We start from the raw sequence: 57,671 nt of genomic DNA, 5'->3' as shown, positions 1-57,671 counted from the left end.
CGTCATGGGTCACCTTGTCCCCCACCGACAGGCTCGGGATGTCGGCGTCCTGCCGCGGCGTCGCCGACCCGAACGTCGCCCCGCCGCTGCCTCCTCCGGACGACCGCCCGGCCGACCCGGACGACGAGCGGGCCGGGGCCGAGGACGCCGGGTCGTGGCGGGTCTGGCGGGAGCGGTCCGAGGAACGAGGACCGCGGATGGTAGACCCGGCGTCGTCGGCCCCGGACCGCGAACCCGACCACGACCCGCGGTACCCGCCGGAACCCCGCCCCCAGACGGACCCGCCGGCGCGCAGCGTCTGCATCGACGACTCCCGGCGCCGCCAGTCCCACAGCTCCTCCGGGATCTCCTCGAGGAACCGGCTGGGCGGGAACTCGTTCGCCATCCCCCAGGCGGACCGCACCGCGGAGCGCGACACGTACAGCCGTTCGCGCGCCCGGGTGATGCCCACGTAGGCGAGGCGCCGCTCCTCGGCGAGCTCGGCGTCGTCGTGCAGGGACCGCATGTGCGGGAAGGTACCGTCCTCCATGCCGGTGAGGAACACGACGGGGAACTCGAGCCCCTTGGCGGTGTGCAGGGTCATGAGGGTGACGACGCCGGGGTCCTCCTGCTCCTGGTGCTCGCCGTCGCCATCGCCGTCGGTGTCGTCGCCGGAGTCCTCGGTGGGGATCTGGTCGGCGTCGGCGACGAGCGAGACACGCTCGAGGAAGTCGGACAGCGTGCCCTCGGGGTCGAGCTCGGTGAACTCGGCCGCGACGGCGTGCAGCTCGGCGAGGTTCTCGACGCGTGTCGCGTCCTGCGGGTCGTCGCTCGCGCGCAGCTCGGCGAGGTAGCCGGTGCGGTCGAGGACGGCACCGAGCACGTCGGCGGGCGTCGCGCCCGAGCCCGCGAGCTCGCGCAGCCCGGTCATGAGCTCGGCGAACGCGCGCAGCGGGTTGAGCGTGCGGTTGGTGAGGCCGGGGATCTCGTCGATGCGGCCGAGCGCGGCGCCGAACGAGATCCGCTCGCGGTCAGCGAGCGCCGCGACGGCGCCCTCCGCCCGGTCGCCGAGACCGCGCTTGGGCACGTTCAGCACGCGGCGCAGGTTGACGTCGTCGTCGAGGTTGTCGATCGCCCGCAGGTAGGCGACGGCGTCCTTGACCTCGCGCCGCTCGTAGAAGCGCGTGCCGCCGACGACCTTGTACGGCAGGCCGACGCGGATGAGCACCTCCTCGAGGGCGCGCGACTGCGCGTTGGTGCGGTAGAACACGGCGACGTCGCCGGGGCGCACGCCGCTCGTGTCGCCGAGGCGGTCGATCTCCTCGGCGACGAACCGCGCCTCCTCGTGCTCGTTGTCCGCGACGTAGCCGATGACCTTGGCGCCCGCGCCGGAGTCGGTCCACAGGCGCTTGGGCTTGCGGTCGGGGTTGCGCGAGATCACCGCGTTGGCGGCCGACAGGATGTTTTGGGTCGAGCGGTAGTTCTGCTCGAGCAGGATGGTGCGCGCGTCCGGGTAGTCGGCCTCGAACTCGAGGATGTTGCGGATGGTGGCGCCGCGGAACGCGTAGATCGACTGGTCGGCGTCGCCGACGACGGTGAGCTCGGCGGGGTCGAGCGCGGGCACCTGCGCCTCGCCGGTGCCGCTCGTCGCCGGGTCGGTCGCCGCGGAGCCCGCGCCCACGCCGGCGAGCTCGCGCACGAGCACGTACTGGGCGTGGTTGGTGTCCTGGTACTCGTCGACGAGCACGTGGCGGAACCGGCGCCGGTAGTGCTCCGCCACGGCGGGGAACGCCTGGAGCAGGTTGACCGTGGTCATGATGATGTCGTCGAAGTCGAGGGCGCTCGCGGCCTGCAGTCGTGCCTGGTAGCGCGTGTAGACGTCCGCGAGCACCTGGTCGAACTCCGGGATCTGCGCGCCGCGCGCCCCGGGGTGCTCGGCGAGCCCGTCCTCGGTGGCGCGGGCGCGGACTCGCGCGCGTACGTCTCGGGGTCGACGAGCTCGTTCTTGAGGTCGGAGATCCTGTTCGCGAGCGAGCGCGCCGTGTACTTCTTCGGGTCGAGGTCGAGCTCACGCGTGACGAGCGTGATGAGCCGCTGCGAGTCGGCGGCGTCGTAGATGGAGAAGCTGGACCGCAGACCGAGCGTCGTCGCCTCGCGGCGCAGGATGCGCACGCACGCCGAGTGGAACGTCGAGACCCACATGCTGCGCGCCGCCGGCCCGACGAGGTGCTCGACGCGCTCGCGCATCTCGCCGCGGCCCTGTTCGTGAACGTGATCGCGAGGACCTGGCCCGCGCGCGAACGCCCGGTCGCGAGCAGGTGCGCGATCCGGTGCGTGAGGACGCGTGTCTTGCCCGAGCCCGCGCCGGCCACGATGAGCAGCGGGCCGCCGGCGTGCACCACGGCCTCGCGCTGCTGAGGGTTGAGCCCCTCGAGCAGGGCCTCCGGGTCGATGTGCGCGTAGCGGCCGCGGCGCGTGCCGGCGTCCTCGACGCCTGCGCGTGCCGCGTCGTCGCGCGACGCACCCGCGGAGCGCACCGGCGCGCCCGCGGCGTCGGGCACCGCGGCGTCGTCGGTCCAGCGCGGCGCCGTGCGCGGCAGGCGCGACTCGCCGCCGTGGTCGACGCGCGGGCCGTCGAACAGCGTGTCGAGGCCGGGCAGCGGAAGGTTCTCGAAGAGCGATGTCATGGCCCTCCCAGCGTAGGCGCCCGGGCCGACACCGCGGGCCACGCGCGCGGCGGCGCGGCCGCCGGCCCCCGCGGCCGCGGGCGATGAGTTCGCGCCGTGCGCGACGTCACCACGGCAGGTGCCGCGCGACCGCGCGGCCGGAGGGAGAGCTCGCCATGACCACCACGCACCTGACGGACGTGCACACCGTCGCCGTCCCGGTCGCGGACCAGGACCGCGCCCTCGCCTTCTACACCGGCACGCTGGGGCTCGAGGTCCGCATGGACGGCGAGCTCCAGGAGGGCTTCCGGTGGATCGAGGTCGCGCCGGCGGGCGCGACGACGTCGCTCGCCCTCGTCCGTGCCGACGGGCAGCCGACCGGCGTCGACACGGGCATCCGGCTGCTCACGTCGGACGCGGCGGCCGACCACGAGGCGCTCACGGCCGCGGGGGCGGACGTCGACGAGCTGCTGCGCTGGGACGGGGTGCCGCCGATGTTCGCGCTGCGCGACGTCGACGGCAACGCGCTCTACGTCATGCAGCCCGGCGGCTGACTGCGGCCGGTGCGGGATCCGGCGCGCGCGCTCACACGACGAACGCGCCGACGAGCCACGTCGCGGCCGCGAGGAGCCCGCCGAGCAGCTGGACGAGGATCGTGATGCCGGTGGCCTGCATCGCGGCCACCGTCGCGCGCCACGCCGCGCGCCGGTCGCGGCGCCGGACCAGCTCGGCGAGGAAGACGGCGAGCACGAAGCCCACGAACAGGCCCACGACGGGGATGACGAAGAAGCCGACCACGCCGGCGACCCCGCCCCAGACGAGGGTCGACCATGGGACCTCGGCCCGGCGCATGTGCCGCCCGGCGAGGACGTACTGCGCGACCTCGGCCGCGACGACGAACACCGCCGCGAGGGCGAAGCACACCCACGCCGCGGCCCCGCCCGTGACGACCGCCCACACCAGCACCGCGCCCAGCACGAGCACGTTCCCCGGCAGGACCTGCACGACGATCCCCACGAGACCGACGAGGATCGCCAGGCCGACCAGGACCTCTCCACCCACGCTCACGCGCGCCACTCTCGCACGTCAGCGGGCGCGCGCGTCCAGCACCGGACGTGTCGGGGTCGGCACGGGCGAGACCGGCAGGCCGCGACGAGATCGGCAGCCCGGGGTCGCCGATCTCGGCCCGACCTGCCGATCTCGCGCGCGACGTCAGTTCCAGAAGACCGCGACGAGGATGTTGACGAGGGTGAGCCCGCCGATCGCGTGCTTGACGCCCGGCGCCACCGCGCCGTCGCTCGCGCGGGCGCCCTGCCGCTTGGCCACGAACGCGAGGACGGCGATGACGAGGGCCACGACGAGCTTGACGCCGATCTTGGCCATGCTCGGGCCGCCGTCGCCCCAGACGGAGGCCTCACCGATGCCGACCATGAGCACGCCCGCGACGAGCGCCGTGAGCGCACCGTGGAAGACTCCCGTGTACAGCCCGGGCGACCCGAGGGAGGCGAGGTAGCCGCCGAGCACGATGGCCCAGCCGATGAAGTGCAGCGCGACGAAGACGTTGTAGAGGAACTCCATGGCGGCACCCTATTTGCTGACGCCGACGTCAGGAAAGCCGGGACGACGTGAGATCGGCCGCACCCCGCGGCCGTTTGCGAGCGGCTCGAGCCGCGCCTAGAACGACGCTATGGCCCTCCCCACGCACCGCTCCTCCGCGACCGCGCCCGCCGAGCCCCTGGACGCCGGACCGGGACCCGTCGAGCGGGGCGGCGGAGCGCGTCGCGGCGACCACCGACGACGCGCCGGCGGCCGACGGGCGGACCGCGGTCGTCGTCATCACCCACGACCGGCGCGACGAGCTCCTGCGCACCCTGCGGCACCTCGAGCGCCTGCCGGAGCGGCCGCACGTCGTGGTCGTGGACAACGCGTCGACGGACGGGACCGCCGACGCGGTGCGCGCCCGGCACCCGGGCGTCGAGCTCGTCCGGGCAGCGTCGAACCTGGGAGCGGTGGGGCGCAACGTCGGCGTCGAGCGCGTCGTCGCGCGGGGCGGGGCGACGTACGTGGCGTTCTGCGACGACGACACGTGGTGGGACGCGGGCTCGCTGCGCGCGGCGGCCGACGCCCTCGACGCGAACCCGCGCCTCGCCGTCGTGACCGCCCGGATCGTCGTCGAGCCCGCCGGGACCGAGGACCCGGTGGTCGCGGAGCTGCGCGACTCCCCCGTGCGCCCCGCGTTCCCGCTACCCGGGCCCGCGCTCGGCAGCTTCCTCGCCGGCGCGTCCGTCCTGCGGGTCGAGGCGTTCCAGCAGGCCGGCGGCTTCTCCCCGCGCCTGTGGCTCGGCGGCGAGGAGGAGCTGCTCGCGGCGGACCTCGCCGCTGCCGGGTGGGAGCTGTGCTACCTCGAGGACCTCACCGTGCACCACGCGGCGTCGCCCGCGCGCGACCGGTCCCGCCGCGCGCGCGACGGCGTCCGCAACACGCTGTGGTTCACGTGGCTGCGACGCCGCGGCGCCGCCGTCGTGCGCCGGTCCTGGGCGGTGGTGAGCAGCCTGCCACCCACGCGCGAGGCGTGGCTCGGCGTGCTCGACGCCGTCCGCGGACTGCCGTGGGTCCTGCGCGAACGACGCGCGCTGCCACCCGTCTCGAGGCGCGCTTCCGTGCCCTCGAGACCTCCCAGCGCACCTCGACCGCCCGCCGGTACGGCCGATGACGGCCGAGCAGACGACCGACGCCGGGACGCCCGTCGTCGAGGACGACCGCGTGACCGTCGTCGTCATGAGCAAGGACCGCGCGGAGGACCTGCGCGCGTCGCTGCCGCGTCACCGCGCGCCGGTCGTCTACGTGGACAACGGGTCGGCCGACGGCAGCCCCGGCACCGCGGCCGACGTGCGCCCCGACGCCGAGGTGGTGCGCCTGCCCCGCAACGTCGGGTCGCTCGCCCGCACGGTCGGGATCGAGCGCGCGGCGACGCCGTTCGTCGCGTTCGCCGACGACGACTCGTGGTGGGCGCCCGGGTCCTTGCGGCGCGCGGCGGACGTGCTCGCGGCGGACCCGTCGGTCGCCGTGGTCGTCGCCCGCGTGCTCGTCGGGCCCGAGGAGCGCGAGGACCCGATCGTCCCCGCGCTGCGCCACTCGCCCCTCGACGCGACCGACCTGCCGGGCCCGCGCGTCCTCGGGTTCATGGCGTGCGCCGCGGTCGTGCGCCGCGACGCCGTGCTCGACGTCGGCGGGTTCGACCCGGCCGTCCGCTTCCCCGGCGAGGAGGAGCCGCTCGCGCTGCGTCTCGCCGCGACGGGCCGGGCGATCGTCTACCGCGACGACGTCGTGGTCCACCACCACCCGTCGCCGTCGCGCCACGCGCCGCCGCAGCGTGCGGCGGCCGTCGCCCGCTCGGCCGTCGCGACGGCGCTGCTCCTGCGTCCGTGGCCCGTGGTGCGCGTCCGCACCGCACAGGCCTGGCGCACCGGCAGGCTGAGCGCCCTGCCGACGGCGCGCCAGGCGTGGTCCGCCCTGCGCCGCCGCACCCCGCTCCCGGCGGCGGTGGAGCGCGACCTGGCGCTGCTCGACCGGAGCCGCGGGGACGGATGAGACGCGGGTCCGCCATGCGGACGCCGTCTTCCGGCTCCCGAGACCGGCGTGTACGGTTCTCGGCATGACCACGGCAGCCCGCACCCTCCTCGTGACCTCGCGTCACGGGATGCCGGCGTGCGCGCACACGTGTCTCAGCTGTTGTCGCTGAACCGCGCCTGACTCAGCGCGAGCCCTGCTCGCTCCCCTCCTGAGACCCGGCGCGCGCGTCGGTCCTCAGCCCTCTCGCACCCTCGCTGAGCGCTCGTCGTCGCGCGTCCCCGCACCGACGAGGACACCGAGGTACCCGATGACGCAGGCCCCGACTGCGCACGACACCGCACCGAACCCGGCCCGCACCCCCGGCGAGCGTCCGACCCGCACCCCTGGCGAGCGCCCGGCACGGCCCGCCCGCGCGGCCCGGCCGAACGGGCAGTGGAAGGTCGACGGCACCGAGCCGCTCAACGCCAACGAGACGTGGAAGCAGCAGGACGGCGGGCTGTCCGTCCGCGAGCGCATCGAGACGGTCTACGCGCGCGACGGCTTCGACTCGATCCCGGGCGACGACCTGCACGGCCGCTTCCGCTGGTGGGGGCTGTACACGCAGCGCAAGCCCGGGATCGACGGCGGCAAGACGGCGACGCTCGAGCCGCACGAGCTCGAGGACCGCTACTTCATGCTCCGCGTCCGCATCGACGGCGGCGCGCTGACGACCGAGCAGCTGCGCGTGATCGCCGGCATCTCCCGCGAGTTCGGCCGCGACTCCGCCGACATCACGGACCGGCAGAACATCCAGCTGCACTGGGTCGAGGTGGAGGACGTCCCGGAGATCTGGCGCCGCCTCGAGTCGGTCGGGCTCCAGACCACGGAGGCGTGCGGCGACGTGCCGCGCGTCGTGCTCGGCAGCCCCGTCGCGGGCATCGCGGCGGACGAGCTGATCGACGTCGGACCGGCCGTCGCGGGGATCACCGAGAAGTACATCGGCGTCCCCGAGCTCGCGAACCTGCCGCGCAAGTTCAAGACGGCGCTCACCGGCCACCCGAGCCAGGACGTCGTGCACGAGATCAACGACGTCGCGTTCGTCGCCCACCGCCACCCCGAGCTCGGCGTCGGGTTCGACCTGTGGGTCGGCGGCGGGCTGTCGGCGAACCCGCGGCTCGGCGAGCGCCTCGGCGTCTTCGTCACCGAGGAGCAGGTGCCCGACGTGTGGCACGGCGTCGTGCAGATCTTCCGCGACTACGGCTACCGCCGGCTGCGCAACAAGGCCCGCCTGAAGTTCCTGCTCGCCGACTGGGGGCCGGAGAGGTTCCGGCAGGTGCTCCAGGACGAGTACCTCGGGTACGCGCTGCCCGACGGCCCGCCCGCGCCCAAGCCGCCGGTGCCGGGCGACCACGTCGGCGTGCACAAGCAGAAGGACGGGCTGAACTACGTCGGCGCGGCCCCGTACGTCGGCCGGGTCTCGGGCACGATCCTGGCGAACGTCGCCGACCTCGCCGAGTCGGTCGGGTCGCGGCGCGTGCGCCTCACGCCGCACCAGAAGCTGCTCGTGCTGGACGTCCCCGACGAGCACGTCGAGCACGTCGTCTCGACGCTCAAGGCCCACGGCCTCGACGCGAACCCGAGCCCGTTCCGCCGCAGCACCATCGCCTGCACGGGCATCGAGTACTGCAAGCTCGCGATCGTCGACACCAAGGACACCGCCACGGCGACGATCGACGAGCTCGAGAAGCGGCTCGGCGACCTGTCGCACATGAAGCCGCTGTCCCTGCACGTCAACGGGTGCCCGAACTCGTGCGCGCGCATCCAGACGGCGGACATCGGCCTCAAGGGCCAGCTCGTCATGGACGACGACGGCGAGCAGGTCCCGGGCTTCCAGGTCCACCTGGGCGGGGGGCTGGCCTCGGACGACCGCGAGGAGGCCGGGCTCGGCCGCACCGTGCGCGGGCTCAAGGTCACGGCGACCGACCTGCCGGACTACGTGGAGCGCGTCGTGCGCCGGTACGAGGCCGCACAGTCGGGCAAGGACGGCGGGGACCGCGAGACGTTCGCCCAGTGGGCGCACCGCGCGGACGAGGAGGCGCTGCAGTGAGCGGGGACGTGGAGGCCGCGGCCCGGCCCGCGCCGTCGGGCACGGGAGCAGGCACCGACCCGTTGGCCGCGCTCCGGGCGGCCGCGCGTGCGACGGCCGAGCGGCGCGAGGCCGAGAGGGCCGCCCACCACGCGGAGCGCGAGCGGCAGGGACGGGCGAAGCGCTCGCTCGACGAGCTGCGCGAGATCGCCCGGCGCGGCGCCGCGGAGCTGCACGGCGTCGGCACGCCCGGCCACGACGGCGCCCACGACCGGCCCGAGGCCACGGCCGACGAGGTCGTCGCCTGGGCGGCGCGCGAGTTCGGCACGTCGGTCGCGGTCGCGTGCTCGATGGCCGACGCGGTGCTGCCCCACGTCGTCGCGGCGCAGATCCCCTGGGTCGACGTGCTGTTCCTCGACACCGGCTACCACTTCGCCGAGACCGTCGGGACGCGCGACGCCGTCGAGCAGCAGATGGACGTGACGATCGTCGACGTCCACCCCGAGCTCACCGTCGCGGAGCAGGACGCCGCGCACGGCACGGACCTCTTCTCGCGCGACCCCGGCCTGTGCTGCCAGATACGCAAGGTCGAGCCGCTGCACCGCACGCTCGCAGGCTACGAGGTGTGGGTCACGGGCGTGCGCCGCGACGAGGCGCCGACCCGCACGACCACCCCGCTCGTGACGTTCGACGAGCGGAACGGGCTCGTGAAGATCAACCCGCTCGCGGCCTGGTCGTTCGACGACCTGCTCGCCTACGCCGCGCAGCACCAGGTGGTCCTCAACCCCCTGCTGAACGACGGGTACCCCTCCATCGGGTGCCGGCCGTGCACCCGGCGCGTCGCGCCGGGCGAGGACCCGAGGGCCGGCCGCTGGGCGGGCCTGGACAAGACCGAGTGCGGACTCCACGGATGAGGACGGCCATGACGACCACCGACCTGACCACCGCCCCCACGGCGACCACCGGCGCGCCGGACCCGGCCACCGCCGTCCCCGCCGCCGCGCTGCCCGGCGCGCGCCGGCTCTCCCAGCTCGACGCGCTCGAGAGCGAGGGCATCCACATCGTCCGCGAGGTGGTGGCCGAGTTCGAGCGGCCGGTGCTGCTGTTCAGCGGCGGCAAGGACTCCGTGGTGATGCTGCACCTCGCGGTCAAGGCGTTCGCGCCCGGCCCGGTGCCGTTCCCCGTGCTGCACGTCGACACGGGGCACAACTTCCCGGAGGTGCTCGCCTACCGCGACGCGACGGCCGAGCGCCTGCGCCTGCGGCTCGAGGTCGCGCGCGTGCAGGACTACCTCGACGACGGCCGCCTGCGCGAGCGCGCCGACGGCACGCGCAACCCGCTCCAGACGCAGCCGCTGCTCGACGCCATCTCGGGCACCGGTTCGACGCCGTGTTCGGCGGCGGGCGCCGCGACGAGGAGAAGGCGCGCGCCAAGGAGCGCGTGTTCTCGCTGCGCGACGAGTTCGGCCAGTGGGACCCGCGCAACCAGCGGCCCGAGCTGTGGAACCTCTACAACGGGCGCCACCGGCCGGGCGAGCACGTGCGCGTCTTCCCGCTGTCGAACTGGACCGAGCTCGACGTGTGGCGCTACATCGCCCGCGAGCGCATCGAGCTGCCCGGGCTGTACTACGCGCACGAGCGCGAGGTGTTCGACCGCGACGGCATGCTGCTCGCCGTCGGGCCGTACTCGGCGCCCCGGACCGAGGCCGAGGCCGCGTCCGTGCGCACCGAGACCGTGCGGTACCGCACGGTCGGCGACATGTCCTGCACGGGCGCCGTCCGCTCGGACGCGGCCGCCGTCGAGGACGTCATCGCGGAGGTCGCGGCCACGCGCATCACCGAGCGCGGCGCGACGCGCGCCGACGACCGCCTCTCCGAGGCGCCATGGAGGACCGCAAGAAGGAGGGGTACTTCTGATGGGCACGCCCACCACGCGCTCGACGGCCGCACCGGCCGCACCGCTCCCGCTCGACGACGACCGCCGCGGCACGCTGCTGCGTCTCGCGACCGCCGGCTCCGTCGACGACGGCAAGTCGACGCTCGTCGGGCGGCTGCTCTTCGACTCGAAGTCCGTCCTCGCGGACCAGCTCGACGCCGTGGAGCGCGTCTCGCGCGACCGCGGCCTGGAGACCGCGGACCTCGCGCTGCTCACCGACGGCCTGCGCGCCGAGCGCGAGCAGGGCATCACGATCGACGTCGCGTACCGCTACTTCGCGACCGCGCGCCGGTCGTTCGTCCTCGCGGACTGCCCCGGGCACGTGCAGTACACCCGCAACACGGTGACGGGGGCGTCGACGGCGGACGTCGTCGTGCTGCTCGTCGACGCCCGCAAGGGGCTGCTGGAGCAGACGCGGCGCCACCTCGCGGTCGCGAGCCTGCTGCGCGTGCCGCACGTCGTGGTGGCCGTGAACAAGATCGACCTCGTCGACTACGCGCAGGCACGGTACCTGGAGGTCGAGCGCGGCGTCGTCGCGGCCGCGGCGTCGCTCGGCCTCGCCGACGTGCACACGATCCCCGTCTCCGCGCTCGTCGGCGACAACGTCGTGGACCGCAGCGACCGCACGCCCTGGTACGACGGCCCGAGCCTGCTCGAGCTGCTCGAGGAGCTGCCGGCCGGCGACGACCCGGACGCGGAGTCGTTCCGCTTCCCCGTGCAGGTCGTCATCCGGCCGCAGACGGGGATGACGGCGACGGCGGACGCGGACCGCTTCCGCGACTACCGCGGGTACGCCGGGCAGGTCGCGTCGGGCGTCGTCCGCGTCGGCGACGAGGTCGTCGTGCTGCCGTCCGGCCGCCGCACGACCGTCGCCGGGATCGACACCGCCGACTCGCTCGCGCGCGGGGAGGAGCTGACCGAGGCGTTCGCCCCCCAGTCCGTGACGCTGCGCCTGACCGACGACGTCGACCTCGCCCGCGGCGACCTCATCGCCGCGGCGGACGACGCGCCCGACGTCACGCAGGACGTCGAGGGCACGGTCGCGTGGCTGGGAGACCGCCCGCTCCTCCCGGGGTCGCGCGTGCTGCTCAAGCACACGACGCGCACCGTCCAGGCCGTGGTGCGCGACGTCGTCGGGCGCCTCGACCTCGACACCGCCGAGCTGGAGCCCGCCGAGCGGCTCGAGCTCAACGACATCGGGCGCGTGACGCTGCGCCTCGCGGCCCCGGTGGCCGCCGAGGAGTACGTGGTCGCGCGCCGGACCGGGGCGTTCCTGCTCGTCGACGCCCAGGACGGCGGCACGCTCGCCGCCGGCATGGTCGGCGACGCGCTCGCCGCGGCCCGCCGGCCCGCGGAGCGTCCCGGCTCCTACACGATCTGAGGCGACCATGACCGAGACCTCCGCCACCGCCGCGTCGGGCACCCCCGACGCGCGAGTTCCCGCGCACCACGAGACGTACCCGCTCGGGCTGCGGGTGGCCGGCCGGCTCGGCGTCGTGGTCGGCGGGGCCCGGTCGCGGCACGCCGTGCGCGCGGGCTGCTCGACGCCGGGGCGCAGGTGCGCGTCGTCGCCCCGTTCGTGTGCGAGGACCTGGCGGTGCTCGTCGCGTCGGGCGCCGTGGCCTGGGTCCGCCGGGACTACCTCACCGGCGACCTCGACGGCGCGTGGCTCGCCCACACCGCGACGGGCGACCGCGCGGTCGACGCGCTCGTCGCGGCCGACGCCGAGGCGGACCGCGTCTTCTGCGTCACCGCGGGCGACGCCGGGCTGGGCAGCGCGTGGGTGCCGGCGGTCGCGCGCACGCGCGTGCCGGGGCTGCCCGGGCTGCCCGGTGCCGACGGCGGTGCCGCCCCGGGCACCGACGTCACGGTCGCGGTGAACGCGGGCCGCGACCCCCGACGGGCGCAGCGCGTGCGCGACGCCGTGGCCGCGCTCCTCGAGACGGGCGAGCTGCCCCTGCGCGCGGTGCGCACGACGTCCCCGGCCGCACCGTCGGACGACGGCGCCGCACTGCTCGCAGGCGCCGGACCCGTGACCGCCCCGCTCGTGCGGCCGGTCGGGTCGGTCGCGCTCGTCGGCGGCGGACCGGGCGACCTCGGTCTCATCTCGGTGCGGGGCCGCCGTCTGCTCGCGGAGGCGGACGTCGTCGTGGTCGACCGGCTCGGGCCGCGCGGCCTGCTCGACGAGCTCGCGGACGACGTCGTCGTCGTGGACGTCGGCAAGACGCCGGGCAACCACCCGGTCCCGCAGACGGAGATCAACGCGATCCTCGTGCACCACGCGCTCGTCGGACGCCGCGTCGTCCGGCTCAAGGGCGGCGACCCCTACGTGTTCGGCCGCGGCGGCGAGGAGCTCGACGCGTGCCGCGAGCACGGCATCCCCGTCGAGGTCGTGCCCGGCGTGACGAGCGCCGTCTCCGTCCCCGCCGCCGCGGGGATCCCCGTGACGCACCGGGGCGTGTCGCGCGGCTTCACCGTGCTCACCGGCCACGAGGACGTCGGCAAGGTTCCGGCCGCGAGCGACCACACCGTCGTCCTGCTCATGGGCGTGTCCCGCCTCGCCGAGACGGCGGACGCGCTCGTCGCGCAGGGCCGCTCGCCGCAGACGCCGGTCGCGGTCGTCGAGGACGGGTACGGGCCGCGCCAGCGCACGACCGTCGGCACGCTCGCGACGATCGCCGACCGTGCGCGGGACGCCGGCGTGCGCCCTCCGGCCGTCACGGTCGTGGGCGACGTCGTCCGCCTCTCCCCCGCCTGGGAGAGCGACGCGACGCCGTAGGCCCGGGTCACCGCACCGGCACGGGCTGCGAGAACCTGTCGTCCGTCGAGGCGCCGCAGCGACAGCTTCTCGCAGCTCGCGACCGTCGCAGTGTCATCACGTCATCACGTCACCGCGTCACCGCGTCACCGCACGCGGGACGGCGTCACGACCCGGGTGCGCGCCTCGGCATCCGGCGCCGGAGCGACGTCCTCCGGCCGGACCCCGCGATCGAGGAACGCCTGCAGCACGCGACCCTCCGTGGCGGGCCACCGCCGGAGCACGTCGTGCGCGAACAGCACGACGACACGCCAGCCCAGGCGCTCCAGCTCCTCCTGACGGGCGACGTCGTCCAACCGCTGCTTCGCCGAGACGAGATGGTGCCGGCCGTCGTACTCCACGGCGATGCGCAGCCGGGGCCAGGACAGGTCCGGCCGGGCCAACCAACGGCCGTCGTCGTCGAACACGTCGGCCCCCACGACCGGGCAGGGGAACCCCGAGGCGACGAGCCGCAGCCGCAGCCGCGTCTCCATCGGCGAGTCCACGAACCGCCTCGAGAGGCCGAGCGCCCGCCGCAGCATCACCGCGCCCCGGCGACCCTCCCACCGGGAGAGCCGCCGCTCCAGCAGCGCGCGAGGGTGCGGCCCACGCCCCCGGACCCCGCGCAGCAGGGCGTCGCTGACGACGACGAGGTCCGCGAGCCCGAACGCCCCGGGCTCGGCATCGGACGCCGCGCCGAGCGCACCCAGGTCGGCCCACGTCCGGTCCGGCGTCGTCACGCGCAGCCCGTGCAGCCGGGCGAGGTCCCCGGGCTCGAGGCCCTCGTGCTGGCGGATCGCGCGAGCCGCGACGGGGCGTCGACCGGGCGCCCCGCTGACGTGCAGGTCGGCGACCGGCTCCGCGCCGTGCGGGAGGGGCAGCCCCCACAGGGCCGCCGCGCTGGTGTGGGAGAACCCCGCGTCGTCGGGCAGGACGAGCTGGACCGCCGCGCACACGGCCTCGAGGTCCTGGGCGCGGCGGGCGTCCATGCGGACGCCTCGGACCGGGGCGTGCAGGCGGGAGGCGCGGAGCTGCGCGGGTGTCGAGCCCTGCGCCAGGGCGTCCGCGACCCGGAACGGCAGGGGCGGCAGCGGCGTCGGCACGCGACACAGCCTGCCCGGGTTCGGGCCGCGGGCGGCAGGCCCTGTGGACAACCTCCGGCGCTCACCAGGACCTCTGACGACCTGGGAGAAGATGTCGCCGCTCAGCCCGTCGGCACCGCACCTTCTCGCAGCTCGGCGAGGCTCAGAGCAGACGACGCTGCGCCGCCCAGCGCGTGAGCTCGTGCCGCGACGACAGCTGGAGCTTGCGCAGCACGGCGGAGACGTGGGTCTCGACCGTCTTGATGGAGATGAACAGCTCGGACGCGACCTCGCGGTAGGTGTACCCGCGCGCGATGAGCCGCATGACCTCCTGCTCGCGCGCCGAGAGCCGGTCGAGCTCGTCGTCGCGCACGGCGACGTCGCCCGCGCCCGTGCCGAACGCGTCGAGCACGAAGCCCGCGAGGCGTGGTGAGAACACGGCGTCGCCGCCCGCCACCTGGCCCACCGCCGCGGACAGGTCGGGCCCGGAGATCGCCTTCGTCACGTACCCGCGCGCCCCGGCGCGGATGACGGCGACGACGTCCTCCGCGGCGTCGGACACCGACAGCGCGAGGAACCGCACGTCGCCGAGGACGTCGGCGCAGCGCTGGATCACCTCGGCTCCCCCGCCGCCGTTCCCGCCGGGCAGGTGCACGTCGAGCAGCACCACGGGCGGGCGCAGCGCGTGCACGCGCTCGACGGCCGACTCCACGTCGTCCGCCTCGCCCACCACCTCGACGAGCGCCGGGTCGAGGCTCGCGCGCACGCCCGCACGGAACATGTGGTGGTCGTCGACGAGCACGACCGGCACGGGGCCGACACTCCTGGCGGCGCCGTCGGCGGCGGGGCTCGGGATGGTCGTCACGTCGTCTCCTCGGTGGTCTCGCCGGCCGCGCGCTCGGGCGCGGGCGTCCCGGCCGGGTCGCCGTCGCGGGGCACGCGCAACCGTACTTCCGTGCCCCAGCCCGGTCGACTGATGATCTCGGCCTTGCCCGCCCGGCGCTGCACGCGCCCGAGGATCGACTCGCGCACCCCGAAGCGGTCGGGCGCGACGTCCTCCATGCGGAACCCGTCGCCGCGGTCCCGGACGAACACCTCGGCGGCGTCGGCGCTCACCTCGAGGTAGACGGAGTAGGGCGGGCGCCCGTGCGCGACGGCGTTGACGAGCGCCTCGCGCGTCGCCTGCAGCAGGGCCGCCGTCGCCGGGGTCGGCACGCAGTCGCCCACGACGACGACGTCGACCACCACGGGCCCGGGCTCGGCCTCCGCGCCGCCGACCGCACCGAGGGCCTGCGGGCGGCGGCCGACGCGCCCGTCCTCGACCTCGGCGACGAGGCCGCGGAGCTCGGCGGCGAGCGACGTGCCCGGCGACGGGCGGTCGTCGTAGAGCCACTCGCGCAGCTCGCGCTCCTGCGCGCGGGCCAGGCGCGCCACGGTGTCGGCGTCGGACGCTCGCGCGCGGATGAGCGCGAGCGTCTGGAGCACCGAGTCGTGCAGGTGCGCGGCGATGTCCGCGCGCTCCGCCTCGCGCGCCCGCGCGGCCCGCTCGTCGCCGAGCTCGCGCACGAGCCGCAGCCACCACGGCGCCAGCACGATCGCCGCCCCGGCGAGCACGGCGAGCGACGCGACGGTCGCGCCGATCATCGTCGCCGTCGTCGCGCCCTGGCCGACGAGCAGCACGATGCCCACCAGCACGAGCACCAGCCCGCCCGCGACGCGGACCACGCCGCCGGGCGTGCGTCCCCCGGCGCGGCTGAGCCAGCGGCCGCGCTGCGCGGCGTCGAGCTGGCTCCACGCGAGCGCGGTACCCGCGAGGGCGATGAGCACCGGGATGACCCACGACACCTCGACGTCGACCCCGGCGCGCAGGGCGACCAGCGCGGCCGCGCCGCTGAGCAGGACGACGCCGATCGCGACGTCGCGCACGGGGAGCCTGGTCACCCTGCCCTGCAGGCGCGGGGCGAGACGGGACAGGGACGCCGGCCGTTCCTCCTCGAGCGCGGCCCGCGGGTCGCCCGCGGGCACGGTCACCCACCAGAACACGTACAGCGCGACGCCGGCCCCGCCCGCGAGCGCGAGGAACGCGACGACCAGACGCACGGCCCCGACGGGCACGCCGAGGTGGGCCGCCAGCCCGGCGCACACGCCCCCGACCCACCGGCCGTGCTCGGGCCGGCGCAGCGGCAGACCGGCCCGGGCCGGCGGGGTCACCGCGGACGGTGCGGGCCCGTCGGGAGCGGGGCTCGGGGGCGGGGTCGCCTCGGACGTCACCCCCCGATCGTCACACGCCGGCGCGCCCCTGAGAGGCTCTGGGCGCCGAGACCAGGGTCGTGGCGACCCGGATTCAGGGTCCGGTCAGGGGGGAACCCGATACCCCGGGCGCGGCGCCGCGCGCCAGCATGGACGCATGAGCACACCGCACCTTCCTCCCGGGTCCCCCGCGGGACCGGCGGGGCCGGCCGGACCGGACGAACCGGCCGCCGGGGCCCCGCAGCAGGATCCGTCACGACCGTCGCCCGACGCGGGCAACCGCGCGTCGAGCACCGACGGCTTCTTCGACGCCGTCCGTCGCGCCGGCGTCGCCCGGTCCGACGACCGCTGGATCGGCGGCGTCGCCGCCGGGGTCGCCGAGCGCTTCGGCATCGACCCGCTCGTCGTGCGCGGCATCCTGTTCGTCACCTTCTTCCTCTCCGGCGCGGGCCTCGTCCTGTACGGGGCGGCATGGGCCCTGCTGCCCGAGCGCCGCGACGGGCGCATCCACCTCCAGGAGGCGTTCCGCGGGAACTTCGACGTCGCGATGCTCGGCGCGGTCGCGATGGTGGTCGTCGGCCTGAGCTGGGGCGGCGGCTGGTGGTCGTGGTGGGACTACATGGGCCTCGGGTGGCTGAACGGCCTGTTCTGGGTCGCGGCGATCGTCACCGTCGCGGTCGTCGCGGTCTCGGTGCTCAACCGGCGCGGGCCGCGGCCCGGGACGCAGGGGCCGGGTGGCGCACCGACCTGGTCCGCACCGCACGCCGGTCCGGCCCCGGCACCGGGCGGCGGCAGCGCCCCGGCACCCGACGCGCCGTGGGGTTCCCCGCCCGCGACCGCGCGGGGCCGAGAACTTGGCGGGCCCGTCCGCCCCCGGCGCACCGACGGCGGACGCCCAGCCCACGCCCGCCGGGCCCTACGCGACGACGCCTCCGCCCGCGCCCCCGCGTCCGCCGCGCGCACCGCGGCCGCCCCGACCGCCGCGCCCCCGCGGCCCCGGGTCCGCGACGGTCGGGGTGGTCCTCGGGCTCAGCCTCCTGCTCGGCGCGCTCCTGCTCGTCGTCGACCGCACCGGCGACCTGCCCTGGCCCGTGTTCCTCACGTGGGCCGGCGCGTCGGTGGTGCTCGCCGGGCTGGCGATCGTCGTGAGCGGCCTGCGCGGCCGGACGAGCGGTGGCCTGGGCTGGCTCGCGGTGCTCGCCCTCGTGGTCGCCGTGCCCGCCGCGTCGTGGCACGACGAGCCCCCCGGCTTCGTCGTCGACGACTCGACACGCACCGTCTCCGACGGCACGTACCGGGTGACCGACCCGGACGTCGCGAGCGAGGGCTTCGGCGTCCGCTGGGGCGACCCGACGATCGACCTGTCCGCCCTCGACCTGTCCGACGCCACCGCCGCCGACCCCGTCGAGGTGCCGGTCCAGCTCGGCGCGGGCGACGTGACGGTCGTCGTGCCCGACGGCGTGCCGGTCCGCGCGGAAGTCCAGGTCTGGGCGGGCAGCGCGCGCTGGGAGGTCGACGGCGAGCGCCGCGAGATCAGCGGCGTCAGCTCGCGGCCTGTGACCTTCACCAACGACGAGGCCGACGCCGGCGAGGACCCGCAGCTCGTGCTGCTGGTCGACGTGGGTGCCGGTCAGGCGATCATCGAGGAGGACCGATGAGCCAGGACGACCGTCGCGAGGCTCGCGACACCGACGACACGCTGGAGCTCCGGACGGCCGGGGGCGCGGCGCCGACCCAGCCGCTCGGCGACGCGGTGCTCGGCCCGGCCGGTGGGCCGACCGGCACGACGGCAGCGTCGGGCGGTCCCGCGACGGAGCCCACGGGTGCGGACCGGACTACCGACGAGCCGACGCACCGTACCGACCCCGGGCCCGGTCCCGGCCCGGCACCCGGTTCCGGTTCCGGCTCCGGCTCGGGCTCGGGCTCGGGCTCGGGCTCGCCGAGCGCCACCGCCGAGGCGGTTGCTCCGCCGCGCGGCCCGCGCGTCGGGACGATCGTGTGGGGCTTCCTCGTGATGGCCCTCGGGGCCGCGGTGCTGGCCACCGCGCTCGGCGCCAGCGTGGACGTGGGGCTCGCCGCGATCGTCGTGCTCGCCGTGGCGGGCGTGACGCTCGTGGTGGGGTCCGTCGCGGTCGCCGCACGACGCCGCGGCCGCGGCTGAGGCGCGCCGCCGGGCACCACCGGCGCCAGCACGGAGGGAGCCGTGACGCGACGCGTCACGGCCCCTCGGTCCGCCCGGGACGCGGTCCGCGCACTGCCTCCGGTGCAGCCCGGCGGCAGCGGGTCTCCGGCGTCCGGACGGACGGCTTCCGGCACCCGTCAGGGCCGAGGTGCCTCGCCGCGCCGCTCCGGCTCGTCCGGGCCCGCGGTCGACGGCGGAGCCGCCTCGGGCGAGGAGCCGGGCGAGGTGGGTGCGTCGCTCGGCCGGCCGGCGGACGCCGTGGAGGTGCTGTCCGGACCGGGACCGGTCGTCGTCGGACCCGCCGCGCGTGCCTGCGCCCCCGGGGTCGTGTACGCGGAGGTGCGGTCCGGCCGCGGCGACGGCCCGGGCTCCGGCGACGGTTCCGGGCGCACCGGCGGTGCGGCCGGGGACGGCCCGTGCGGCGCACCGCCCGGGGCGACGTGCCGCCCTCCCTCCGACAGCTCGCCGGACGACGTGTACGCGGCCGGGGTCTCGACGGCGACGCTCGGGCCGCCGGCGAGCCGTCGCAGCGCGGCACCGATGAGGATGAACAGGATGCCGAGACCCACGACGAGCGCGCAGACGCCGAAGGCGACGACCGACGTGTACAGCGACGCGCGCAGGAACGACGCGTTCATCACGGTGTCGCGCGTCGGGTCGTCCTGGTCGAGCTGGGCGTACGTCTGGCCGCCGCTCGCCTCCAGGGCGTGCTGGTCGATGACGTCCGCCTGGGCGTAGGCGGTGAACGGCCCGGCCACGTGGCGCCCCGCGAGGAACGACGCGTCGTCGGAGACGGTGATCTCCTCGGACGAGAGCTCGGTGGCGACGACGATCCACGTGCCGACGCCCGCGAGGACGAGGACGATGCCGGCGATGATGGACACGAGGCCGATGCCTCGGACCCCCCGCGCCGGCGAGACGGTGACGGTGCTCGACATGGTGCGCTCCCCTTCGACAGGACCTTCACGGTCCGTCCGCGGCGCCGCGCCCGTGGCGACACCGCCGCGAGACGGTCGAACCACCCACTCGTGGCCACCGTAGCGACCGCGACGGCGCCGCGCCCGGGGAACACGCGGGCGCGGCACGTCCCGGCGTGCGCCGGACGTGCGCCGATGCGGGGACGCGCCACCGCGGGTGGGAGGATGCGCGCGTGCGCATCGTCCACGTCACCGACTGCTACCTCCCGCTCCTGGGGGGCATCGAGACCCAGGTGGCGAGGCTCGCGCATCAGCAGGCCGCGGCCGGGCACGACGTCGCGGTCGTGTGCACGACGCCGTCCCGCCCCGGCGCGCACGGGATCGGCACGGAACAGGTGGACGGGGTGCGGGTGCACCGCCTGGCGGCGCGCGTGCCCGGCGGGTACCCGGTGCACCCGCGCGCACCGCACCACGTCCGGCGGCTGCTGGGTGCGGAGCGGCCCGACGTCGTGCACCTGCACATGGGCGTGCTCACGCCGTCGACCCAGGCGTCGCTGCGCGCCGTGGTGCGCGCGGGGCTGCCCGCGGTGCTCACCGTGCACAGCGTGTGGGGGTCGGCCGAGCGCTGGTTCGCGGGTCTCGACCGCGTCGTGGGCTGGTCCCGCTGGCCCGTGCTGTGGTCGGCGGTGAGCGAGCTGACGGCCGCGCCGCTGCGGCGCATCGTCGGCGACCACGGCGAGGTCGCCGTGCTGCACAACGGTCTCGACCTCGACGCGTGGCGCGTGCCGCGCACCGAGCGGGCCGACCGCATGGAGGGCCGGGCCGTCCACGTCGTCGCGGCGACACGCTTCGCCCCACGCAAGCGCGTGCTGCCGCTCCTCGAGGCGGTGCGCGACGCGGTGGCGCGCGTCCCCGCCGGCGCCCTGCACGCGACGGTGGCGGGCGACGGCCCCGAGCTCGAGGCGGCACGGCGCTTCGTCGCGGAGCACGCGCTCCGCGACGTCGTGTCGCTGCCCGGGCGCCTCACGGCAACGGATCTCCAGCGCCTCTACGCGCGCGCGGACGTCTTCGCGGCACCCGCGGTGGACGAGGCGTTCGGCATCGCCGCGCTCGAGGGCCAGGCCGCCGGGCTCGTCGTCGTGTCGCGCGCGCAGTCGGGCGTCGCGGAGCGGCTCACCGACGGCGTCGACGCGCTCCTCGCCGACGACGACGCGGGGCTCGCCGACGCGCTGGTCCGGCTCGCCACCGAGGACGGCCTCGTGGACCGGATGGTCGCGCACAACCGGGACGTGCCGCCCGCCGCGGGGTGGCCCACCGTCCTGGCCGAGGTCGAGCGCGCCTACGCGCGCGCGACGGATCTCGCGCGTCGCTCCTGACGCCGCGCGGCCGGGGAAGTCGGCCCGGAAAGTCCTCGCGGCCGCGAGCCGCGGCCGGTACCGTCCCGGACGTGTCCCCGCTGCGGGGCCGGGCACGCGTGGTGCGGCCCCCCGCAGCGACCTGCGACGGAAGGACGTGCCGACGATGGCGTGCCGGATCAGCGAGCTCGTGCTGGAGTGCCGTGACCCCGAGGCGCTCGCCCGGTTCTGGTGCGAGGTCCTCGACTACGTCGTGCTGGGCGACGAGGGCGACGGGTCCCTGGAGATCGGCCCGCGCGAGGGCTTCGGCGGACCGCAGCCGACGATCGTCCTCAGCCGCCACGACACCCCGCAGCCCGGGAAGTCACGCCTGCACGTCGACGTGAACGCCACGGACCGCGACCAGGACGCGGAGCTCGCGCGGCTGCTGGCCCTCGGCGCGCGGCGGGCCGACGTCGGGCAGACCGGCGACGAGTCCTGGCACGTCCTCGCCGACCCCGAGGGCAACGAGTTCTGCCTGCTGCGGGCCCGCCTCGACCCGCTGTGACGGCGGCGCCGGGCTACGCGGCCGGCGCCTCGCCGCGCAGGATCGACGACATCTTCTTCCCGCGCGCGACCTCGTCGACCAGCTTGTCCATCCACCGGATCCGCTGCATGAGCGGGTCCTCGATCTCCTCGACCCGTACCCCGCAGATCACGCCGGTGACCAGCGACGCGTTCGGGTTCATGGCCGGCGCCCGCGCGAAGAAGGCCTCCAGGGAGACCTCGTCCGCGACGGCGCGCGCGAGCCCCGCGTCGTCGTAGCCGGTGAGCCAGGTGACGACCTGGTCCACCTCCGCCCGGCTGCGGCCCTTGCGCTCGACCTTCGCGACGTACAGCGGGTAGATGGTCGCGAAGCTCATCCCGAAGATCTTGTGCCCTGCCACGGTCGACCCCTCCGTCCCGGTGCGGCTCACTCCCACTCGATGGTGCCCGGGGGCTTGCTCGTCACGTCGAGCACGACCCGGTTGACCTCCGGCACCTCGTTCGTGATGCGCGTCGAGATGACGGACAGCACGTCGTACGGCAGGCGGGTCCAGTCGGCCGTCATCGCGTCCTCGGACGACACCGGCCGCAGCACGATCGGGTGGCCGTAGGTGCGGCCGTCGCCCTGCACGCCGACCGAGCGGACGTCCGCGAGCAGCACGACGGGGCACTGCCAGATCTCGCGGTCGAGGCCGGCCCTGGTCAGCTCCTCGCGCGCGATCGCGTCGGCCGCGCGCAGCGTGTCGAGCCGGTCCGCGGTGACCTCGCCGACGATGCGGATGCCGAGGCCCGGGCCCGGGAAGGGCTGACGCCACACGATGGCCTCGGGCACGCCGAGCTCGAGCCCGACCGCACGGACCTCGTCCTTGAACAGCGTGCGCAGCGGCTCGACGAGCGAGAACTGCAGGTCGTCGGGCAGGCCGCCGACGTTGTGGTGGCTCTTGATGTTCGCGGCGCCCTCGCCCCCGCCGGACTCGACGACGTCCGGGTAGAGCGTGCCCTGCACGAGGAACTTGACCTCTTCCCCGTGCTCGCCCGCGTCGACGACGATGTCCCGTGCCGCGTCCTCGAACACGCGGATGAACTCGCGCCCGATGATCTTGCGCTTGGTCTCGGGGTCGCTGTGCCCGGCGAGCGCGGTGAGGAAGCGCTGCTTCTCGTCGCGCACGACGAGGTTGACGCCGGTCGCGGCGACGAAGTCGCGCTCGACCTGCTCGGCCTCCCCCGCGCGCAGCAGGCCGTGGTCGACGAACACGCACGTGAGCTGGTCGCCCACCGCCTTCTGCACCAGCGCCGCGGCCACCGACGAGTCGACGCCGCCGGACAGCCCGCAGATCACCCGCGCGTCGCCGACCTGCGCCCGGATCGCCGCGACCTGGTCCGCGATGACGTTCCCGGCGTTCCAGTCCGGGGCCAGCCCCGCGCCGTCGTACAGGAACCGCTCGAGCACGGCCTGGCCGTGCGCCGAATGCTTGACCTCGGGGTGCCACTGCACGCCGTACAGACGCCGCCCGCGGTCCTCGAACGCGGCGACGGGCGAGCCCGACGACGTCGCGAGCACCTCGAAGCCCTCGGGAGCCCGGTGCACGGCGTCGCCGTGGCTCATCCACGCCGTCTGGTTCTCGGGCGAGCCCGCGAGCAGGACGCCCGCCTCGCACACCGACACCTCCGTGCCGCCGTACTCGCGGTTGCCCGTCTGCGCGACGTCGCCGCCCAGGGCCTTGGCCATCGCCTGGAACCCGTAGCAGATGCCGAGCACCGGCACGCCCGCGTCGAACAGCGCCGGGTCGACGAACGGGGCCCCGGTCGCGTACACGGACGACGGACCGCCCGAGAGGATGATCGCCGCCGGGTCCTTCGCGAGCATCTGCTCGACCGTGGCCGTGTGCGGCACGATCTCCGAGTAGACGTTCGCCTCGCGGACACGGCGCGCGATGAGCTGCGCGTACTGGGCGCCGAAGTCGACGACGAGCACGGGGCGGGGCGTGGAGAGCGGCGTCGATCCGTCAGGCGTCGTTCCGTCGGTGGCGGTCGGCGGGGCGTGGGGCACGTCGGGCGCGGAGGTCACGACCCGATTCTAGGTGTCCCTCCCGGTGCCCCGCGCCGCGCGCTCGCGGCCGCCCGGACGAGTCAGCCGGTGGCGAAGGACAGCTCGACGCGACGGTTCAGCGCCCGGCCGGCCGGGTTGTCCTCGCCGCCGAGCGTGTTCTCCGCGACCGGCTGCCGGCTGCCGTGACCCGTCACCGCGAGCGTCAGGTCCGGGCGCTCGGCGCGCAGCACCGCCGCGACCGCCTCCGCCCGCCGCGCCGAGAGCTCGTCGTTGCGCGCGTCGGTCCCCATGGCGTCGGTGTGCCCGTCGACCGCGACCGCGGCGCCCTGCGGGACATGCTCGATCAGCGTCGCGAGCGCGTCGGCCGCCTCCTCGGACAGCTCCGCGGAGTCGAACGCGAACATGAGGTCGGCGGTCAGCACGACGGTCGTCGTCTCGTCCTCCTCGCGCGTCGTCTCGAGGTGGGTCGTGGCGTCCGCGCGAAGCAGGGCGAAGGTGGCGTCCGCGGGGCGCAGGTCGATGGTCGCGTCCGCCCGCATCGCCGCCGTGACGTCCACGGCGGCGATGCGCTCGCGGTCCTCGGCAAGGTCCTCGACGACCTCCTCCGGCAAAGCAGCCGGGTCCTGCCCGTCGGTGGAGGCGACGGCCGGCGCCGGCGCGACGAGCGCGCCCGCGAGCGCCGCGAGGAGCGAGGCGACGAACGTCGTCCGCCACCGCACGGCCCTCACGCCTCGTCTCGAGGTAGGTGACCTCGACGGCCGTGAACGCGGGCAGGCCCTCGGCGGGCAGCACGTCGAGCGTCTCGACCCGTTCCTCCGGGGCGGGGAGCACGGCGTACGCCTCCACGGTCCCGTGGTTGGGGAACGCGAAGAAGACGTTCTCCAGCGGGGAGACGAGCATCGAGTCCTGGCAGCGCAGCTGTTCCAGGCCGCGGTCCGTGGCGCTCTCGGTGTCCGGCTGCCAGGCGCCCTCCGTGCACAGCGGCCGGTAGGCGACGAGGTTGACCGGGTCGGTGACCGTCGCGACGGGCTCGACGCCCATGTCGTAGTAGCTCACGTCGGCGTCGGCCGGCGCCTCGTCGTCGTCCCAGCGCAGCGCCCAGCGCAGCATCATCGTGCCGCCCTGCACCTCGAGCGCGCGGACCGTCACCGTGAGCTCGCCGCCGCGCGCGTCCCCACCGCCGTGGGGGGTGGCGACCGTCTGCTCGGCCATCACGCCGTCCGCGACGCGCGCCGTACCGACCTCCGTGGCGGTCCCCGCGCCGTTCTCGGCCGACGGTGCCGACGCCTCCGACGACGGCGGTGTGCCGTCGTCACCCTGCACCAGGCTGCATCCGGAGAGGACGAGGGCGACGAGGGCGGCGGCGACGGGCGCACGGCGCGTGCGGGGCATGGTTCTCCTGTCCTGGGCTCGACCGTGTCGAGAGGTTGTCGAGAGGTTGTCGAGAGGTTCCGGGGGCGGCGCGGCGCGCGGGCGGCGCGCGGCCGCCGTGAGCATCGCACACGCTCCACCCGGGCCTGAAGCGGACGAGATGGGGAGGACTCCGCTGCTGGAGCGCACCTGCCCGCCCCTCAGCCCAGGCGGTCGCGCAGCGCGCGCGCCGCGCCTCCGGGTCGGCCGCGTCCGTGATCGCCCGCACGACGACGACGCGCGTCGCCCCGGCGTCGAGCACCGCATCGAGCCGGTCGGCGTCGATCCCCCCGATGGCGAACCAGGGCGTCGTCGGCGCCGTGCCGGCGACGTCGCGCAGCAGCTCGAGCCCGACGGCCGCCCGGCCGGGCTTGGTCGGCGTCGCCCACAGCGGGCCCACGCAGAAGTAGTCGACGTCGGGGTCGGCCTCGGCCGCGGCGGCCTCCTGCGCCGAGTGGGTCGAGCGCCCGAGCACGGGCGCGCCGCCGAGGAGCGAGCGCACCGCCGGGACCGGCAGGTCGCCCTGGCCCATGTGGACGACGGGTGCGCCCGCCAGCCCCGCGACGTCGGCCCGGTCGTTGACCGCCCACAGCGCGCCGTGCTCGGCCGCGACGCGCGCGACCGTCTCGTGAAGCTCGAGCTCGCGCGCGACGTCGAGGGTCTTGTCGCGCAGCTGGACCACGTCGACGCCGCCCGCCAGCGCCGCGTGGAGGAAGTCCTCGAGGTCGCCGCGCTCCTCGCGCGCGTCGGTGCACAGGTACAGGCGCGCGTCGGCGAGCCGGGTGCGCGCGGCCGCCGCGGCGTCGGACGTGGACGGGGGCGCGGACGTCGCGGGCTGGCTGCTCATCCGACGGAGTGTAGGGCCGGACGGTCGCCGCGCCGGGTACGGTGTCCGGAGCACGGGAGCCCCGCACGGGGCTGAGAGGGCGCAGGAGCCGACCGTCGAACCTGATCTGGGTCATGCCAGCGAAGGGAGCGCACATGCACCAGCACGTCCGTCCGTCCGCGGTCGCGGCACCCGTCGGGCGACCGGCCGGGTCACGCGACGTGGTCGTCGTCGGCGGCGGGATCGTGGGGCTCGCGGTGGCGTGGCGCGCGACGCTCGCCGGGCTGACCGTGACGGTCCTCGACCCGCGGCCGGGCGACGGCGCGACGCGTGCCGCGGCCGGGATGCTGGCCCCGGTCACCGAGGCGGACTTCGGCGAGGACGCGGCGCTCCGGCTGCACCTCGCGGGCGCGGCCCGCTGGCCGGGCTTCGTCGCCGAGCTCGGCGACGCGACGGGCGCGGACGTCGGGCTGCGGACCGCCGGGACGCTCACCCTCGCCTACGACGCCGACGACCTCGCGCTGCTGCGCCGCGTCCTCGCGCTCCACGCCGCGCACGGCCTCGCGTCGCACGAGCTGACGACCACCGACGCGCGCCGGCGCGAGCCCCTCCTCGGCCCGCGCCTGGCCGGTGCCGCGTGGGCGCCGGCCGACCACGCCGTCGACCCGCGCGCGACGCATGCCGCCCTCCGGTGCGCGGTCGAGCGGGCGCCGGGGTGCGCCGTCGTGCCGCGCGCCGCGACGGCCCTCGACCGTGACGGCGCGGGCCGCGTGGTCGGCGTGCACGACGACGCGGGCGACGTCCACCAGGCGGGCGCCGTCGTGCTCGCGGCGGGCTGGGAGACCGGCGCGCTGCTCGCCGACGTGCCGCAGGTCCGCGTGCCGACGCGACCGGTGAAGGGGCAGACCCTGCGCCTCGACGCCGGGCCGGACCTCGCGCTCGAGCACGTCGTGCGCGGCCTCGTGCAGGGCCGCCCGGTGTACGTCGTGCCGCGCGACCCGGTGCCCGACGGCCCGCGCGCCGGGCACCGCGAGATCGTCGTGGGGGCGACGACCGAGGAGAACCCCGACGACCGGCGCGCGACGGCGGGCGGTGTGTTCGCGCTCCTGCGCGACGCGCGGGCCCTCGTCCCGGGACTCGACGAGGCGGCCCTCGTCGACGTCACCCCGCGCGCACGCCCCGCGAGCCCCGACAACCTGCCGCTGATCGGCGCCACGGGCGTCCCGGGGCTGCACGTCGCGGCCGGCCACGGTCGCAACGGCGTGCTCCTCGCGCCGCTCACCGCCGACGCGGTCGTCGCCGGGCTCACGGGCGAGCACCTGGACGACGACGTCGCGGCCGCGCTCGCCGCCGCCCGCCCCGACCGCTTCACGGCGAGCCACCCCACCGCCGAACCCCGGGTTGCGCCCCCGTCGGCCCCCGCCGGCGCTGCCGAACCCCGGTCTGCCGACCGATCGGCGGCCGGATCGGTGGACGACCCGGGGTTCGCGACCCCGGCCCGAACCCCCGCGACACCGAGATGAGACCCATGACCCAGACCGCTCACCCGACCGCCCTCGTCAACGGCGAGCCGTACCCGCTCGACGGCCCCGCCGGCGTCGAGGACCTCGTCGCCACGCTCGCGCCGGCCCACGTCGCCGACGGCGCCGCGCAGGGCGTGGCGGTGGCGATCAACGACGCCGTCGTCCCGCGCGCGCGTGGGCGAGCACCGTCGTCGAGCCCGGCGACCGTGTGGAGATCGTCACCGCCGTCCAGGGAGGCTGAACCGATGACCACGAGCACCACGAGCACCGCACCGTCGGGCACCGCGCCCGCGCCGCACGCAGACCCGCTCGTCGTCGCCGGGACGACGGTCGGCTCGCGCCTCGTCATGGGAACGGGCGGCGCCGCGAACCTGCTCACCCTCGAGGACGCGCTCGTCGCGTCCGGGACCGCGCTGACGACCGTCGCGATGCGTCGCGTCGCCGTGCGGCCGGGCGGCGCGGGCTCGACCGACGCCGGCATCTGGGGCCTGCTCGACCGGCTCGGCATCCGCGCGCTGCCGAACACCGCCGGGTGCTTCTCGGTGCGCGAGGCGGTGCTCACCGCGCAGCTCGCGCGCGAGGCGTGCGGCACCGACTGGGTCAAGCTCGAGGTGATCGCCGACGACGTCACGCTCCTGCCCGACCCGGTCGGCCTCGTCGAGGCGGCCGAGCAGCTCGTGCGCGACGGCTTCGTCGTGCTGCCGTACACCAACGACGACCCGATCCTCGCGCGCCGGCTCGAGGACGTCGGGTGCGCGGCCGTCATGCCGCTGGGCGCGCCGATCGGCACGGGGCTCGGCATCCTCAACCCGCGCAACATCGAGGCGATCGCCGCCGCGGCGCGCGTCCCGGTGATCCTCGACGCGGGCATCGGCACGGCCTCGGACGCCGCGCTGGCCATGGAGCTGGGGTGCGACGGCGTGCTGCTCGCGACGGCCGTCACGCGCGCCGCGGACCCGGTGCGCATGGCGCACGCGATGCGGCTCGCCGTCGAGTCGGGGCGGCTCGCCGCCGGAGCCGGCCGCATCCCCCGGCGCGAGGGCGCGCTCGCGAGCTCGTCACCGGAGGGTCGCCTCGACCTCGCCCTGTGATCCGCGGCCCGTGGTCCGGCGACCGTCGACGCGGGAGCCGGCCGGGCGCGAGGGCGAGGGTTTTTCCCGAGGGAGAGGGAGATCTCCTTCCCTCTCGCGGGGAACCCTCTACCTCGCGGCGGGCGGTGCGGTCTCGAGCTCGGCGAGCAGCGCCGGGACCCCGCCGACGACCGAGCGGGCGTCCACGCCCGCGGCGCGCGCGACGTCGGCCACCCGTGCCGACCGCATCCCGGCGGCGCACACGACGAGCACCGGGCGGTCGACCGGGAGCCCCGTGAGCGCGGCGCGCGCGGCGTCGTCCGGCGCACCGGGCGCCCCGCCCAGGAACGTGCCGCTGGGGACGAGCGCCGCGCCGGGCACGGGCCGCACCTGCGCCTCCCAGTCCTCGCGCACGTCGAGCAGGTACGGGGCGGCCGACGTCGCGCCGCCCTCGGCGAGCAGGCCCGCCGCCTCGCGCGCGCCGACCTCGCCGGACCCGTCGGGCGCGCCCGACGTCGCAGGGTCGCCCGCGTGCTCCCCGGCGCCCTGCGCGGCGGCCGGGTCGAGGCCGCAGAAGGCGGCGTAGGCGTCGTCGCCGGCGAGGAGCTCGGTGACGGGATCGCGCGCGGGGTCCGGGCGCACGGCGAGCTGGCGCCACGTGAGGTCGAGCGCGTCGTAGACGGCGAGACGCCCGAACAGGGTCGTGCCCGCGCCGGTGACGAGCTTGACCGCCTCCGTCGCCATGACCGACCCGACGGTGCCGCACATCGCGCCGAGCACGCCACCGGTCGCGCAGTCGGGTGCGGCGCCCGGCGGCGGAGGGACGGGGAAGACGTCGCGGTAGGTCACGCCGCGCGGCGCCGCGCCCGGGTCGTCGGCGTCGTCGGTGGCGGACGCGTCGGCGGCGCCGCCATCGGCATCGGCGAACCAGGGCCGGCCCCAGAACACGCTGACCTGGCCCTGGAAGCGGTAGATCGAGCCCCACACCACCGGGAGCCCGAGGATCTCCGCGGCGTCGGAGACGAGGTAGCGCGTCGCGAAGTTGTCGGCGCCGTCGAGCACGACGTCGTAGCCGCGCAGCACGTCGAGCGCGTTGCCGGCGTCGAGGCGCAGCGCGTGCCGGACGACGTGCACGTGGGGATTGACGTCGGCGATCGCGTCGCGCGCGGAGTCGACCTTGCGCCGTCCGACGTCGGCGCCGCCGTGCACGACCTGGCGCTGCAGGTTCGACAGGTCGACCGCGTCGTCGTCGACCACGCCGATCGTGCCGACGCCCGCGGCCGCGAGGTAGAGCAGCGCGGGGCTGCCCAGGCCGCCCGCGCCGACGACGAGCACGCGCGCCGCCGCGAGCCGGCGCTGCCCCGCGGGGCCGACGCCTGGCAGCGACAGGTGGCGGGCGTAGCGTTCGAGCTCCGCCGTGGACAGCTCGCGCCCCGGCGCGACCAGCGGCGCGAGCCGCGGGGCCGCGCGAGCGGTCCGGTCAGGGGCGTCGCCGGACGTCACGACGCGTACCGCTCCTCCAGCACCGCGAGCTTGTCCTCCGCCTCGGCGTGCACCTTCTTCTCCAGCACGAACGACATGACCGGCACGACGCCGGCGAACACCATCGTCGCCAGGCGGCCCCAGCCCCACCGCATCTTCGTCCACAGGTCGAGCACCGTGACGAGGTACACGACGTAGATCCAGCCGTGCGCGAACGGCACCCACTCGACGTAGCGCACGAACGGCTCGACGTCCGTGAACGCTCCGATGCCGTACTTCACCAGCATCTCCACGCACAGGACGAGCAGCATGACGCCGGTGACGATCGCGAGGACGCGGTAGCGCGCGAGCGCACCGCGCGCCTTCCGGATGGCGGTCCGTGCCGCCTCGGTGCCGGTGGGGTCCGCCACGACGCGGTCGGTGGTCGGTTCGGGGGTGGTCATGGCAGTGTTCCTCATCCGATAAAGCGTCGCCCCGTGTCGGACGCCGAACCTAGGGTAGAACACCGTGCGCCCCCTCCCCCTCCCCGACCCGGGGACCCCCGACCTGCGCGGACCCGCGCGCTTCCTGCTGTGGATCGCACGACGCCAGTGGACCGTGCTCGCGGCGGCCGTCCTGCTGGGTCTCGCGAACTTCGCGTGCCAGGCGCTGCAGCCCTACATGCTGGGCCGCGCGCTCGACGAGGGGCTGTCCGCCGGCTTCGGCCCGGACCTCTTCCGGTGGGCGGGGCTGCTCCTCGCGCTCGGGCTCGGCGTCGTCGTGACCGGCGTGGTGGGGCACCGCTTCGACGTGGCCAACTGGCTCCGTTCCGCGCTCACGACCTCGCAGCTCGTGGGCGACGTCACCGCGCGCTCGGGCGACGCGATCACCGAGGAGCTGCCCACGGGGGAGGTCGTGTCGACGGTGGCGAGCGACGCGATGCGTGTCGGACAGCTCTTCTCCATGCTCGGCCAGTTCCTCGGCGCGCTCGGGGCGTACGTCGTCGTGGCCGTCGTCATGCTGTCCACGTCGCCGCAGCTCGGGCTGGTGGTCGTGCTCGGCCTGCCCGCCGTCGCCGCGGTGCTCGCCCTGCTCGTCAAGCCGCTGCAGCAGCGCCAGGCGGCCCAGCGCGAGGCGCAGGGCAGGCTCACGACGCTCGGCGCGGACACCGTCTCGGGGCTGCGCGTGCTGCGCGGGATCGGCGGCGAGCGCGTCTTCGTCGGCCGGTACGCGCGCCAGTCGCAGTCGGTCCGCGAGGCCGGCGTCAAGGTCGCCCACACGCAGGCCACGCTCGACGCGCTCCAGGTGCTCCTGCCGGGTCTGCTCGTCGTGCTCGTCGTCTACCTCGGCGCGACGGCGGCGCTGCGCGGCGACATCACGCCCGGGCAGCTCGTCGCGTTCTACGGGTACGCCGCGTTCCTCGGCTGGCCGCTCCAGGTCGCGACGCAGATGCTCAACATCGCCACGCGCGCGCACGTCGCGGCCCGCAAGATCGTCCGCGTGCTCGCGGTCGTGCCCGCCGCGGGCGCCGCCCCCGCCACGGCGCCCATGCCCCCGGAGGGCAGCCCGCTCGTGGACGAGACGAGCGGGCTCGTGCTCGAGCCCGGGCGCGTCGTCGCCCTCGTCTGCGCCGACCCGGACGCGTCGGCCGCCGTCGCCACGCGCCTCGGGCGCTTCGACGACGCGGCGGAGGCCGCCACGCCCGTCCGCCTCGGCGGGACGCTGCTCGCGGAGCTCGACAAGCTCGCCCTCCGGCACCGCGTCGTCGTCGCCGAGGCCACGCCCCAGCTGTTCTCGGGGCGCCTCCGCGACGAGCTCGACCCGCGCGGCCGCGCCGACGAGGGCCGGCTGCTCGCGGCGATCACGACCGCCGACGCGCACGACATCCTCGACTCCGTCCCGGACGGGCTCGACGGGGAGCTCCCGAGAAGGGGCGCTCGCTGTCCGGCGGCCAGCGCCAGCGCGTCGCGCTCGCCCGGGCGCTGCTCACCGACCCCGAGATCCTCGTGCTCGTCGAGCCGACCAGCGCCGTGGACGCGCACACCGAGGCGCGGATCGCGGCCCGGCTCGCGCAAGCCCGGCGCGGGCGCACGACCCTCGTGGTGACCGCGTCCCCGCTCGTCCTCGAGCAGGTCGACGAGGTGCTGCTGCTCGAGGGCGGCCGCGTGACGGCGCGCGGCACGCACCGCGACCTCGTCGCGCGCGGCCACGCCGAGGGCGTCGCCCCGGACGACGACGCGGCGCGCTACCTCCGCGTCGTCGGGCGCTCGCTCGACGACGCACCGCCCCCGGTCCTGGCCGCCACGACCGGCACCACCCCCGTCCCGGAAGGAGAGCACGCATGAGGCTCCCCGTCGCCGACGGCCCCGCCGTCCGCGCCGCCGCCGCGCGGCTGTTCTCCCGCCACCGGCGCACGCTGTGGGCCGTCGCCGTGCTGCACACGCTCGCGGCCGTCGCCGGGCTCGTCGGCCCCTGGCTCCTCGGGCGGCTCGTCGACGCCGTGACCGCGGGCACGACGTCGGCCTACGTCACGACGGTCGTCGCCGTCGGCGCGGTTGCGGTCCTCGCCCAGGCGGTCCTGCGCCGGTACGCCCAGCGGATCTCCATGGTGTTCGGCGAGACGGTCTTCGCGGACCTGCGCGAGGAGCTCGTCGACACCGTGACGTCGCTGCCCCTGTCGACCGTCGAGCGCGCGGGCACGGGCGACCTCGTCGCGCGCACCACCAACGACGTCGACCGCATCCAGCACGCCGTGCGCTTCGGCGTCCCCCAGCTGCTCGTCGCCGTCGTGACCCTCGCTCTCACGGTCGTCGCGTCGCTCGTCGTCGCGCCGCTCGTCGCGCTCGCGCTGTTCGTCGGCGTACCGCTGCTCGTCGTCGTCGCGCGCTGGTACCTGCGGCGCGCCTCGGCGGGCTACCAGCGCGAGGCCGCCGCCTACGCGACCCTCAACGGCTCCATCACCGAGAACGTCGAGGGCGCCCGGACGGTCGACGCGCTGTCCCTCGCGCAGCACCGGCAGGACCGCGTCCGCGCGGACCTGTCCGAGGCGTTCGCGGCCGAGCGCTACACGCTGGGCCTGCGCACGGTCCTGTTCCCCGGCATCGACCTCGCGATCGCGATCGCCCCCGTCGCCGCGCTCGTCTGGGGTGCGTGGCTCCTCACCCAGGGCCAGACGACGCTGGGGGCCGTCGCGACCGTCACCACGTACGCGTTCCAGCTCGCCGGCCCGGTGTGGAACCTCATCTTCTGGCTCGACGAGATCCAGGTCGCGGCGGCGTCCTACGCGCGCATCGTCGGGGTCTCGCTGGTCCCGACGGACCGCACCGCGACGGACGACGAACCCGCCGACGACCGCGTCGTCGCGCGCGACGTCGAGTACGCCTACCGTGCGGGCCACCCCGTGCTCCACGGCGTCTCGCTCGACCTCGCGCCGGGCGAGCGGCTCGCCGTCGTCGGGCCGTCCGGGGCGGGCAAGTCGACGCTCGGTCGCATGCTGGCCGGCATCCACCCGCCCACCGCGGGCACCGTGCGCGTGGGCGGCGTGCGGCTCGTGGACCTGCCGCTGACCGAGCTGCGGCGCCAGGTCGCGCTCGTCACGCAGGAGCACCACGTGTTCGTGGGCACCGTCGCCGAGAACCTGCGTCTCGCCGACGTCGGCGCGAGCGACGAGCGGCTGCGCGCGGCGCTGGGCGCCGTCGACGCGCTCGGCTGGGCGCAGGCGCTGCCCGACGGCCTCGAGACGGTCGTCGGGTCGGGCGGCCATGCCCTGACGCCGGCCCAGGCCCAGCAGGTCGCGCTCGCCCGGCTCGTCCTGCTCGACCCGCACACGCTCGTGCTCGACGAGGCCACGTCGCTCCTCGACCCGCGCGCGCGCGGCACCTCGAGCGGTCGCTCAACGGGGTGCTCGAGGGCCGGACGGTCGTGGCCATCGCGCACCGCCTGCACACCGCGCACGACGCGGACCGCGTGGCCGTGGTCGACGGCGGGCGGATCAGCGAGATCGGTCCGCACGACGAGCTCGTCGCCGCCGGCGGCGACTACGCGCGCCTGTGGCACTCCTGGCAGCAGGAGTAGCGCGGGCCGAGATCACCCGTCGGGGCAGGGAGGGACCTCACCGCGACGACGCCGTGGCGGGCAGGCCGGCGATCCCGTCGTCGTCGCCGCGCCCGCCCCGCGCCCGCCGGCGACCTCGTCGCGGACGAGCCGGAGCCACAGCAGGACGGCGAACCCGCCGAACACCCACCACTGCAGCGCGTAGAACACGTTCTGCAGGTTGAGCCCCGTCCCACCCTCGATCGTCGGGCGCGGCAGGATCCCGGGGCCGCCGTCGGCGGCGGCGACCTGCGCCGGGTCGGAGGCGATGAGCACGAGGTAGCCCGAGTAGATGGGGCCGCCCCAGTCGTTGACGAGCGCGCCGGTGGAGATCGAGTCGGTCCGGCCGGCAGGCAGCTCCGCCTCCCCCGCCGCCTCGGAGGCCTGGAGGTAGCCGGTGAGCCGGACGACGCCGTCCGGCACCTCGAGCGCCGCGCCCGCGTCGGGCGTGGGGACCCACCCGCGCACGACCGGCAGCACGGGCGCACCGGAGAGGTCCTGCCACGACGCCCCGCCCGTGCCGTCGTCGGTGACGCGCAGCGGCGTGAGCACGAGGAAACCCTCGCGACCGTCGAGCGCGCGCCCCGCCACGAGCAGCTGCTCGTCGGGCTCGTACTCCCCCTCGACCCAGGCCTGGCGGCCCACGAGCTCGCCGGGGAACGTCGTCTGCGGCGGCAGCAGCACCCCGAGGCCCTCGGGCCCCTCGGCCTCCGCCTCGGCGGCCTCCTGCTGCGCGGCGAGGTCGGCGCGCTGCTGGGCCCGGTCGAGCTGCCAGACCCCGAGCCGGGCGCACACCGCCGCGGCGACGAGGAACAGCACGAGCAGACCGATCATGCGGGGCTGGCGGGCGACCGCCCAGAACGAGCGAGGGGCGGCGGTCTCGGGCACGTGCCCACGGTAACGGCGCGAGGACGGTCCGCCCGAATCGGCCCAGGGCCCCGCCGTCCCGTGCCGGAGGTCCCGCGTCACGGTCGGTCGCCCGGGACCTTCGTCCCTTTCCCGCCCCGACGACGCACGTCACACCGCGCCGCGGCGGGGAACCTCGTGCAGCCACCTCCCGCATGCGGTTGTATGAATGCGTAGTCGTCCGCGAACCCCGTCCCGCAGGAGCGTGAGATGAGCACGACCACGGCCACCCCCACGAACCCCTGGCGCACCACGGAGGTCGCGCCGCTCGACGACGAGACGCTGCGCCGCGTCGACGCGTGGTGGCGTGCGGCGAACTACCTGTCCGTCGGACAGATCTATCTCCTGGCGAACCCGCTGCTGCGGACCCCGCTCACGCGCGACGACGTCAAGCCGCGCCTGCTCGGGCACTGGGGCACGCGCCCGGGCTGAACTTCCTGTACGCGCACCTCAACCGCGCGATCGCCCAGCGCCGCCAGTCCACGATCTACGTCGCCGGCCCGGGTCACGGCGGCCCGGGGCTCGTCGCCAACACCTACCTCGAGGGCACCTACTCGGAGATCTACTCCGACGTCACCCAGGACACCGAGGGCATGCGGCGCCTGTTCCGCCAGTTCTCCTTCCCCGGCGGCATCCCGAGCCACGTGCACCCGAGACCCCGGGGTCGATCCACGAGGGCGGCGAGCTCGGCTACGCCCTCTCCCACGCGTACGGCGCAGCGTTCGACAACCCCGACCTGCTCGTCGCGGCCGTCGTCGGCGACGGCGAGGCCGAGACCGGTCCGCTCGCGACGAGCTGGCACTCGAACAAGTTCGTCACGCCCGCAACGACGGCGTGGTCCTGCCCATCCTGCACCTCAACGGGTACAAGATCGCCAACCCCACGGTGCTCGCGCGCATCAGCGACGACGAGCTGCGCGACCTCATGATCGGGTACGGCCACACGCCGTACTTCTTCACCGGCGGGTTCGACGACGAGGACCCGATGGAGGCGCACCAGCGCTTCGCGGAGCTCCTCGACGAGGTGCTCAACCACATCGCGCAGATCAAGCGCGAGGCGCACGAGGGCAGCGACGAGCGCCCGGCGTGGCCGATGATCGTCTTCCGCACCCCCAAGGGCTGGACGTGCCGCCCGAGATCGACGGAAGAAGACCGAGGACTCGTGGCGCGCGCACCAGGTTCCCCTCTCCAGCGCGCGCGACACGCCCGAGCACCTCCAGACGCTGAAGGACTGGCTCGAGTCCTACCGGCCCGACGAGCTGTTCGACGAGGACGGCCGGCTCGTCGACGACGTCGCCGCGCTCGCCCCTCCGGGGACGCTGCGCATGAGCGACAACCCGCACGCGAACGGCGGGCTGCTGCTCAAGGACCTGCGCCTGCCCGACTTCCGCGACTACGCGGTGGAGGTCCGTTCGCCCGGGGAGGGTGTGGCCGAGGCGACGCGCGTGCTCGGGACGTGGCTCGACGACGTCGTGCGGCGCAACCCGGACAACTTCCGGATCTTCGGCCCGGACGAGGTGGCGTCCAACCGGCTCCAGGCCGTCTACGACAGCACCGACAAGCAGTGGAACGCGGAGTTCTACGGGCCGGACGTCGACGAGCACCTCGCCCGCGCGGGGCGCGTCATGGAGATGCTCTCGGAGCACCAGTGCCAGGGCTGGCTGGAGGGCTACCTGCTCACCGGGCGGCACGGGCTGTTCACCAGCTACGAGGCGTTCATCCACATCGTCGACTCGATGGTCAACCAGCACGCGAAGTGGCTCAAGGTCACCAACCACATCCCGTGGCGCCGACCGATCGCGAGCCTCAACTACCTGCTGTCGAGCCACGTGTGGCGCCAGGACCACAACGGCTTCTCCCACCAGGACCCGGGCTTCATCGACCACGTCGTCAACAAGAAGGCGGAGATCGTCCGGGTCTACCTGCCGCCGGACGCCAACACCCTCCTGTCGACGTACGACCACTGCCTGCGGTCGCGGCAGTACGTCAACGTCGTCGTGGCGGGCAAGCAGCCGGGCCCGCAGTTCCTGTCGATGGACGCCGCGATCGCGCACTGCACGCGCGGGCTCGGCATCTGGGAGTGGGCCGGCACCGAGGTCGAGGGCGAGGACCCCGACGTCGTGCTCGCGTGCGCGGGCGACGTCCCGACGCTCGAGACGCTCGCCGCGGCGGACCTCCTGCGCCGGCACCTGCCCGACCTCAAGGTGCGCGTCGTGAACGTCGTGGACCTCATGCGCCTGCAGGACGAGAAGGAGCACCCGCACGGCCTGTCGGACAAGGACTTCGACACCCTGTTCACGACCGACAAGCCGGTCATCTTCGACTACCACGGCTACCCGTGGCTCATCCACCGCCTCACGTACCGCCGCACGAACCACCCGAACATCCACGTGCGCGGGTACAAGGAGGAGGGCACGACGACGACGCCCTTCGACATGGCGATGCTCAACGACATCGACCGGTACCACCTCGTCATCGACGTCATCGACCGCGTCCCGTCGTTGCGGTCGCGTGCCGCGGGCCTGCGCCAGCGCATGGTCGACGCGCGGCTGCGCGCGCGGCAGTGGACCCGCGAGCACGGCGAGGACATCCCGGAGGTGCGCGACTGGGTGTGGCCGGACGTGGGCGAGACCGGGACCGAGCAGGGCGGCCCGCAGTACAACGGCGGCCCTGCGGCCGCGCAGGACACCGGAGGGGACAACGAGTGAGCGGACCGGCTCGCAGCATCTACATCGCCTCGCCCGAGGGCGAGACGGGGAAGTCCACCGTCGCGCTCGGCGTGCTCGACCTCCTGGCCCGCAAGGTCCAGCGGATCGGGGTCTTCCGCCCGGTCACGCGGGCCGCCGGGCCGGACGTCCAGGACTACGTGCTCGAGCTGCTGCTCGCGCACGACGGGGTGGACCTCACCACGGAGCAGGCGATCGGCGTCACGTACGAGGACGTGCACGCCGACCCGGAGGCGGCGCTCTCGCGCATCCTCACCCGCTACCACGAGGTCGCGAGCGCGTGCGACGTCGTCCTCGTCGTGGGCACCGACTACACGGACGTCGCGGGCCCGACGGAGCTGGCGTTCAACGCCCGGGTCGCGGCGAACCTCGGGGCGCCCGTGCTCCTCGTCGTCTCGGGCAAGGACCGCACGCCCGACGCCGTGGGCAACCTCGTCGAGGTGAGCGTCGCCGAGCTGCGGTCGCAGCACGCGCAGCCCATCGGCGTCGTGGCGAACCGGGTGCGCCCCGACGACCTGGACACGGTCCGCGCCCTGCTCGGGACCCTCGGACCGGACGGGGCTCCGCGCGGGCGGGGCGAGGTGCCGTCGGGAGGCTCGGCGGGCGCAGCCCCGGACGCACGGCGGCTGCCCGGCTGGGCCGTGCCCGAGGACCCGTTCCTCGACGCACCGACGGTCCGCGCGCTCATGGAGGCGGTGGACGGCACGCTCGCATTCGGCGAGGAGGCGCTGCTCGCGCGCGAGGCGACGGACCTGCTCGTCGGGGCCATGTCGTTCGAGCACCTGCTCGACCGGCTGACGGACGGCGCGGTCGTGATCACGCCCGGGGACCGCGTCGACATCGTCATCGGCCTGCTCGCCGCGCACTCCGCTTCCGGCTTCCCGTCGCTCGCGGGCGTGATCCTCAACGGCGGGTTCTTCCCGCCGGAGTCGACGGCCCGGCTCGTCGCGGACCTCGACCCCAGCCTGCCGATCATCCGCACGGAGCTCGGCACGTTCCGCACCGCGAGCGCCGCGTCGCGGGCGCGCGGGCGCGTCACCAAGGACGCCCAGCGCAAGGTGGACACCGCGCTCGCGCTGTTCGAGCAGAGCGTCGACGGCGCCGAGCTTCTCGCGGGCCTCGACGTGCCCAGGCCCGAGGTCGTCACGCCGCTGATGTTCGAGTACGAGCTGCTCTCGCGCGCACGCGCCGACCGCAAGCGCGTGGTGCTCCCCGAGGGAGACGACGACCGCATCCTGCGCGCGGCGTCGACCCTGCTCGGGCGCCAGGTGGCCGACCTGACGATCCTCGGCGACGAGCAGCGCGTGCGCGCCCGCGCCGCCGAGCTCGGGCTCGACATCGACGCCGCGACCGTGCTGAGCCCGCACGACCCGGAGCACGTCGAGCGTTTCGCCGCCGAGTACCAGGCGCTGCGGGCGCACAAGGGCGTGACGCTCGACGAGGCGCGCGAGCGCGTCCAGGACGTGTCGTACTTCGGCACGATGATGGTCCACCTCGGTCTCGCCGACGGCATGGTGTCGGGCGCGAAGCACACGACGGCGCACACCATCAAGCCGTCGTTCGAGATCATCAAGACCCAGCCCGGCGTCTCCGTCGTGTCCTCGGTGTTCCTCATGTGCCTCGAGGACCGCGTGCTCGTCTACGGCGACTGCGCCGTCATCCCCGACCCGACCGCCGAGCAGCTCGCGGACATCGCGATCTCCTCGTCCGCGACGGCGGCACAGTTCGGCATCGACCAGCGGGTCGCGATGCTGTCGTACTCGACGGGCGAGTCCGGCTCGGGCGCCGACGTCGACAAGGTGCGCCGCGGCACCGCCCTCGTGCGCGAGCGGCGTCCCGACCTCTTCGTCGAGGGTCCGATCCAGTACGACGCCGCCGTCGACGCGTCCGTCGCCGCGTCGAAGATGCCCGGCTCGGACGTCGCGGGTCGCGCGACGGTGTTCATCTTCCCGGACCTCAACACGGGCAACAACACGTACAAGGCGGTCCAGCGCTCGGCCGGCGCGGTCGCCGTCGGGCCCGTGCTGGCAGGGCCTCAACAAGCCGGTGAACGACCTGTCGCGCGGCGCGCTCGTGCAGGACATCGTCAACACTGTCGCGATCACCGCCATCCAGGCGCAGGCGCCCGCCACCGCCGCGGGCGACACGGCCGCGCCCGCCGGCCCCGCGTCCACGACCCCCGTCTCCCAGGGAGCCACCTCATGACGATCCTGCCCGAGGGCGAGCGCCCCAACCCCTACAGCGCGTACGGGGCGCACGGCTCGGTCCTCGTCATGAACTCCGGCTCGTCGTCGCTGAAGTATCAGCTCGTCAACCCGGTCGGCGGGGAGGCGATCGCCGCCGGCACCGTCGAGCGGATCGGCGAGGAGTCGGGGATCGTCACGCACCGCTTCGCAGGGAACACGACGACGCGCGAGCAGCCCGTCGCCGACCACGGCGAGGCCCTGCGCATCGCGCTCGGCCTGTTCGACGAGATCGGCCCGGACCTGTCGGACGCGGACGTGTACGCGGTGGGCCACCGCGTCGTGCACGGCGGCGCGGTGTTCTCCCGGCCGGTGCTCGTCGACGACGACGTCGAGCGGCAGATCGACGAGCTGTCCCCGCTCGCGCCGCTGCACAACCCGCCGAACGTCACCGGCATCCGCGTCGCGCGCGAGCTCCTGCCCGACGTGCCGCACGTCGCCGTCTTCGACACCGCGTTCTTCTCGTCCCTGCCCGACGCCGCGTCGACCTACGCGCTCGACCGCGCGGTCGCGCAGGAGCACGGCGTGCGCCGCTACGGGTTCCACGGCACGAGCCACCAGTACGTCTCCGGCAAGGTCGCCCGCGTCCTCGGACGCCGCATCGAGAGCCTCAACACGATCGTGCTGCACCTCGGCAACGGGGCGTCGGCGTCCGCCGTGCGCGGTGGCGTCGCGGTCGACACGTCCATGGGCATGACCCCGCTCGAAGGCCTCGTCATGGGCACCCGCACGGGCGACATCGACGCGGCCGTCGTGTTCCACCTCGCCCGCAACGCCGGCATGAGCATCGACGAGATCGACGACCTGTTCAACAAGCGCTCCGGCGTCAAGGGCCTGTCGGGCGTCAACGACTTCCGCGAGCTGCGCCGCCTCATCGACGCCGGCGACGCCGACGCGCAGCGGGCGTTCGACGTGTACATCCACCGGCTGCGCAAGTACGTCGGCGCGTACCACGCCGTCCTCGGCCGCGTCGACGTCCTCGCGTTCACCGCCGGTGTCGGCGAGCACGACGCCGCCGTGCGCGCGGCCGTCGTCGACGGTCTGGAGCCTCTCGGCCTCGCCGTCGACCCGGACCGGAACGCCGCCGACTCCGGCGAGCCGCGCGTCGTCTCGCCCGACTGGACGAGCACGCTCGTCATGGTCGTCCCGACGATGGAGGAGCTCGCCATCGCGCGGCAGTGCGTCGAGGTCGTCGAGGGCGGGCGCCCGAGCGCCTGACGACGACGTCCCGGGGGCCGGACCGGGACGCGCCGGGGGTGCTCGCCTGAGCCTCGCCCAGGTGACTGGTCCGCGAGAACGCCGGGCGATGGCCGGAGGGGCGGCCGTGCCGGGTCGTGGCGGGTCTGGCGGGAGCGCCGCGAGGAACGAGCGGCGCGGATGGTAGACCCGGCACGGCCGCCCCGGAGTGCCACCACCCGGCACCCGGACCAGCACACGGGTGGCATGCTCGTGACGTGACCGTCTACGTCGACCCGCCCGCGTGGCCCGCGCACGGGACGCTGTTCAGCCACCTCGTGTCGGACGCGTCGCTCGCCGAGCTGCACGGGCTCGCCGACCGGATCGGGCTGAGCCGGCGGGCGTTCGACCTCGACCACTACGACGTCGCGGCCGAGCGGTACGACGACGCCGTGGCGGCCGGGGCCGTGCCGGTCTCCGGGCGCGAGCTCGCGCGCCGGCTCGGGTCGTCGGGCCTGCGGGTGCCCGGCCGGGCTCGCAGAGCGGCGAAGGCGGAGTCGCTGCTGGCGCGGTGGGACGCGCTGCTGCCGGGGGCGCGTGACGTCGGGGTCGACCTCGTCGAGCGGTGGCACGAACCGCACCGCGTCTACCACGGGCCCGAGCACCTCGTGCACGCGCTGGACTCGCTCGCACTGCTGGAGGGCCGCCCAGCGGGGGCTCCCGACATCGCGAACGACGCCGGGGCGTCCGCGCGTCACGGCCACGCGACCGCGGCGTCGGTCACGCAGCTCGCGATCTGGTTCCACGACGCGGTGCACGACGGCGAGGCGCGCGTCGACGAGGAACGTTCGGCCGCTCTGGTGGGCGAGGCGCTCGGTCCGCACCTCGACGCGACGGTGGTCGAGGAGGTCGCGCGTCTCGTGCTGATGACCGCGGACCACTCCCCCGCGCCGGACGACGTCGCCGGCGGACTCGTCTCCGACGCCGACCTCGCGATCCTCGCCGCAGCGCCCGACCGGTACGCGCGCTACGTGCGCCAGGTGCGGGCGGAGTACGCGCACGTGCCCGACGACGCCTTCCGGGCCGGCCGCGCCGCGGTGCTGCGCTCACTGCTCGGCGCAGGACCGCTCTACCGGACGGCGTACGCGGCGGAGCACTGGGAGGACCGCGCGCGCTCCCACCTCTCCGCCGAGCTGGACACGCTCGCGGGGCGGGCATGAGAACCGCTGCCCGCACGGCCCTGGTCCTCGCCGGCGCGGCCGTGCCGGCGCTCGCGCCCTACGCCGCCGTGCAGGTCCTCGGACGTCGCCGTGTGCTGGCGCCGGGCGAGGTCCCGGCGAGCGACGTCGTCGTCGTGCCGGGCGCCGGGCTGCGCCCGGACGGCACACCGTCGGCGTACCTGCGGCGCCGCCTCGACGCCGCCGCGGAGCTGTACGCGCGCGGGGTCGCGCCCGTGGTGCTCGTGAGCGGGGACGCGCACGACGGCTACGACGAGCCGGCGTCGATGCGCGCGCGGCTGGTGGACCAGGGCGTGCCCGACGAGGCGATCCTGCTCGACCGCGAGGGCTTCGACACGCACGCGACGTGCACGCGCGCCGTCTCCGATTTCGGGTTCGCGCACGCGGTGGTCGTCACGCAGGGCTACCACCTGCCGCGCGCGCTGTTCTCGTGCCGCGTCGCCGGGCTCGACGCCGTCGGGGTCGGCGTGAGCGCCGCCAGCGTCGAGCCGTGGAAGCCCGTCGTCTACCAGGCGCGCGAGGTGCCCGCCGCGGTCAAGGCGCTGCTGGACGCGGTCGTGCGCCGACCAGCACTCCCCGCCGTCACGGCAGGCGCAGCCTCCGCATGACGTCGAGCGCCCGGGTGAGCACGCGGCTCGGCAGCTCGCCGCCGAGCTCGTAGAGCCGGTCGAGCGTCAGCCCCTGGTTCGCGCCGCGCTGGACGGAGACCGTCTGCGCCTCGGTGAGCGCGAGGATGCCCTCCCGGCCGTGCCGCCGCCCGAGGCCCGAGGCCTTCATGCCGCCCATGGGCGCCGCGACCGACCCCCAGGTCGCGCTGTACCCGTCGTTGACGTTCACGGTCCCCGCCCGCACCCGGGCGGCGATCCGCCGGCCCTGCGCGACGTCGCGCGTCCACACGCTCGCGTTCAGCCCGTACGGGGTGTCGTTCATCACGCGCACCGCCTCGTCGTCGTCGGCGACGCGCCGCACGGAGACGACGGGGCCGAACGTCTCCTCCGTGCTGCACAGCGCGTCGTCGGGCACGTCGCCGAGGACGGTGGGCGCGTAGAACCACGGGCCGATGTCGGCGCGGTGCACCCCGCCGGCGAGCACACGGCGCCCCGCGAGAGCGCGTCGTCGACGTGCGCCACGACCCGGTCGAGCTGGGCCTGGGAGGTGAGCGACCCCATGTCGGCCGAGTAGTCGAGACCGGCGCCCAGGCGCATCGCGCGCACGAGGGGGACGAACGCGTCGAGGAAGTCGTCCGCCACGGCCTCGTGGAGCACCAGCCGCTCGGTCGAGACGCACAGCTCGCCGGAGCTGCCGAAGCACGCGCGCAGGCGCCCCGCGCGGCGGTGGGCACGTGCGCGTCGGCGGCGACGTAGAGCGGGTTCTTCCCACCGAGCTCGAGCGTCGCGCCGACGAGTCGTTCGCCCGCACGGGCGGCGACCTTCCGCCCGGTCGCGGTCGAGCCGGTGAACGCGACGTGGTCGACGTGGTCGGTGAGCGCCGCACCCACGTCGCCGCCGCCCGCGACGACGAGCAGGAGGTCGGCGGGCAGGCCCGCGCGCTCGAGCAGCTCGGCACCCCACGACGCCGTGAGCGTGGTCTGCGGGTCCGGCTTGAGCACCACCGCGTTCCCGGCGAGGAGCGCAGGCACCACCTCGGCGAATGCGAGCGTGAGGGGGTAGTTCCACGGCGCCACGACCCCGACGACGCCGACCGGACGCCGGTGCACCGTCGTGCCAGTGAGCACGGGCAGCATGCCGGGCACGCGGCGGTCCGCGAGGTACCGCGGCCCGCGCACCGCGTAGTGCCGCGTGACGATCGCGAGGTCCGCGATCTCCTCGAACGCGCTGCGGCGCGACTTTCCCGACTCCATCTGGATCAGGTCCAGGCCGTCGGACTGCTGCGCGAGCACGAGTGCGCCGAACCGCGTCAGCACGCGCGCCCGCTCGGCCACCGGGACCTGCTCCCACGCACGCTGGGCGGTGCGCGCGCGCTCCACCGCGGCGACCACGTCCGCGGTCGAGGAGAGGGGCACCGAGGCGAGCGGCGCCCCGGTGAACGGCAGGACCGACCGGTGCACGCCGGAGGTGCTGCTCGTGACGATCCGCGCGACGAGCGGTGCGACGACGTCGGGCTCCAGCACGTACGTCGCGGCCGGGTCCTCCGGGTCGAGCAGGCCGTCGGGAGCGGCGCCGCCGCCGGGCACGGGACCGGGCGCAGGGTTCGAGGAGCTGCCCGGGGATCTGGTCATGGGCCCCAGGCTACGGGGTGCGGCCGACAGGCGTCCCGGGCGGTACCGGCCAGGAGGCCCGCCGGGCCGCCAGGTCGCCGGACCGCCCGGCCGCCCTGCTCAGCGGGGCTGGTACGGCGAGACGACGACCTCGATGCGCTGGAACTCCTTGAGGTCGGAGTACCCGGTCGTGGCCATGGCCCGGCGGAGCGCGCCGACGAGGTTGAGCGTCCCGTCCGCGCGCCGGCCGGGGCCGAAGAGGATCTCCTCGAGCGTGCCGGCCGTCCCGACGCTCACGCGCTCGCCGCGCGGCAGCTGCGGGTGGTGGGCCTCCGAGCCCCAGTGCCAGCCTCGACCGGGGGCCTCCTCGGCACGGGCCAGCGCGGCCCCGAGCATGACCGCGTCCGCACCGCACGCGACCGCCTTGACGAGGTCGCCCGACCGGCCGACGCCGCCGTCCGCGATGACGTGGACGTAGCGACCGCCGGACTCGTCGAGGTAGTCGCGGCGCGCGGCGGCGACGTCGGCCACCGCGCTCGCCATCGGCGCGTGGATGCCGAGGCTCACGCGGGTGGTGTGCGCGGCCCCGCCGCCGAAGCCGACGAGCACACCGGCCGCACCGGTGCGCATGAGGTGCAGCGCCGCGGTGTAGGTCGACGCCCCGCCGACGATTACGGGGACGTCGAGCTCGTAGATGAAGCGCTTGAGGTTGAGCGGCTCGGCGACGCCGGACACGTGCTCGGCCGACACCGTCGTGCCACGGATGACGAACAGGTCCACCCCGGCGTCGACGACGGTCTGGTAGTGCTCCTGGGTGCGCTGCGGGGAGAGCGCCCCGGCGACCGTAACGCCCGCCGCGCGGATCTCCTTGAGGCGCTGCGTGATGAGCTCGGGCCGGATCGGCTCGGCGTAGATCTCCTGCATGCGACGCGTCGCGTCGTCGGGCTCGAGCGCCGCGATCTCCGCGAGCAGCGGCTCCGGGTCCTCGTAGCGCGTCCACAGGCCCTCGAGGTCGAGGACGCCGAGCCCGCCGTGGTTGCCGAGCGCGACCGCCGTCGCGGGGCTCATCACCGAGTCCATCGGCGCCGCGAGGACCGGGAGCTCGAAGTGGTAGGCGTCGATCTGCCAGCCGACCGAGACCTCCTCCGGGTCGCGCGTGCGCCGCGACGGCACGACCGCGATGTCGTCGAAGGAGAACGCGCGCCGCCCGCGCTTGCCACGTCCGATCTCGATCTCGTTGCTCACCGGACCAGCCTACCGGCGGGCGGAGCGGCCCGGTCCGCCCGCCGACCGGCGTGTGGGCGGCCCTGCCAGGGTGGCGCCATGACCTGGACGACCGGCCCCCTGGTGGCGTTCGACACGGAGACGACGGGGCTTGACGTGGAGACCGACCGCATCGTCACCGCCGCCCTCGTGGTGCGCGAGCCCGCCGGCACGACCGTGCGGACGTGGCTGCTGGACCCCGGCGTCGAGATCCCGGCCGAGGCGACGGCGATCCACGGCATCGCCACGTCGCACGCGGCCGCGTACGGCGCGTCGCCCCGCGGCGCGCTCGAGGAGATCGCGTCGTCGCTCGTCGCCCACCAGCGGGCCGGGGTGCCCCTCGTCGCGTACAACGCGGCGTTCGACCTCACGCTGCTCGACGTGGAGCTCGCGCGGCACGGGCTCCCGACGCTGCCCGAGCGTCTCGGCCGGCCCGTGCGGCCCGTGCTCGACCCGCTCGTGCTCGACCGGGACAGCGACGCGGCGCGCGACGGCAAACGCCGCCTCGCCGACCTGTGCGCGCACTACGGCGTCGCGACGCCCTCCCCCCTGCACGCGGCGGAGGTCGACGCGCTCGCCACGCTCGACCTGCTCGACGCGCTGGCCCGCGTGCACCCCCACCTCGCGGCGACGACGCTCGACGCCCTGCACGACCACCAGGTCGGCGCGCACCGCCGGTGGGTCGACGAGCTGGAGGACGGCGAGCGCGAGCGCCCGTACGTCGGTGCCGGCGCCGACGGCCGCTGGCCCGTGTGAGCAGGCAGGGCCGCCGCGCCGGCACCACGCTCAGCGCGGGTACACCGCGTCGACCTCGACCTCGACCAGCCACCCGTCGACCGGCAGGTTCTCGATCTCGAGGGCGAAGCGCGACGGCCTCGCCGGGTTGACGATCATCGGCGCGGTCGTCGTCGAGCCGAGCTGGACGTCGAGCGGCGCGCCCGTCGCGCGGTTCGTGTTGGCGAAGAACTGGCGGTAGGCGCGGTTCCAGCCTGCGAAGTCCATCTTCTCCTGGCCGGCGGGGTTTTGGAGGAACACCCGCATGGAGACGACGTCGTCGTAGGAGAGCCCGGCGCGCTCGAGGTTCTCGCCGATGCGCAGGAGGACGTTGATGCCCTGCGCCTCGGTGATCGTCACGCCCGCCGGCAGCACACCGCCGGGGAAGACGTCCGTGGGGATGTAGCGCTCCTCCGTGGAGACGCCGGGCGCGCGGTTCAGGGCCGAGGGCCCGAGCCCCGACGACTTGTACCAGGACACGTTCTTGCCGAACGCCACGCCGTCCGCGATCGACGCGGTGTCCCCGGTGACGAAGGAGACGGCCTCGGTGGGCCGCGGCTCGAAGAGGCGTCCGGCCGCGACGGCGGTGCCGGGCACGGCGACCGCAGCGGTGACGACGACGGCGACGGCGATCTTGGTGCGGTTCTTCACGGTGCCTCCAGGCGGGAGCAGGGACGCCCCTCGGCGTCCGGGTACGGCCGGTCCGGGGCGGACCGGAGCCCGGAAGCTAGCGCGCGGTCGTTTCGCCGCCGTGTCGCCGACGTGTCCGAAACCAGAGGTTTACGAGGACCGCCGGACCGTCACCTGCCCGAAACGCGCAGGACGCGGGGCCGCGACCGGCCACCCCTACGGTCGGTGCCGGTGCTGACGGCGGCACCCGGCGCGCAGGACCGGGAAGGCCGTCCGTCAGGCCTTTCACCACGAGAGGGCCAAGCCACATGGTCACTGACGAGAGCACGGCCGGCGTCTCGCGCCGCAGCTTCCTCCAGGCCGTCGGGGTCACCTCCGGCGCCGGCGCGATGTTCGCGACGATGGGTGCCGTCGGCCTCGCGCCGACCGCCGCCGCCCAGCCGAGGAACGAGTCCTGGATCGCGCCGACGAAGGGCGACTTCACCCTGACGGGGCGCTCGGCCAAGAAGGTCGTCGTCGTCGGCGCCGGCCCCGCCGGGCTCGCGTCGGCGTACGAGCTGCAGAAGGCCGGCTACAAGGTCACGGTGCTCGAGGCGCGTCACCGCCCCGGCGGGCGCACGTTGACGATCCGCGGCGGGGACACCGAGACCGATGTGGACGGCGTCCGGCAGACGGCCCGCTTCGACCGCAACGTCTACATGAACGCCGGCGCCGGTCGCATCGCCCAGTGGATGGTGACGATGGACTACCTCCGCGAGCTCGGGGTGCCCTACGAGGTCTTCACCAACGCGAACGCCGACGCCTACCTCTACAACGAGCGGACGGGCGCGACCCCCGGCAACCCGGTCCGCTACCGGACCGCGAAGGCCGACGTGTTCGGGTACACGTCCGAGCTCCTCAACTACGCGACCGACCAGGGCGCCCTCGACCAGAGACTGACCGCCGCGGACAAGGAGAACCTGCGGGCCTTCCTGCGCAGCTGGGGCTCTCTCACGGCGGACGGCACGTACCAGGGCGGGAACAACCGGGGCTTCTCGGTCTACCCGTCCGCGTGGAACGAGCACGGCACCCCGCTGCCGGGTCCCGGCAGCGTCTCCGAGGTGCTCGCGTCCCGGGTCGGATGTACTTCCCGTTCGAGATCAACTGGGAGCAGTCGATGCTCATGTTCCAGCCGAAGGGCGGGATGGACACGACGTACGAGTACTTCGTCCGCGCCATCGGGAAGCAGAACGTCCTCCTCAGCTCGCCCGTCACCGGCGTCGAGAACACCACCCGGGGCGTCACGGTCACCTACACCGCTCGCAACGGCAGGTCACGCCAGATCGACGCCGACTTCGCCATCGTCTCGGCACCCGCGGGGCTCATGCGCCGATGGGCGACCAACTGGGGGCCCGACGTCGACGCGGCGCTCGGCGAGTTCGCCGTCGGCGCGCCCGCGGGCAAGATCGGTCTGCAGTACCGGACCCGGTTCTGGGAGGACGACCACCGCATCTTCGGCGGGATCACCGAGACCGACATGGACCTCGCCCACGTCTGGTACCCGTCCTACGGGTACGGCGAGCGCAAGGGCCTCGTCGTCGGCTACTACAACACCGGGACCAACGCCCGCACCTACGCAGACATGGCGCCGAAGCAGCGCGAGCTGCGCGCGGTCGAGCAGGGGGTCAAGATCCACGGCGAGAAGTACCGTACCGAGCTCGAGAGCTCGTTCTCCGTCGCATGGCACAAGGTGCCGTACATCGAGGGTGCCTGGGCCTACCCGAACACGCAGTCCTCCCGCTTCAAGCAGCTTCAGCAGGGTGCGGGGAACGTGTACTTCGCCGGCGACTGGATGTCGGAGATCTCCGCCTGGCAGCACGGCGCGTTCTGGGCGGCCCGGTACGCCGTGCAGGCGCTGCACACCCGGGTCATGACCTCCTGAGGCCGGCCGGCGGGGCGGGTGGCGCCGCCCCGCGGCCTGCGAGCCGGCTCCGTACCGGGTCGTCAGAAGCCCGTGTAGTTCGGCGCCTCGGCGGTGATCTGCACGTCGTGCGGGTGGCTCTCCTTGAGCGACGCCGAGGTGATGCGGATGAAGCGCCCCTTCTCCTGCAGCTCGGGGACGGTCCGCGCGCCGACGTAGAACATCGTCTGGTGCAGCCCGCCGACGAGCTGGTGCGCGACGGCCTGGAGCGTGCCCTTGTAGGGCACCTGCCCCTCGATCCCCTCGGGCACGATCATGTCGTCGCTGGTGACCTCGGCCTGGAAGTACCGGTCCTTCGAGTACGACTTCTTGCCGCGCGAGGACATGGCGCCCATCGAGCCCATGCCGCGGTACGCCTTGTACTGCTTGCCGCTCACGAGGATCGTCTCGCCCGGCGACTCCTCCGTGCCCGCGAGCATCGAGCCGAGCATGACGGTCTCCGCGCCGGCCACGATCGCCTTGCCGATCTCGCCGGAGTGGCGCATGCCGCCGTCGGCGATGACCGGGACGCCCGCCGGCCGCGCGGCGAGCGACGCCTCGTACACGGCCGTGACCTGCGGCACGCCGACGCCGGTGACGATGCGCGTGGTGCAGATCGACCCCGGGCCGACGCCGACCTTGATGGCGTCCGCCCCGGCGTCGACGAACGCCTGGGCGCCCTCGCGGGTCGCGACGTTGCCGCCGATGACCTGGACGTCGCGCGTCGCCGGGTCGGTCTTGAGCCGGCGCACCATGTCGATGAGCATGCGCACGTTGCCGTGCGCGGTGTCCGCGACGAGCACGTCGACACCGGCGTCGATGAGCGTCGTCGCCCGCTGCCACGCGTCGCCGAAGTACCCGATCGCCGCGGCGACGAGCAGGCGGCCCTGGCCGTCCTTGGACGCGTGGGGGAACTGCTCCGACTTCACGAAGTCCTTGACGGTGATGAGCCCGGCGAGACGGCCGTCGGCGTCGACGAGCGGCAGCCGCTCGAGCTTGTGCCGGCGCAGGAGCGCCGTCGCCTCCTCGCGCGAGATGCCCGCGGCACCCGTGATGAGCGGCTGGGGCGTCATCACCTCGTCGACCTTGGTCGTCGCCCACTCGGCCACCGGGGTGAAGCGCAGGTCGCGGTTGGTGACCATGCCGACGAGGCGGTGCTCCGCGTCGAGCACCGGGAACCCGGAGATGCGGTACTCCCCCGCCTTCTTGTCGAGCTCCTCGAGCGTCGCGTCGGGACCGATGGTCACGGGGTTCGAGATGATGCCGGTCTGGGTGCGCTTGACGAGGTCGACCTGGTACGCCTGGTCCTCGATCGACAGGTTGCGGTGCAGCACCCCGATGCCGCCCTGGCGCGCCATCGCGATCGCCATCCGGGACTCCGTGACGGTGTCCATCGCCGCGGACACGAGCGGCACCCGGATCGAGATCTCGCGCGTGAGCCGCGTGGTGGTGTCGATGTCCGACGGCGCCAGGTCCGAGAAGCCGGGCTGGAGCAGCACGTCGTCGTACGTGAGGCCGACGAACCCGAACGGGTCGTGCGCGGGCGTCGGGGCGGGCGTGGAACCGGAGGGCGCGGGCGAGGCGGTCACACCGCGAGTCTACGCGCGCACGGGTCGCCGCCGGACGCCGTGGGGCGTCCGGCGGCGGTCAGCGGACGACGGCCAGCAGCTCGTGCAGGAGACCGGTGAAGCTGCGCACGCGGTGCACCGTCGTGGCGAGCGGCAGCTCGGCGGCGGCGTCGTCGCTGGGCAGCCCGACGAACATGGGCAGCTCCGGGTTGGCGTCGAACGCCGCGTGGATGATCCCCAGGTCGGGTCGCGCCTGCGTCGTCACCATCGCGACCGCCGCGGGCCGGACCATCGTCACGAGCTCGAGCGTGCGGTGGACGTTCGCCGGGCCCGTGACGATGCGCGCCATCGCGCCGTGCGTGCCCAACGAGGCCGCGAGTGCATGGGCGGCGAGCGGGAGAGGCTCGTCGGGGGCCGCGAAGACGAGCACGATGCGCCGCATCCGGCTCGGGTGGTTCGGAGGGGGCCCGCCGGCCGCGACGACGGCCTCCTCGCGCGCTGCGTGTGCTCCCGCAGGGCGCCCAGCGTGGCGTTCGCCAGGACGACCTCGGGCACTCGCCCGGCCCGGCGAGGACGGTGCGCTCCGCCAGGCGCTCGAGCGCGGGCTCGACGAGGTCGGACCACCAGACGGCGGGGTCGTCGCCCGACGGGATGCGCAGGAGGCGGTCGCACGTGCGCTGGTCGTAGGCGATCGCGGCGTCGACGACGTCCGAGACGACGGTCGGGCGCGGGTCGCGCGTGCCGACCGATCGCGGCGCGGGGCCGCCGCCCTGGTCGCCTCCGGGGACGGCGCGCAGGAACGGGCGTCCCGGCGCCGTGCGCTCGTCCGCGCCCTCGGAGTCGTCGTCGCGCTCGTCCGTGTGCTCGTCGTGGTCGTCGGGCTCGACGTCGAAGGTCACGGCGCCGCGGTGGGCGGCGAGCTCCTCCTCGTCGGCCTCGAGGGCCGCGCGGGCGGCGTCGGAGGGCGCGACGCCATCGAGGGTGAGGCGACGCATGATGACGAGCCGGGCGACGTCGTCCTCGGTGTACCGGCGGTGCGATCCCGCTCGGTGCTCCGACGGACCGAGACCGTACCTCCGGTCCCAGGTACGCAGCGTCGCAGGAGCGACCCCGAGCCGACGCGCGACGACGGCGACGGCGAGGCCGGGGCTGTACGTCATGGTCGGTCGGGCTCCCTCAGGACCGGGGGCGGACCGCACAGAGGTCATGCCTCGATTCTGCCGACCCGTTCGCGGTCCCGCCACCCGCCCTGCCCAGACCGTGATCTGCAGCGCGCCACGCGCTGTGCAGGTTTTGTTCATCCCTCACGCAAACGCGCCACGCGACCCGGTCGTGCACCACCGCGACGACCGCCTGCGATCACCCGCCCCGATCCGCCCCGGTCATGGCGCGGTCTGCAACGACAGTGGCGCCGACGTGCGGTCACCGACGCGCTTCCGCGCAACGGTTGCCCAGGAAGACGTCCCGGCCGACATCGCGCCGACCAGGGCTTGAACAACTCGTGCAACGCTTGTACGTTGTTCGGCATGGCAGAGATCTCGAGGCTCCCCGGTCCGGTGATGGAACTCTGGGAATGGCAGTACCAGGGCTCGTGCCGCGACGCCGACGACACGTTGTTCTTCCACCCGGAGGGCGAGCGCGGCTCGACCCGCCGACGTCGCGCCGAGGCGGCGAAGGCCATCTGCCACGGTTGTCCCGTGATGATGGAGTGCCGTGAGGCCTCGCTGCGCGTGCGCGAGCCGTACGGCGTCTGGGGCGGCCTGAGCGAGGACGAGCGCGCCGCGATCCTCGCCGAGCGCGCCCGCAGCGCCGTCTGATCTCCCCAGCTCCACGCAGCGAGCGATCCATGCAGCACCCGCGCGTCTGACGCCGCACCAGCGCGTCCGACACTGACGTACGACCGGACCGAGCCCCGGAGACGACGAAGCCCCGCGACCCTCAGGGTCGCGGGGCTTCGTGCTGCAGCGGGTGGCTCAGACCACCACGCGAGGATGTCGCGCGCGGACAGGACGAGGTAGTCCTCGCCGCCGTACTTGACCTCGGTGCCGCCGTACTTGCTGTAGATGACCTTGTCGCCGACCGTCACGTCCAGCGGGACGCGGTTGCCGTTGTCGTCGACACGGCCCGGACCGACGGCCAGGACCTCGCCCTCCTGGGGCTTCTCCTTGGCGGTGTCCGGGATGACCAGGCCGGATGCGGTCGTGGTCTCGGCCTCGAGGGCCTTCACGACGATCCGGTCCTCGAGCGGCTTGATGGGGACCGACACGTCGGACCTCCCCTTTCGCGGTGAGAACTGCAACGGATGGGTCGAGCGCGCCGTCGGCCGTCGTCGCGGGTGCCGGCCGGGGACGCTCACGGGCCACCACCGACCCGGGGGCCGGGGCGACCGCTGCCCAATCTATGACCCGGTTAGCACTCGGTCAAGGCGAGTGCCAACGTCGACGGCCGCCGGGCGCCGCGCGTCGTCGCCGCCTCCCGTGGAAGGATCGAGTCATGGACGCGACCGCCCTGACGAAGCTGCTCAGCCCCGAGGCTGGGCCCTGCTCGGCGCGCTGCCGCCCTACGAGGAGCGCCAGGCCCTCGTGCTCGCGGAGGGCCTGCGGGCCAAGGGCGTCGACCCCGACCTCGCCGCCGCGGCACTCACGCAGTCGCGCCTGCGCGCCGCGGCGCACGCCAAGTTCGGCACGTTCGCGGACGGCATGCTGTTCACCCAGGCGGGGCTCGAGCAGGCGACGCGCCTCGTCGTCGCCGGCCTGCACGCGCAGCGGTACCTCGACGCCGGCGTCACGCGGGTGGCCGACCTCACCTGCGGGATCGGCGCCGACGCACTGGCGTTCGCGGGCACGGGGCTGCGCGTGCTGGCGACCGACGTCGACGAGCTGACGGCCGCGCTCGCGACCGTCAACCTGCGCCACTTCCCCGAGGCCGAGGTCCGCCACGGCGACGGCCTCGCGCTCGACCTCGCGGCCGAGGCGTCGACGGCGTCTACGCCGACCCCGCGCGCCGCACCCGCTCCGGGTCGCGCGTGTTCGACCCCCGTGCCTACGCACCGCCGCTCGACGCGGTGTGGGCGCTGCGCGAGCGCGTGCCCGCCGTGGGGATCAAGGTCGGCCCTGGCATCTCGCACGACGGCCTGCCCGCGGACGCCGAGACCGAATGGGTCTCCGTCGACGGCGACGTGGTCGAGGCCGGCCTGTGGTTCGGCCCGCTCGCGCCCGCCGGCCCGGGGCGCGCCGCGCTCGTGCTCACCACCCGCACCGCCGCGGACGGGACCGAGCGGACGACGAGCCGACGACTCGCGCACCGCCCCGGCGAGGACGACGTCGTGCCCGACGTGGGCGACGTCGGCCGCTACCTCTACGAGCCGGACGGCGCGGTGATCCGCGCCGGCCTCGTGAGCCACGCCGCCGCCGCCCTGGGCGGTCGGCTGCTCGACCGCACGATCGCGTACGTGACGACCGACTCCCCCGCCCCCACGGAGGAGAACGGGCTCGCGGCCGGGATCGCACGGGGCTACCGGGTCGTCGACGACCTTCCCTTCGGACTCAAGCGGCTGCGGGCGTACCTGCGCGAGCGCGGCGTCGGCCGCGTGACGATCAAGAAGCGCGGCACGGCCGTCACGCCCGAGCTGCTGCGCAAGCAGCTCGCACTCTCCGGCGACGGCGAGGCGACGCTCGTCCTCACGCGCGTCGGCGGCCGCCAGCGAGCCCTCGTGGTCGACCCCCTCGACCGGCCCTCGTCCGCCGGGGACCCCGCCGGCCCGGCGGCGCGCGGGTGAGCACGGGCATGGTCACCGGCCCCGGCGGCCGGGCGGGTGCGGCGAGCATCCCCTTCGCCCGCTCGGAGCGCTCGAGCGTCGGCCTCGAGTGGGAGCTGGCCCTCGTCGACGCCGACTCCGGCGACCTGCGGCAGGTCGCGCGCACCGTGCTCGACGCGGTGCGCCCCGAGGGCGGGGGCGAGCACCCCTCGATCAAGCAGGAGCTCCTGCTCAACACCGTGGAGGTGGTCAGCGGTGTGCGCCGCACGGTGCGCGAGGCGGGCCACGACCTCGAGCGGTCCATCGAGGAGATCCGCGCCGTGACCGACCCGCTGCGCGTCGAGCTCATGTGCGCGGGCACGCACCCGTTCGCGCGCTGGACGCAGCAGAAGGTGACGGACAAGCAGCGGTACACCACGCTCATCGACCGCACGCAGTGGTGGGGGCGGCAGATGCTCATCTACGGCGTGCACGTGCACGTGGGCATCGAGGACCGCGACAAGGTGCTGCCGATCCAGCGGGCCATGCTCACGTGCTTCGCGCACCTGCAGTCGCTGTCGGCCAGCTCACCGTTCTGGGGAGGCAAGGACACCGGGTACGCGTCGAATCGCGCGCTGATGTTCCAGCAGCTGCCCACGGCCGGGCTCCCCTTCCAGTTCGAGCGGTGGTCCGAGCTCGAGGGCTACGTCGCCGACATGGTGCACACCGGCGTCATCGACGACTTCACCGAGGTGCGCTGGGACCTGCGCCCCGCCCCGCGGTTCGGCACCCTCGAGACCCGCATCTGCGACGGCACGACGAACGTCACCGAGCTGCTCGCGCTCGCCGCGCTCACGCACTGCCTCGTCGAGCACTTCTCGACCCTGCTCGACGAGGGCCGCGAGCTGCCCACCCTGCCGCCGTGGTTCGCCCAGGAGAACAAGTGGCGCTCCGCGCGCTACGGCATGGACGCCATCATCATCGCGAACCGGGCGGGCGACGAGGAGCTCGTGACCGACGCCGTCGGCCGCCTCCTCGTCGACCTCGAACCGGTCGCGGCGCGGCTCGGCTGCCTCGACGAGCTCGACGGCGTGCGCACGATCCTGCGGCGCGGGGCGTCCTACCAGCGACAGCGTGCCGTCGCCCGGCGGCACGGGGGCGAGCTCGACGCCGTGGTGCGCTCGCTCGTCGCCGAGATGCGGGCGGGTCGGCCGCTCTGAGTGGCCGCGGCCGTGGCGCCGGTCGCGCGTGGCTCGGGCGAGGGGGCGCGGGTCTACCATCCGGCCGCTCGTGCCTCGCGGCCTCCCGCCAGACCCGCCACGACCCGCGCCCCGTCCCCCGTGTCGACCGCTCGTCCGGACGTCCGGACGTCACCGAGCGTGTCGCGTGCTCGCGGACCGTCAGACGGTGACCGTGGTGAGCGGCATCGAGGAGTCGACGCCGATGTCGAGGGTCGAGGGGGCGACACCCGCGCGCACGACGGCGGAGCCGAGCGCCGCGATCATCGCGCCGCTGTCCGTGCAGTAGCGGATCGGCGGGATGCGCAGCTCGATGCCGGCTTCCGCGCAGCGCTTCGCGGCCATATCCCGGAGCTGGGAGTTGGCGGAGAAGCCGCCGCCGACGACGAGCGTGCCGACGCCGTGACGCTCGCACGCCGCGATGGTCTTGGCCGTGAGGACGTCGGCGACGGCCTCCGCGAAGGAGGCCGCGACGTCGTTCGTCGGCACCGCGGCTCCGCTGTCGACCCGCGCCTCCACCCAGCGCGCCACCGCCGTCTTGAGGCCCGAGAACGAGAAGTCGTCCGCGTGCTTCTCCTGGTCCTTGCGCGCCGTCAGGCCGCGCGGGAACCGGATCGCCGTCGGGTCGCCCTCGCGCGCGAGGCGGTCGATGTGCGGGCCGCCGGGGTACGGCAGGCCGAGCAGGCGGCCCACCTTGTCGAACGCCTCGCCCGCCGCGTCGTCGAGCGTGGAGCCGAGCTCGGTGACGGACGTCGCGACGTCGTCCACGAGCAGCAGCGAGCTGTGCCCGCCCGAGACGACGAGCGCCATGACCCGGTCGGGGAACGCCCCGTGCACGAGCTCGTCGACCGCGGCGTGGCCGATGACGTGGTTGACGCCGTACAGCGGCTTGCCGAGCGCGAGGGCGAGGGCCTTGGCCGCCGACGCGCCGATGGTGAGCGGGCCGACGAGACCCGGCCCCGCGGTGACGGCGATCGCGTCGACCTCGGACAGGTCGACGTCGGCGGTCCCCAGGGACCGCTCGAGCGTGGGGATCATAGCCTCGAGATGAGCGCGCGACGCGACCTCGGGGATGATGCCGCCGTACCGGGCGTGCTCGTCCATCGAGCTCGCGACGGTGTCGACGAGCAGCTCGCGGCCGCGGACCAGCGCCACGCCGGTCTCGTCGCAGGAGGTTTCGATGCCGAGCACGAGCGGGTCGCCGCCGCGCGCGGCCGCAGGGGAAGCCATGGGTCCAGGGTAGTCGCGGGCGGCGCGGCGCCCGTGTCGCCGACGTCACATCGTCTGCCGGGAAGATGATTGAGCGCTTGACTGTTGCCCGCGGCATGAGCATCGACACCCTTGCCCCCGCCCTGCGCGTCGACGACGCCACGGCGGACCTGCTGTTCCGCGAGGCCCGCACGACGCGCGACTCACCGACGCCGAGGTGACCGACGAGCAGCTCGCCGCCGTCTACGACCTCGTCAAGTGGGGCCCGACCGCGATGAACACGCTGCCGCTGCGCGTCCTCGCCGTGCGCTCCCCCGAGGCCCGCGCGCGCCTCGTCGCGCACATGGCCGACGGCAACAAGGAGCGTGTCGCGCAGGCGCCGCTCTCGCTCGTCGTCGCGTACGACCCCGCGTTCCACGAGCACATGGACACCCTCATGCCGCACATGCCCGGCATCCGCGAGAACCTCGCCGCCGCGCCGGAGGTGCGCGACGAGATGGCCCGCACCAACGCGCTGCTCCAGGCGGGCTACCTCGTCGTCGGCCTGCGCGCCGCCGGCCTCGCGACGGGCCCGATGAACGGCATGGACCGCGACGGGATCGACGCCGAGTTCTTCGCCGACAACGGCTGGCGGTCGCTGCTCGTGATCAACGTCGGCGTCGCCCGAGGAGAGGGGACCTCCTACCCCCGCGCGCCGCGGCTCGCGTCCGAGCAGGCCGTCACGACGGTCTGACGGCGGCGGCCGGACGGCGGCCGGTCACCCGGGTCGCCGCCCGGTGCGGCTCCCGTCGCGGCCGGACGGGCGGGGTCGTTCGACCACTGCGACCACGACCCCGCGTACAGGGCCGCCTCGACGCCGAGCGTCGCGAGCGCGGCCACCTCGTGCGCGGCCGTGACGCCCGACCCGCAGTAGACGCCCACCGTCGCCACCGCGGCGGTGGGCGTCGCCTTCCCCCGGACCCGGGGCGGCCGCCTCGACGACGCCCAGACCGGCGAAGCGCGCCCGCAGCGCCTCCGCGTCGAGGAACGTGCCGTCGCCGGCCAGGTTGT

The 57,671-nt window shown here is 75.0% G+C and carries 40 protein-coding genes, 16 pseudogenes and 1 riboswitch (1 of these 57 running past the window's edge); of the genes and pseudogenes, 33 read left to right on the top strand and 23 right to left on the bottom strand.

The window, feature by feature from the left end; all coding sequences use genetic code 11:
* Positions 1-2,666, bottom strand: a pseudogene (gene pcrA, locus BJF88_RS06385) (DNA helicase PcrA) (it extends 125 nt beyond the left edge of the window).
* A gap of 155 nt (positions 2,667-2,821) precedes the next feature.
* On the opposite strand from pcrA, the gene BJF88_RS06380 reads away from it, so the two are divergent.
* A complete protein-coding gene (locus tag BJF88_RS06380; protein ID WP_075828184.1) occupies positions 2,822-3,199 on the top strand; it encodes a VOC family protein in 378 nt (125 codons plus the stop codon).
* A 31-nt stretch (positions 3,200-3,230) separates the two neighbouring features.
* Here the strand turns inward: BJF88_RS06380 and BJF88_RS06375 are convergent, their stop codons facing one another.
* Entirely contained in the window at positions 3,231-3,713 is a 483-nt protein-coding gene (locus tag BJF88_RS06375; protein ID WP_075828206.1) for a DUF456 domain-containing protein, read from the bottom strand.
* 144 nt (positions 3,714-3,857) lie between these two features.
* On the bottom strand, positions 3,858-4,223 hold the full coding sequence (locus BJF88_RS06370; protein WP_075828183.1) for a hypothetical protein: 366 nt from the start codon (positions 4,221-4,223) through the stop codon (positions 3,858-3,860).
* A 47-nt stretch (positions 4,224-4,270) separates the two neighbouring features.
* On the opposite strand from BJF88_RS06370, the pseudogene BJF88_RS23185 reads away from it, so the two are divergent.
* The 7 genes and pseudogenes from BJF88_RS23185 to cobA form a co-directional block, all read left to right on the top strand.
* A pseudogene (locus tag BJF88_RS23185) lies at positions 4,271-5,014 on the top strand (glycosyltransferase family 2 protein); the annotation flags it as partial.
* Positions 5,015-5,354: 340 nt separating this feature from the next.
* Positions 5,355-6,236: a glycosyltransferase family 2 protein gene (locus BJF88_RS06360; protein WP_075828182.1), complete on the top strand. Its 882-nt coding sequence runs from the start codon at positions 5,355-5,357 to the stop codon at positions 6,234-6,236.
* A 289-nt stretch (positions 6,237-6,525) separates the two neighbouring features.
* Positions 6,526-8,304 (top strand): nitrite/sulfite reductase, encoded by a 1,779-nt coding sequence (locus BJF88_RS06355; RefSeq protein ID WP_075828181.1) that lies wholly within the window; start codon positions 6,526-6,528, stop codon positions 8,302-8,304.
* 209 nt (positions 8,305-8,513) lie between these two features.
* Entirely contained in the window at positions 8,514-9,197 is a 684-nt protein-coding gene (locus BJF88_RS06350; RefSeq protein WP_369824503.1) for a phosphoadenylyl-sulfate reductase, read from the top strand.
* An 8-nt stretch (positions 9,198-9,205) separates the two neighbouring features.
* Positions 9,206-10,199, top strand: a pseudogene (cysD, locus tag BJF88_RS06345) (sulfate adenylyltransferase subunit CysD).
* Positions 10,199-11,599, top strand: a complete 1,401-nt coding sequence (locus BJF88_RS06340) for a sulfate adenylyltransferase subunit 1 (protein ID WP_083648914.1) — start codon at positions 10,199-10,201, stop codon at positions 11,597-11,599. Before cysD ends, BJF88_RS06340 begins: the two are co-directional and overlap by 1 nt.
* A 7-nt stretch (positions 11,600-11,606) precedes the next feature.
* Positions 11,607-12,997 (top strand): annotated as a pseudogene (gene cobA / locus BJF88_RS06335) (uroporphyrinogen-III C-methyltransferase).
* Between the two features lie 125 nt (positions 12,998-13,122).
* Here the strand turns inward: cobA and BJF88_RS06330 are convergent.
* From BJF88_RS06330 to BJF88_RS06320, 3 genes are all read right to left on the bottom strand, one after another.
* A complete protein-coding gene (locus BJF88_RS06330) occupies positions 13,123-14,118 on the bottom strand; it encodes a hypothetical protein (protein WP_075828180.1) in 996 nt (331 codons plus the stop codon).
* Between the two features lie 142 nt (positions 14,119-14,260).
* The gene (locus BJF88_RS06325) at positions 14,261-14,878 is read right to left on the bottom strand and encodes a LuxR C-terminal-related transcriptional regulator (RefSeq protein WP_369824502.1); all 618 of its coding nucleotides are present in this window, start codon (positions 14,876-14,878) and stop codon (positions 14,261-14,263) included.
* Positions 14,879-14,958: 80 nt separating this feature from the next.
* A complete protein-coding gene (locus BJF88_RS06320) occupies positions 14,959-16,368 on the bottom strand; it encodes an ATP-binding protein (RefSeq protein WP_139315937.1) in 1,410 nt (469 codons plus the stop codon).
* A gap of 136 nt (positions 16,369-16,504) precedes the next feature.
* Between BJF88_RS06320 and BJF88_RS23180 the strand changes: the two are divergent.
* The 3 genes and pseudogenes from BJF88_RS23180 to BJF88_RS19895 form a co-directional block, all read left to right on the top strand.
* Positions 16,505-16,777 (top strand): annotated as a pseudogene (locus BJF88_RS23180) (PspC domain-containing protein); the annotation flags it as partial.
* Between the two features lie 586 nt (positions 16,778-17,363).
* Positions 17,364-18,005, top strand: a complete 642-nt coding sequence (locus BJF88_RS06310; protein ID WP_075828179.1) for a LiaF domain-containing protein — start codon at positions 17,364-17,366, stop codon at positions 18,003-18,005.
* A complete protein-coding gene (locus tag BJF88_RS19895; protein ID WP_187346202.1) occupies positions 18,002-18,508 on the top strand; it encodes a hypothetical protein in 507 nt (168 codons plus the stop codon). Before BJF88_RS06310 ends, BJF88_RS19895 begins: the two co-directional genes overlap by 4 nt.
* A gap of 158 nt (positions 18,509-18,666) precedes the next feature.
* Here BJF88_RS19895 and BJF88_RS23175 read toward each other — a convergent pair whose 3' ends face one another.
* Entirely contained in the window at positions 18,667-19,467 is an 801-nt protein-coding gene (locus BJF88_RS23175) for a hypothetical protein (protein WP_075828177.1), read from the bottom strand.
* 212 nt (positions 19,468-19,679) lie between these two features.
* On the opposite strand from BJF88_RS23175, the gene BJF88_RS06295 reads away from it, so the two are divergent.
* Together BJF88_RS06295 and BJF88_RS06290 are read left to right on the top strand one after the other, a co-directional pair.
* A complete protein-coding gene (locus BJF88_RS06295; protein ID WP_075828201.1) occupies positions 19,680-20,822 on the top strand; it encodes a glycosyltransferase family 4 protein in 1,143 nt (380 codons plus the stop codon).
* 145 nt (positions 20,823-20,967) lie between these two features.
* Entirely contained in the window at positions 20,968-21,348 is a 381-nt protein-coding gene (locus tag BJF88_RS06290; protein WP_075828200.1) for a VOC family protein, read from the top strand.
* Positions 21,349-21,361: 13 nt separating this feature from the next.
* Here the strand turns inward: BJF88_RS06290 and BJF88_RS06285 are convergent, their stop codons facing one another.
* From BJF88_RS06285 to BJF88_RS06275, 3 genes are all read right to left on the bottom strand, one after another.
* Entirely contained in the window at positions 21,362-21,703 is a 342-nt protein-coding gene (locus tag BJF88_RS06285; protein ID WP_075828199.1) for a DUF2200 domain-containing protein, read from the bottom strand.
* Positions 21,704-21,753: 50 nt separating this feature from the next.
* Positions 21,754-23,301 (bottom strand): glutamine-hydrolyzing GMP synthase, encoded by a 1,548-nt coding sequence (guaA, locus tag BJF88_RS06280; protein ID WP_075828176.1) that lies wholly within the window; start codon positions 23,299-23,301, stop codon positions 21,754-21,756.
* A gap of 155 nt (positions 23,302-23,456) precedes the next feature.
* Positions 23,457-24,095, bottom strand: coding sequence for an OmpA family protein (locus BJF88_RS06275; protein ID WP_075828175.1), 639 nt, complete (start codon positions 24,093-24,095; stop codon positions 23,457-23,459).
* A 41-nt stretch (positions 24,096-24,136) separates the two neighbouring features.
* Here BJF88_RS06275 and BJF88_RS06270 point away from each other — a divergent pair, with 41 nt between their 5' ends.
* Positions 24,137-24,367 carry a hypothetical protein gene (locus tag BJF88_RS06270; protein WP_158068886.1) on the top strand — a complete coding sequence of 77 codons (231 nt, stop codon included), beginning with the start codon at positions 24,137-24,139 and terminating at the stop codon, positions 24,365-24,367.
* Positions 24,368-24,688: 321 nt separating this feature from the next.
* Here BJF88_RS06270 and thiE read toward each other — a convergent pair whose 3' ends face one another.
* A complete protein-coding gene (gene thiE, locus BJF88_RS06265; protein ID WP_369824500.1) occupies positions 24,689-25,633 on the bottom strand; it encodes a thiamine phosphate synthase in 945 nt (314 codons plus the stop codon).
* 42 nt (positions 25,634-25,675) lie between these two features.
* Positions 25,676-25,778: riboswitch (TPP riboswitch) on the top strand.
* Here thiE and thiO point away from each other — a divergent pair.
* Positions 25,768-27,135 carry a glycine oxidase ThiO gene (gene thiO / locus BJF88_RS06260; RefSeq protein ID WP_139315934.1) on the top strand — a complete coding sequence of 456 codons (1,368 nt, stop codon included), beginning with the start codon at positions 25,768-25,770 and terminating at the stop codon, positions 27,133-27,135. (Overlaps the previous riboswitch by 11 nt.)
* Positions 27,136-27,380: 245 nt before the next feature.
* Positions 27,381-28,226, top strand: a complete 846-nt coding sequence (locus tag BJF88_RS06255) for a thiazole synthase (RefSeq protein ID WP_075828198.1) — start codon at positions 27,381-27,383, stop codon at positions 28,224-28,226.
* A gap of 108 nt (positions 28,227-28,334) precedes the next feature.
* Here BJF88_RS06255 and BJF88_RS06250 read toward each other — a convergent pair whose 3' ends face one another.
* The gene (locus tag BJF88_RS06250; protein WP_075828173.1) at positions 28,335-29,708 is read right to left on the bottom strand and encodes a ThiF family adenylyltransferase; all 1,374 of its coding nucleotides are present in this window, start codon (positions 29,706-29,708) and stop codon (positions 28,335-28,337) included.
* Complete coding sequence (locus tag BJF88_RS06245; RefSeq protein ID WP_075828172.1) at positions 29,705-30,130, bottom strand: DUF3817 domain-containing protein; 426 nt, start codon at positions 30,128-30,130, stop codon at positions 29,705-29,707. Before BJF88_RS06245 ends, BJF88_RS06250 begins: the two co-directional genes overlap by 4 nt.
* A gap of 217 nt (positions 30,131-30,347) precedes the next feature.
* On the opposite strand from BJF88_RS06245, the pseudogene BJF88_RS23170 reads away from it, so the two are divergent.
* From BJF88_RS23170 to BJF88_RS06235, 4 genes and pseudogenes are all read left to right on the top strand, one after another.
* Positions 30,348-31,040 (top strand): annotated as a pseudogene (locus BJF88_RS23170) (ABC transporter transmembrane domain-containing protein); the annotation flags it as partial.
* Between the two features lie 50 nt (positions 31,041-31,090).
* Positions 31,091-31,639, top strand: a pseudogene (locus tag BJF88_RS23165) (hypothetical protein); the annotation flags it as partial.
* A gap of 129 nt (positions 31,640-31,768) precedes the next feature.
* Entirely contained in the window at positions 31,769-32,011 is a 243-nt protein-coding gene (locus BJF88_RS23160; protein WP_369824504.1) for a hypothetical protein, read from the top strand.
* Positions 32,008-33,740 (top strand): annotated as a pseudogene (locus tag BJF88_RS06235) (ABC transporter ATP-binding protein). Before BJF88_RS23160 ends, BJF88_RS06235 begins: the two are co-directional and overlap by 4 nt.
* 12 nt (positions 33,741-33,752) lie before the next feature.
* Here BJF88_RS06235 and BJF88_RS06230 read toward each other — a convergent pair.
* Complete coding sequence (locus tag BJF88_RS06230; RefSeq protein ID WP_255371812.1) at positions 33,753-34,646, bottom strand: SURF1 family protein; 894 nt, start codon at positions 34,644-34,646, stop codon at positions 33,753-33,755.
* Positions 34,647-34,874: 228 nt separating this feature from the next.
* On the opposite strand from BJF88_RS06230, the pseudogene BJF88_RS21450 reads away from it, so the two are divergent.
* The 5 genes and pseudogenes from BJF88_RS21450 (at position 34,875) to BJF88_RS06205 (ending at position 42,654) form a co-directional block, all read left to right on the top strand.
* Positions 34,875-37,371 (top strand): annotated as a pseudogene (locus tag BJF88_RS21450) (phosphoketolase).
* Positions 37,368-39,594 (top strand): annotated as a pseudogene (gene pta, locus BJF88_RS21445) (phosphate acetyltransferase). Before BJF88_RS21450 ends, pta begins: the two co-directional pseudogenes overlap by 4 nt.
* Positions 39,591-40,850, top strand: a complete 1,260-nt coding sequence (locus BJF88_RS06215) for an acetate/propionate family kinase (RefSeq protein WP_075828170.1) — start codon at positions 39,591-39,593, stop codon at positions 40,848-40,850. The pseudogene pta and the gene BJF88_RS06215 overlap by 4 nt, the downstream one beginning before the upstream one ends.
* A 236-nt stretch (positions 40,851-41,086) precedes the next feature.
* Positions 41,087-42,028 (top strand): DUF4031 domain-containing protein, encoded by a 942-nt coding sequence (locus BJF88_RS06210; protein ID WP_075828169.1) that lies wholly within the window; start codon positions 41,087-41,089, stop codon positions 42,026-42,028.
* Positions 42,025-42,654 carry a vancomycin high temperature exclusion protein gene (locus BJF88_RS06205; protein ID WP_075828168.1) on the top strand — a complete coding sequence of 210 codons (630 nt, stop codon included), beginning with the start codon at positions 42,025-42,027 and terminating at the stop codon, positions 42,652-42,654. Before BJF88_RS06210 ends, BJF88_RS06205 begins: the two co-directional genes overlap by 4 nt.
* Here the strand turns inward: BJF88_RS06205 and BJF88_RS06200 are convergent.
* Both BJF88_RS06200 and BJF88_RS06195 read right to left on the bottom strand, forming a co-directional pair.
* Positions 42,629-44,285, bottom strand: a pseudogene (locus BJF88_RS06200) (succinic semialdehyde dehydrogenase). The gene BJF88_RS06205 and the pseudogene BJF88_RS06200 overlap by 26 nt on opposite strands.
* A gap of 99 nt (positions 44,286-44,384) precedes the next feature.
* Entirely contained in the window at positions 44,385-45,509 is a 1,125-nt protein-coding gene (locus BJF88_RS06195; RefSeq protein WP_075828167.1) for a GuaB3 family IMP dehydrogenase-related protein, read from the bottom strand.
* 78 nt (positions 45,510-45,587) lie between these two features.
* On the opposite strand from BJF88_RS06195, the gene BJF88_RS06190 reads away from it, so the two are divergent.
* Positions 45,588-46,283 (top strand): exonuclease domain-containing protein, encoded by a 696-nt coding sequence (locus BJF88_RS06190; protein ID WP_075828166.1) that lies wholly within the window; start codon positions 45,588-45,590, stop codon positions 46,281-46,283.
* A gap of 30 nt (positions 46,284-46,313) precedes the next feature.
* Here the strand turns inward: BJF88_RS06190 and BJF88_RS06185 are convergent, their stop codons facing one another.
* Positions 46,314-46,952, bottom strand: a complete 639-nt coding sequence (locus BJF88_RS06185) for a Rid family hydrolase (RefSeq protein WP_075828165.1) — start codon at positions 46,950-46,952, stop codon at positions 46,314-46,316.
* A gap of 287 nt (positions 46,953-47,239) precedes the next feature.
* On the opposite strand from BJF88_RS06185, the pseudogene BJF88_RS23155 reads away from it, so the two are divergent.
* A pseudogene (locus tag BJF88_RS23155) lies at positions 47,240-47,725 on the top strand (flavin monoamine oxidase family protein); the annotation flags it as partial.
* A 326-nt stretch (positions 47,726-48,051) separates the two neighbouring features.
* Entirely contained in the window at positions 48,052-48,852 is an 801-nt protein-coding gene (locus BJF88_RS21435) for an FAD-dependent oxidoreductase (RefSeq protein ID WP_255371811.1), read from the top strand.
* A 62-nt stretch (positions 48,853-48,914) separates the two neighbouring features.
* On the opposite strand, the gene guaB is transcribed toward BJF88_RS21435, so the two are convergent.
* The 3 genes and pseudogenes from guaB to BJF88_RS21425 all read right to left on the bottom strand — a co-directional run.
* Positions 48,915-50,459 carry an IMP dehydrogenase gene (guaB, locus tag BJF88_RS06175; protein WP_075828164.1) on the bottom strand — a complete coding sequence of 515 codons (1,545 nt, stop codon included), beginning with the start codon at positions 50,457-50,459 and terminating at the stop codon, positions 48,915-48,917.
* A gap of 58 nt (positions 50,460-50,517) precedes the next feature.
* On the bottom strand, positions 50,518-50,880 hold the full coding sequence (locus tag BJF88_RS21430; RefSeq protein WP_255371818.1) for a hypothetical protein: 363 nt from the start codon (positions 50,878-50,880) through the stop codon (positions 50,518-50,520).
* Between the two features lie 565 nt (positions 50,881-51,445).
* Positions 51,446-51,598 (bottom strand): annotated as a pseudogene (locus BJF88_RS21425) (MerR family transcriptional regulator); the annotation flags it as partial.
* Positions 51,599-51,964: 366 nt separating this feature from the next.
* Here BJF88_RS21425 and BJF88_RS06165 point away from each other — a divergent pair.
* Positions 51,965-52,255: a WhiB family transcriptional regulator gene (locus BJF88_RS06165; protein WP_075828163.1), complete on the top strand. Its 291-nt coding sequence runs from the start codon at positions 51,965-51,967 to the stop codon at positions 52,253-52,255.
* Between the two features lie 167 nt (positions 52,256-52,422).
* Here BJF88_RS06165 and groES read toward each other — a convergent pair.
* Positions 52,423-52,704 (bottom strand): annotated as a pseudogene (groES, locus tag BJF88_RS06160) (co-chaperone GroES); the annotation flags it as partial.
* Positions 52,705-52,931: 227 nt separating this feature from the next.
* On the opposite strand from groES, the pseudogene BJF88_RS19480 reads away from it, so the two are divergent.
* Both BJF88_RS19480 and BJF88_RS06150 read left to right on the top strand, forming a co-directional pair.
* Positions 52,932-54,216: pseudogene (locus BJF88_RS19480) on the top strand (SAM-dependent methyltransferase).
* A gap of 8 nt (positions 54,217-54,224) precedes the next feature.
* A complete protein-coding gene (locus BJF88_RS06150; protein ID WP_075828197.1) occupies positions 54,225-55,394 on the top strand; it encodes a glutamate--cysteine ligase in 1,170 nt (389 codons plus the stop codon).
* A gap of 180 nt (positions 55,395-55,574) precedes the next feature.
* Here the strand turns inward: BJF88_RS06150 and tsaD are convergent, their stop codons facing one another.
* Positions 55,575-56,642 carry a tRNA (adenosine(37)-N6)-threonylcarbamoyltransferase complex transferase subunit TsaD gene (gene tsaD, locus BJF88_RS06145; RefSeq protein WP_075828162.1) on the bottom strand — a complete coding sequence of 356 codons (1,068 nt, stop codon included), beginning with the start codon at positions 56,640-56,642 and terminating at the stop codon, positions 55,575-55,577.
* Positions 56,643-56,719: 77 nt separating this feature from the next.
* Between tsaD and BJF88_RS23150 the strand changes: the two genes are divergently transcribed.
* On the top strand, positions 56,720-56,842 hold the full coding sequence (locus BJF88_RS23150; RefSeq protein WP_369824499.1) for a hypothetical protein: 123 nt from the start codon (positions 56,720-56,722) through the stop codon (positions 56,840-56,842).
* Complete coding sequence (locus BJF88_RS06140) at positions 56,839-57,354, top strand: malonic semialdehyde reductase (RefSeq protein WP_369824498.1); 516 nt, start codon at positions 56,839-56,841, stop codon at positions 57,352-57,354. The genes BJF88_RS23150 and BJF88_RS06140 overlap by 4 nt, the downstream gene beginning before the upstream one ends.
* On the opposite strand, the pseudogene BJF88_RS21420 reads toward BJF88_RS06140, so the two are convergent.
* Positions 57,303-57,671 (bottom strand): annotated as a pseudogene (locus BJF88_RS21420) (hypothetical protein); the annotation flags it as partial. The gene BJF88_RS06140 and the pseudogene BJF88_RS21420 overlap by 52 nt on opposite strands.

The organism is Cellulosimicrobium sp. CUA-896, assembly GCF_001942335.1.
Lineage (GTDB): Bacteria > Actinomycetota > Actinomycetes > Actinomycetales > Cellulomonadaceae > Cellulosimicrobium.
The sequence above is the reverse complement of the archived record's forward strand: the minus strand, read 5'-3'. Positions and strand labels throughout refer to the sequence as shown.

Coding starts and splice junctions, on each gene's coding strand:
- BJF88_RS06380 (WP_075828184.1), top strand. CDS start 2,822: ATGACCACCACGCACCTGACGGACGTGCACACCGTCGCCGTCCCGGTC.
- BJF88_RS06370 (WP_075828183.1), bottom strand. CDS start 4,223: ATGGAGTTCCTCTACAACGTCTTCGTCGCGCTGCACTTCATCGGCTGG.
- BJF88_RS06360 (WP_075828182.1), top strand. CDS start 5,355: ATGACGGCCGAGCAGACGACCGACGCCGGGACGCCCGTCGTCGAGGAC.
- BJF88_RS06355 (WP_075828181.1), top strand. CDS start 6,526: ATGACGCAGGCCCCGACTGCGCACGACACCGCACCGAACCCGGCCCGC.
- BJF88_RS06340 (WP_083648914.1), top strand. CDS start 10,199: ATGGGCACGCCCACCACGCGCTCGACGGCCGCACCGGCCGCACCGCTC.
- BJF88_RS06325 (WP_369824502.1), bottom strand. CDS start 14,878: ATGTTCCGTGCGGGCGTGCGCGCGAGCCTCGACCCGGCGCTCGTCGAG.
- BJF88_RS19895 (WP_187346202.1), top strand. CDS start 18,002: ATGAGCCAGGACGACCGTCGCGAGGCTCGCGACACCGACGACACGCTG.
- BJF88_RS23175 (WP_075828177.1), bottom strand. CDS start 19,467: ATGTCGAGCACCGTCACCGTCTCGCCGGCGCGGGGGGTCCGAGGCATC.
- BJF88_RS06290 (WP_075828200.1), top strand. CDS start 20,968: ATGGCGTGCCGGATCAGCGAGCTCGTGCTGGAGTGCCGTGACCCCGAG.
- BJF88_RS06285 (WP_075828199.1), bottom strand. CDS start 21,703: ATGAGCTTCGCGACCATCTACCCGCTGTACGTCGCGAAGGTCGAGCGC.
- thiE (WP_369824500.1), bottom strand. CDS start 25,633: ATGAGCAGCCAGCCCGCGACGTCCGCGCCCCCGTCCACGTCCGACGCC.
- thiO (WP_139315934.1), top strand. CDS start 25,768: ATGCACCAGCACGTCCGTCCGTCCGCGGTCGCGGCACCCGTCGGGCGA.
- BJF88_RS06255 (WP_075828198.1), top strand. CDS start 27,381: ATGACCACGAGCACCACGAGCACCGCACCGTCGGGCACCGCGCCCGCG.
- BJF88_RS06245 (WP_075828172.1), bottom strand. CDS start 30,130: ATGACCACCCCCGAACCGACCACCGACCGCGTCGTGGCGGACCCCACC.
- BJF88_RS06215 (WP_075828170.1), top strand. CDS start 39,591: ATGACGATCCTGCCCGAGGGCGAGCGCCCCAACCCCTACAGCGCGTAC.
- BJF88_RS06205 (WP_075828168.1), top strand. CDS start 42,025: ATGAGAACCGCTGCCCGCACGGCCCTGGTCCTCGCCGGCGCGGCCGTG.
- BJF88_RS06190 (WP_075828166.1), top strand. CDS start 45,588: ATGACCTGGACGACCGGCCCCCTGGTGGCGTTCGACACGGAGACGACG.
- BJF88_RS21435 (WP_255371811.1), top strand. CDS start 48,052: ATGTACTTCCCGTTCGAGATCAACTGGGAGCAGTCGATGCTCATGTTC.
- BJF88_RS21430 (WP_255371818.1), bottom strand. CDS start 50,880: ATGCGGCGCATCGTGCTCGTCTTCGCGGCCCCCGACGAGCCTCTCCCG.
- BJF88_RS06165 (WP_075828163.1), top strand. CDS start 51,965: ATGGCAGAGATCTCGAGGCTCCCCGGTCCGGTGATGGAACTCTGGGAA.
- BJF88_RS06150 (WP_075828197.1), top strand. CDS start 54,225: ATGGTCACCGGCCCCGGCGGCCGGGCGGGTGCGGCGAGCATCCCCTTC.
- tsaD (WP_075828162.1), bottom strand. CDS start 56,642: ATGGCTTCCCCTGCGGCCGCGCGCGGCGGCGACCCGCTCGTGCTCGGC.